56 protein-coding genes and 1 pseudogene (2 of these 57 cut by a window edge) are annotated in these 57,671 nt (G+C 36.3%); 30 read left to right on the top strand and 27 right to left on the bottom strand.

Annotation, left to right across the window (positions count from 1 at the left end; genetic code table 11):
• The 4 genes from nrdE to PI85_RS03695 all read left to right on the top strand — a co-directional run.
• Positions 1-1,563 carry the 3' portion of a class 1b ribonucleoside-diphosphate reductase subunit alpha gene (nrdE, locus tag PI85_RS03710; RefSeq protein ID WP_036124399.1) on the top strand. It extends 531 nt beyond the left edge of the window, so only the last 1,563 of its 2,094 coding nucleotides appear in the window; its start codon lies beyond the left edge, outside the window; the stop codon is at positions 1,561-1,563.
• On the top strand, positions 1,551-2,519 hold the full coding sequence (gene nrdF, locus PI85_RS03705; protein ID WP_025114203.1) for a class 1b ribonucleoside-diphosphate reductase subunit beta: 969 nt from the start codon (positions 1,551-1,553) through the stop codon (positions 2,517-2,519). Before nrdE ends, nrdF begins: the two co-directional genes overlap by 13 nt.
• 11 nt (positions 2,520-2,530) lie before the next feature.
• A complete protein-coding gene (dut, locus tag PI85_RS03700; protein WP_036124415.1) occupies positions 2,531-2,968 on the top strand; it encodes a dUTP diphosphatase in 438 nt (145 codons plus the stop codon).
• A gap of 276 nt (positions 2,969-3,244) precedes the next feature.
• Positions 3,245-4,411 carry a glycoside hydrolase family 5 protein gene (locus PI85_RS03695; protein ID WP_225316266.1) on the top strand — a complete coding sequence of 389 codons (1,167 nt, stop codon included), beginning with the start codon at positions 3,245-3,247 and terminating at the stop codon, positions 4,409-4,411.
• 160 nt (positions 4,412-4,571) lie between these two features.
• Here PI85_RS03695 and PI85_RS03690 read toward each other — a convergent pair whose 3' ends face one another.
• The 3 genes and pseudogenes from PI85_RS03690 to PI85_RS23770 all read right to left on the bottom strand — a co-directional run.
• Complete coding sequence (locus tag PI85_RS03690) at positions 4,572-4,808, bottom strand: ferredoxin family protein (RefSeq protein ID WP_036124417.1); 237 nt, start codon at positions 4,806-4,808, stop codon at positions 4,572-4,574.
• Complete coding sequence (locus tag PI85_RS03685; RefSeq protein ID WP_036124419.1) at positions 4,808-5,323, bottom strand: YwhD family protein; 516 nt, start codon at positions 5,321-5,323, stop codon at positions 4,808-4,810. Before PI85_RS03685 ends, PI85_RS03690 begins: the two co-directional genes overlap by 1 nt.
• 421 nt (positions 5,324-5,744) lie before the next feature.
• Positions 5,745-5,974 (bottom strand): annotated as a pseudogene (locus PI85_RS23770) (HTH domain-containing protein); the annotation flags it as partial.
• Positions 5,975-6,725: 751 nt separating this feature from the next.
• On the opposite strand from PI85_RS23770, the gene PI85_RS03680 reads away from it, so the two are divergent.
• Positions 6,726-9,203 (top strand): S-layer homology domain-containing protein, encoded by a 2,478-nt coding sequence (locus PI85_RS03680; protein ID WP_036124421.1) that lies wholly within the window; start codon positions 6,726-6,728, stop codon positions 9,201-9,203.
• An 87-nt stretch (positions 9,204-9,290) separates the two neighbouring features.
• Here PI85_RS03680 and PI85_RS03675 read toward each other — a convergent pair whose 3' ends face one another.
• Positions 9,291-10,418 carry an acyltransferase gene (locus PI85_RS03675; protein ID WP_036124423.1) on the bottom strand — a complete coding sequence of 376 codons (1,128 nt, stop codon included), beginning with the start codon at positions 10,416-10,418 and terminating at the stop codon, positions 9,291-9,293.
• Positions 10,419-10,699: 281 nt separating this feature from the next.
• On the bottom strand, positions 10,700-11,692 hold the full coding sequence (locus PI85_RS03670) for an acryloyl-CoA reductase (RefSeq protein WP_036124426.1): 993 nt from the start codon (positions 11,690-11,692) through the stop codon (positions 10,700-10,702).
• Positions 11,693-11,817: 125 nt separating this feature from the next.
• On the opposite strand from PI85_RS03670, the gene PI85_RS03665 reads away from it, so the two are divergent.
• From PI85_RS03665 to PI85_RS03615, 11 genes are all read left to right on the top strand, one after another.
• Complete coding sequence (locus PI85_RS03665) at positions 11,818-12,408, top strand: TetR/AcrR family transcriptional regulator (RefSeq protein WP_036124427.1); 591 nt, start codon at positions 11,818-11,820, stop codon at positions 12,406-12,408.
• 429 nt (positions 12,409-12,837) lie between these two features.
• Positions 12,838-13,743 carry an arginase gene (rocF, locus tag PI85_RS03660; RefSeq protein WP_036124429.1) on the top strand — a complete coding sequence of 302 codons (906 nt, stop codon included), beginning with the start codon at positions 12,838-12,840 and terminating at the stop codon, positions 13,741-13,743.
• Positions 13,744-14,021: 278 nt separating this feature from the next.
• Positions 14,022-15,449, top strand: a complete 1,428-nt coding sequence (locus tag PI85_RS03655) for an amino acid permease (protein ID WP_036124430.1) — start codon at positions 14,022-14,024, stop codon at positions 15,447-15,449.
• Between the two features lie 240 nt (positions 15,450-15,689).
• Positions 15,690-16,463, top strand: coding sequence for a DUF817 domain-containing protein (locus tag PI85_RS03650; protein ID WP_036124432.1), 774 nt, complete (start codon positions 15,690-15,692; stop codon positions 16,461-16,463).
• Between the two features lie 130 nt (positions 16,464-16,593).
• Positions 16,594-17,175 carry a pyridoxamine 5'-phosphate oxidase family protein gene (locus PI85_RS03645; RefSeq protein WP_036124433.1) on the top strand — a complete coding sequence of 194 codons (582 nt, stop codon included), beginning with the start codon at positions 16,594-16,596 and terminating at the stop codon, positions 17,173-17,175.
• Positions 17,176-17,374: 199 nt separating this feature from the next.
• Complete coding sequence (gene vanR / locus PI85_RS03640; protein WP_036124435.1) at positions 17,375-18,061, top strand: VanR-ABDEGLN family response regulator transcription factor; 687 nt, start codon at positions 17,375-17,377, stop codon at positions 18,059-18,061.
• A gap of 22 nt (positions 18,062-18,083) precedes the next feature.
• The gene (locus tag PI85_RS03635) at positions 18,084-19,178 is read left to right on the top strand and encodes a cell wall metabolism sensor histidine kinase WalK (protein ID WP_200886549.1); all 1,095 of its coding nucleotides are present in this window, start codon (positions 18,084-18,086) and stop codon (positions 19,176-19,178) included.
• Positions 19,179-19,268: 90 nt separating this feature from the next.
• The gene (locus PI85_RS03630) at positions 19,269-20,183 is read left to right on the top strand and encodes a D-alanyl-D-alanine carboxypeptidase family protein (protein ID WP_036124437.1); all 915 of its coding nucleotides are present in this window, start codon (positions 19,269-19,271) and stop codon (positions 20,181-20,183) included.
• A 144-nt stretch (positions 20,184-20,327) separates the two neighbouring features.
• Positions 20,328-20,723: a VOC family protein gene (locus PI85_RS03625; RefSeq protein ID WP_036124439.1), complete on the top strand. Its 396-nt coding sequence runs from the start codon at positions 20,328-20,330 to the stop codon at positions 20,721-20,723.
• A 251-nt stretch (positions 20,724-20,974) separates the two neighbouring features.
• Positions 20,975-22,105, top strand: a complete 1,131-nt coding sequence (locus PI85_RS03620; RefSeq protein ID WP_036124441.1) for a CamS family sex pheromone protein — start codon at positions 20,975-20,977, stop codon at positions 22,103-22,105.
• 313 nt (positions 22,106-22,418) lie between these two features.
• A complete protein-coding gene (locus PI85_RS03615; protein ID WP_036124442.1) occupies positions 22,419-23,702 on the top strand; it encodes an NtaA/DmoA family FMN-dependent monooxygenase in 1,284 nt (427 codons plus the stop codon).
• Positions 23,703-23,740: 38 nt separating this feature from the next.
• On the opposite strand, the gene PI85_RS03610 is transcribed toward PI85_RS03615, so the two are convergent.
• The 3 genes from PI85_RS03610 to PI85_RS03600 form a co-directional block, all read right to left on the bottom strand.
• Positions 23,741-24,667, bottom strand: coding sequence for a TIGR03943 family protein (locus PI85_RS03610; RefSeq protein ID WP_036124443.1), 927 nt, complete (start codon positions 24,665-24,667; stop codon positions 23,741-23,743).
• An 11-nt stretch (positions 24,668-24,678) separates the two neighbouring features.
• Positions 24,679-25,677 carry a permease gene (locus PI85_RS03605; RefSeq protein ID WP_042737475.1) on the bottom strand — a complete coding sequence of 333 codons (999 nt, stop codon included), beginning with the start codon at positions 25,675-25,677 and terminating at the stop codon, positions 24,679-24,681.
• Between the two features lie 132 nt (positions 25,678-25,809).
• Positions 25,810-26,997 (bottom strand): helix-turn-helix domain-containing protein, encoded by a 1,188-nt coding sequence (locus tag PI85_RS03600; RefSeq protein WP_036124444.1) that lies wholly within the window; start codon positions 26,995-26,997, stop codon positions 25,810-25,812.
• A gap of 164 nt (positions 26,998-27,161) precedes the next feature.
• Between PI85_RS03600 and PI85_RS03595 the strand changes: the two genes are divergently transcribed.
• On the top strand, positions 27,162-27,920 hold the full coding sequence (locus PI85_RS03595) for an SDR family NAD(P)-dependent oxidoreductase (RefSeq protein WP_036124446.1): 759 nt from the start codon (positions 27,162-27,164) through the stop codon (positions 27,918-27,920).
• A gap of 57 nt (positions 27,921-27,977) precedes the next feature.
• Here the strand turns inward: PI85_RS03595 and PI85_RS03590 are convergent, their stop codons facing one another.
• The 6 genes from PI85_RS03590 to PI85_RS03565 all read right to left on the bottom strand — a co-directional run bounded on the left by PI85_RS03590 (position 27,978) and on the right by PI85_RS03565 (position 33,876).
• Positions 27,978-29,639, bottom strand: coding sequence for a methyl-accepting chemotaxis protein (locus PI85_RS03590; protein WP_036124448.1), 1,662 nt, complete (start codon positions 29,637-29,639; stop codon positions 27,978-27,980).
• Positions 29,639-30,622: a BMP family protein gene (locus PI85_RS03585; protein WP_036124450.1), complete on the bottom strand. Its 984-nt coding sequence runs from the start codon at positions 30,620-30,622 to the stop codon at positions 29,639-29,641. The genes PI85_RS03590 and PI85_RS03585 overlap by 1 nt, the downstream gene beginning before the upstream one ends.
• 260 nt (positions 30,623-30,882) lie before the next feature.
• Positions 30,883-32,151 (bottom strand): PTS ascorbate transporter subunit IIC, encoded by a 1,269-nt coding sequence (locus PI85_RS03580; RefSeq protein WP_036124451.1) that lies wholly within the window; start codon positions 32,149-32,151, stop codon positions 30,883-30,885.
• Positions 32,152-32,184: 33 nt separating this feature from the next.
• On the bottom strand, positions 32,185-32,448 hold the full coding sequence (locus PI85_RS03575) for a PTS sugar transporter subunit IIB (RefSeq protein WP_008174366.1): 264 nt from the start codon (positions 32,446-32,448) through the stop codon (positions 32,185-32,187).
• The gene (locus tag PI85_RS03570; RefSeq protein ID WP_200886548.1) at positions 32,445-32,909 is read right to left on the bottom strand and encodes a PTS sugar transporter subunit IIA; all 465 of its coding nucleotides are present in this window, start codon (positions 32,907-32,909) and stop codon (positions 32,445-32,447) included. The genes PI85_RS03575 and PI85_RS03570 overlap by 4 nt, the downstream gene beginning before the upstream one ends.
• Before the next feature lie 55 nt (positions 32,910-32,964).
• Positions 32,965-33,876, bottom strand: a complete 912-nt coding sequence (locus tag PI85_RS03565; RefSeq protein WP_036124455.1) for a LysR family transcriptional regulator — start codon at positions 33,874-33,876, stop codon at positions 32,965-32,967.
• A 138-nt stretch (positions 33,877-34,014) separates the two neighbouring features.
• Here PI85_RS03565 and PI85_RS03560 point away from each other — a divergent pair, with 138 nt between their 5' ends.
• The 8 genes from PI85_RS03560 (at position 34,015) to PI85_RS03525 (ending at position 42,449) form a co-directional block, all read left to right on the top strand.
• Entirely contained in the window at positions 34,015-34,980 is a 966-nt protein-coding gene (locus PI85_RS03560) for an ABC transporter ATP-binding protein (RefSeq protein ID WP_036124457.1), read from the top strand.
• Complete coding sequence (locus PI85_RS03555; RefSeq protein ID WP_036124458.1) at positions 34,977-36,002, top strand: ABC transporter substrate-binding protein; 1,026 nt, start codon at positions 34,977-34,979, stop codon at positions 36,000-36,002. Before PI85_RS03560 ends, PI85_RS03555 begins: the two co-directional genes overlap by 4 nt.
• Before the next feature lie 58 nt (positions 36,003-36,060).
• Positions 36,061-37,722: an iron ABC transporter permease gene (locus PI85_RS03550; protein WP_036124459.1), complete on the top strand. Its 1,662-nt coding sequence runs from the start codon at positions 36,061-36,063 to the stop codon at positions 37,720-37,722.
• Positions 37,715-38,785: an MBL fold metallo-hydrolase gene (locus tag PI85_RS03545; RefSeq protein ID WP_036124460.1), complete on the top strand. Its 1,071-nt coding sequence runs from the start codon at positions 37,715-37,717 to the stop codon at positions 38,783-38,785. Before PI85_RS03550 ends, PI85_RS03545 begins: the two co-directional genes overlap by 8 nt.
• Positions 38,778-39,584: a hypothetical protein gene (locus PI85_RS03540; protein ID WP_036124462.1), complete on the top strand. Its 807-nt coding sequence runs from the start codon at positions 38,778-38,780 to the stop codon at positions 39,582-39,584. Before PI85_RS03545 ends, PI85_RS03540 begins: the two co-directional genes overlap by 8 nt.
• A gap of 192 nt (positions 39,585-39,776) precedes the next feature.
• Complete coding sequence (locus PI85_RS03535) at positions 39,777-41,078, top strand: M48 family metallopeptidase (protein ID WP_036124464.1); 1,302 nt, start codon at positions 39,777-39,779, stop codon at positions 41,076-41,078.
• Between the two features lie 79 nt (positions 41,079-41,157).
• Entirely contained in the window at positions 41,158-41,976 is an 819-nt protein-coding gene (locus tag PI85_RS03530) for a YitT family protein (protein WP_008174345.1), read from the top strand.
• A gap of 98 nt (positions 41,977-42,074) precedes the next feature.
• Entirely contained in the window at positions 42,075-42,449 is a 375-nt protein-coding gene (locus tag PI85_RS03525; RefSeq protein ID WP_036124466.1) for an MmcQ/YjbR family DNA-binding protein, read from the top strand.
• 65 nt (positions 42,450-42,514) lie between these two features.
• Here the strand turns inward: PI85_RS03525 and PI85_RS03520 are convergent, their stop codons facing one another.
• The 6 genes from PI85_RS03520 to PI85_RS03495 all read right to left on the bottom strand — a co-directional run bounded on the left by PI85_RS03520 (position 42,515) and on the right by PI85_RS03495 (position 46,421).
• Positions 42,515-42,856 (bottom strand): GIY-YIG nuclease family protein, encoded by a 342-nt coding sequence (locus PI85_RS03520; RefSeq protein ID WP_036124469.1) that lies wholly within the window; start codon positions 42,854-42,856, stop codon positions 42,515-42,517.
• 17 nt (positions 42,857-42,873) lie between these two features.
• Positions 42,874-43,629 carry a DUF2087 domain-containing protein gene (locus PI85_RS03515; protein ID WP_036124470.1) on the bottom strand — a complete coding sequence of 252 codons (756 nt, stop codon included), beginning with the start codon at positions 43,627-43,629 and terminating at the stop codon, positions 42,874-42,876.
• Positions 43,630-43,764: 135 nt separating this feature from the next.
• A complete protein-coding gene (locus tag PI85_RS03510; RefSeq protein ID WP_036124471.1) occupies positions 43,765-44,640 on the bottom strand; it encodes an ABC transporter permease in 876 nt (291 codons plus the stop codon).
• Positions 44,640-45,560 (bottom strand): ABC transporter ATP-binding protein, encoded by a 921-nt coding sequence (locus PI85_RS03505; RefSeq protein WP_036124473.1) that lies wholly within the window; start codon positions 45,558-45,560, stop codon positions 44,640-44,642. Before PI85_RS03505 ends, PI85_RS03510 begins: the two co-directional genes overlap by 1 nt.
• A gap of 5 nt (positions 45,561-45,565) precedes the next feature.
• Positions 45,566-45,970: a DUF3021 domain-containing protein gene (locus tag PI85_RS03500; RefSeq protein ID WP_036124474.1), complete on the bottom strand. Its 405-nt coding sequence runs from the start codon at positions 45,968-45,970 to the stop codon at positions 45,566-45,568.
• A 1-nt stretch (position 45,971) separates the two neighbouring features.
• Positions 45,972-46,421: a LytTR family DNA-binding domain-containing protein gene (locus tag PI85_RS03495; RefSeq protein WP_031417941.1), complete on the bottom strand. Its 450-nt coding sequence runs from the start codon at positions 46,419-46,421 to the stop codon at positions 45,972-45,974.
• A 223-nt stretch (positions 46,422-46,644) separates the two neighbouring features.
• Between PI85_RS03495 and PI85_RS03490 the strand changes: the two genes are divergently transcribed.
• Positions 46,645-47,673, top strand: a complete 1,029-nt coding sequence (locus PI85_RS03490; RefSeq protein ID WP_036124476.1) for an AbrB family transcriptional regulator — start codon at positions 46,645-46,647, stop codon at positions 47,671-47,673.
• 44 nt (positions 47,674-47,717) lie between these two features.
• Here the strand turns inward: PI85_RS03490 and PI85_RS03485 are convergent, their stop codons facing one another.
• Complete coding sequence (locus tag PI85_RS03485; RefSeq protein WP_042737474.1) at positions 47,718-49,412, bottom strand: methyl-accepting chemotaxis protein; 1,695 nt, start codon at positions 49,410-49,412, stop codon at positions 47,718-47,720.
• 213 nt (positions 49,413-49,625) lie between these two features.
• On the opposite strand from PI85_RS03485, the gene PI85_RS24585 reads away from it, so the two are divergent.
• The 4 genes from PI85_RS24585 to PI85_RS03470 all read left to right on the top strand — a co-directional run bounded on the left by PI85_RS24585 (position 49,626) and on the right by PI85_RS03470 (position 53,501).
• Positions 49,626-49,766 (top strand): RAxF-45 family protein, encoded by a 141-nt coding sequence (locus tag PI85_RS24585; protein WP_008174324.1) that lies wholly within the window; start codon positions 49,626-49,628, stop codon positions 49,764-49,766.
• A gap of 104 nt (positions 49,767-49,870) precedes the next feature.
• On the top strand, positions 49,871-51,673 hold the full coding sequence (gene abc-f, locus PI85_RS03480; protein WP_036124479.1) for a ribosomal protection-like ABC-F family protein: 1,803 nt from the start codon (positions 49,871-49,873) through the stop codon (positions 51,671-51,673).
• Positions 51,666-52,457: a GNAT family N-acetyltransferase gene (locus PI85_RS03475; protein WP_036124481.1), complete on the top strand. Its 792-nt coding sequence runs from the start codon at positions 51,666-51,668 to the stop codon at positions 52,455-52,457. The genes abc-f and PI85_RS03475 overlap by 8 nt, the downstream gene beginning before the upstream one ends.
• A 309-nt stretch (positions 52,458-52,766) precedes the next feature.
• Complete coding sequence (locus PI85_RS03470; RefSeq protein ID WP_036124482.1) at positions 52,767-53,501, top strand: hypothetical protein; 735 nt, start codon at positions 52,767-52,769, stop codon at positions 53,499-53,501.
• Between the two features lie 90 nt (positions 53,502-53,591).
• Here the strand turns inward: PI85_RS03470 and PI85_RS03465 are convergent, their stop codons facing one another.
• The 6 genes from PI85_RS03465 to PI85_RS03440 form a co-directional block, all read right to left on the bottom strand.
• Positions 53,592-53,963: a hypothetical protein gene (locus PI85_RS03465; RefSeq protein ID WP_008174304.1), complete on the bottom strand. Its 372-nt coding sequence runs from the start codon at positions 53,961-53,963 to the stop codon at positions 53,592-53,594.
• 109 nt (positions 53,964-54,072) lie between these two features.
• Positions 54,073-54,756, bottom strand: a complete 684-nt coding sequence (locus PI85_RS03460; protein WP_036124483.1) for a M23 family metallopeptidase — start codon at positions 54,754-54,756, stop codon at positions 54,073-54,075.
• Positions 54,756-55,037, bottom strand: coding sequence for a phage holin (locus PI85_RS03455; RefSeq protein WP_036124485.1), 282 nt, complete (start codon positions 55,035-55,037; stop codon positions 54,756-54,758). The genes PI85_RS03460 and PI85_RS03455 overlap by 1 nt, the downstream gene beginning before the upstream one ends.
• A gap of 17 nt (positions 55,038-55,054) precedes the next feature.
• The gene (locus PI85_RS03450) at positions 55,055-55,555 is read right to left on the bottom strand and encodes a hypothetical protein (RefSeq protein ID WP_036124486.1); all 501 of its coding nucleotides are present in this window, start codon (positions 55,553-55,555) and stop codon (positions 55,055-55,057) included.
• The gene (locus PI85_RS23485) at positions 55,548-55,997 is read right to left on the bottom strand and encodes a hypothetical protein (protein WP_052323439.1); all 450 of its coding nucleotides are present in this window, start codon (positions 55,995-55,997) and stop codon (positions 55,548-55,550) included. Before PI85_RS23485 ends, PI85_RS03450 begins: the two co-directional genes overlap by 8 nt.
• A gap of 21 nt (positions 55,998-56,018) precedes the next feature.
• Positions 56,019-57,671, bottom strand: the 3' portion of a protein-coding gene (locus tag PI85_RS03440; protein ID WP_036124488.1) for a DNRLRE domain-containing protein. It continues 273 nt past the right edge of the window; only the last 1,653 of its 1,926 coding nucleotides appear in the window; its start codon lies beyond the right edge, outside the window — the gene reads right to left on this strand; the stop codon is at positions 56,019-56,021.

Genomic DNA, 57,671 nt, shown 5'->3' with positions numbered 1-57,671 from the left:
ATTGCTGAAAATATTGGCTATTGTTTAGAGCTTTCACGCCTAGGCGGAGGGGTCGGGGTCAACTTAACGGATTTACGTCCTTTAGGTGATCCAATTAAAGAAATACTAAATCGTGCAAGTGGTGTTATCCCAGTTGCAAAATTATTAGAAAACTCATTTAGTTATTCTAATCAGCTTGGTCAACGAAATGGCTCAGGAGTTGTCTATCTAAATATTTTCCATGCAGATATAGAGAATTTCATTTCATCAAAAAAACCAAATGCTGATGATAAAATTCGCCTCGCAACACTATCAACAGGAATTATTATTCCAAGTATTTTCTTCGATCTGATGAAACGTGATAAAGATATAGTGTTATTTAGTCCATATGATATTTTTAAAGTATATGGTAAACGAATGTCGGAAATTTCAATTTCAGAAATGTACTATGAACTACTTGATAATCCTAAAATCCGTAAAATTAAACGTTTGAATGCGCGTAGACTCTATACTGAGGTGAAAAAAGCTCAATTTGAATCAGGTTATCCTTTTGAAATTTTTGATGATAATGTCAATGAAGTACATCCACTAAAAAATATCGGTCGTGTAAAAATGTCAAACCTATGTACTGAAATCTTACAAGTTCAAGAAACTAGTGTCATTACAGATCAAGATCAGCCTAACGAATATGGGTTAGATGTGTCGTGTAATTTAGGGTCAATTGATATTCATGCAGCGAGTAAAGTAAATGATTTTGAAACATTAATCGATACAGCTATGCACTTATTAACAAATGTGTCACAAATGACATACATCAAAAATGTCCCATCAGTGGCAAAAGCGAATCGATTAATGCACTCAGTAGGGCTAGGTTGTATGAATCTCCATGGACATCTTGTTACGGAGGGCATCATGTATGGCTCGAAAGATTCTATTGATTTCATGGACCGCTTTATGGAAGCAATGAACTATTATTCGCTTAAATCATCGATGGAAATGGCTAAAGAAAAAGCAGAAACGTTCTACCGATTTGAAGATAGCGATTATGCTTCAGGTAGCTATTTTGATCAATATGTAAATAAGAATGAAGAAGAGCTATCACCCGCTGTGTTAAAAGCACTTGGCAACATTCCAATTATCACTAATAAAATGTGGGAATTATTAAAGGAAGATGTTATGGAATATGGTCTATTTCATTCATATCGTTTAGCGATAGCACCAACAGGCAGTATTTCGTATATTCGTAGCTGTACGGCATCCATTTCTCCTTGTACAGAGCGTGTAGAGGTTCGTGATTATGCAGATAGTCGCACGATTTATCCAATGCCACATTTAACAAACGAAAACAGTCATTTATATGTAGAGGCCTATGATGTTGATCCTTATGATTTAATTGATTTATATGCAGCTTCTCAAAAACACGTTGACCAAGGTATTTCAATGACTCTTTATGTCACTGACAATTGGACAACAGAACAACTAGCTAAAGTATACATTTATGCATGGGTTAAAGGGATCAAGTCCGTTTACTATGTTCGTCAACGATTACAAAGCTTAGAGGAGTGTGTAGCATGTCAAATATAGTGTATGAGGCAGTCAACTGGAATAAGGCAACTAGTGAACTTGCTCAAATTTTCTGGGACCAGCAATGGAAGCAAATTTGGTTTCCAGAAGAAATTGCAGTGAGTAAAGATATTAAGCAGTGGAAAAGTTTTGAGCATCAGGACACATATAAAAAGGTGTTTGCAGGACTAACTTTGCTTGATACCGTTCAGACGAATATAGGAATGAATCGTGTTGCTGCTTATACAGATGATTTACAGGAAAAGGCGGTATTAACCGTTTTTGATGCATTTGAGGCAATACATGCTAAATCATATTCTTATATATTTACAACGCTTTGTACAAACGAGGAGATAGACGAGCTCTTTGAATGGGTAAAGAAAAATGAATATTTACAATATAAGGCAAATAAAATTGCGGATATTTATAATAGTATAGAAGAAGGGGACTCTGAGAGCTTATGGAAAGCGATGTTTTCATCCGTTATGCTTGAATCTTTCCTTTTCTATTCTGGATTTTTCTACCCATTATACTTAGGTGGACAAGGTTTTTTAAGAAACAGTGCTGAAATTATTTCTCTCATTTTGCGCGACGAATCCATTCATGGCGTAGCGGTAGGGTTTTTTGCTCAAAATCTATATAAGCAATTTTCTAAAGAAAAACAAGAAGCCTTACAATTATGGGGTTATGAATTATTGCTGGATTTATATCAAAATGAAATGAAATATACCGAGGATATTTATGCGGAGACAGGATTATCGCCTGAGGTAAAAGCCTATGTGCGTTATAATGCTAATAAGGCCTTAATGAATGTTGGCTTTGAAGCCATGTTCCCAGAAGAAGAAGTGAATCCGATCGTCATGAATGGAATTCGTAATGAGGGCTCCACATATGATTTCTTTTCACAAAAGGGGGCTACCTATGCCAAAGCAAAAGTAGCGCCAATTACAGATGACACATTTAATTTTAATCGTTAGGATGAAGAACAATGAACGTAGAAGTAAAAATTAAAAGAATGCATGTAGATGCAATGCTACCAATGCAAGCTAACCCCGGTGATGCTGGGATGGATCTCTATTCCATTGAAACTGTAGAGATACCCGCTGGAGGGGCTAAATTAATTAAGACAGGCATTCAAATTGAATTACCTAAAGGAACGGAAGCACAAATTCGACCAAGAAGTGGACTAGCCTTAAAACATAGTATTACAGTACTCAATAGCCCAGGAACAATCGATGAAGGGTATAGAGGGGAAATCGGTGTTATTTTAATTAATCATGGTCAGGATACGTTCTTAGTAGAAAAATCTATGCGAATTGCCCAAATGGTGATTCAATTTGTCCCTACTATTCAACTACTGGAAGTCAATGAATTATCTCAAACGGTTCGTGGAACTTCTGGATTTGGAGCGAGTGGTACAAAATAAGAGTAAGTTTTAAATAGCCGTATATTAGGATTGAGTTTAATACTGAACTCAATCCTTTTTATTTTTTTAAAATTGTCACATTCGTGTAACGTAGGTTCAGTACGATTTACATGAGGTGATAATATGAGAGAAATAAATCATAGGAAAAGAATGAAAAATAAGTTCAACATGATAGTTTCCCTTTGGTGTGCTTTAATAGTCGTCTTTGCTACTGGCTGTAGTTCTGTGGAGCAAGAAGAAAAACAAAAGAAACAAGAGAAACAAGAGAAACAGGCAATGCCACAGATGCAAAATGGTTTTTGGGATGAGCAAAGAAAAGGTACAAATTTTATGAATTCCACTTCTCTGCCAGAAAATTATGAAGAGGCTAATGAATTCAACATTGAATTTATCCGTTTAGCGCCTGATAAATGGGCAAAGGAAAGAGATTTCTTATTTGATGATAAACCTGATGCTACGCCGAATAAAGATTTTTTAATCGGCAATGCAGATCAGTATGAGGGAATTGTTGAAAATGATTTTAAGATGTTAAAAGAAGATTTAGATGCAGCATATGCAAGAGGATCAAAAGTTGTACTGACTGTCCTTAGTCTTCCGGGAAACCGTTGGAGACAGTTTAATAACTATGAAAATGATGACCGAATTTGGCAAGACTTTAACTATCATGAGCAAGCAGCGCTTTTCTGGAAAGATCTTGCCGTGCGCTTAAAAGATCACCCCGCAGTGGTAGGATATAACGTAATTAATGAACCTCATCCTGAAACAGCCACTGGTTTTAATGATTTTTGGACAGAAGACTATGACAAATGGTACAACAAGATAGAAAACACGCCAGCAGATTTAAATAGACTTTATGGAACAATTGTAGATTCTATACGATCTGTAGATACGCATACACCCATTATTTTAGATTCGGGTTTATTTGCTACACCTTGGGCAATAAACTATTTAAAACCAATAGAAGACAAAAATGTGCTGTATGCTTTCCATATGTATGAACCGTATGAAATGACAAGTCAAAATCGAAAAAAAGGATTCACATACACTTATCCTGGTAAGGTCAAAGTCGGGGATGATCAGAATGAAAAAATGTTTGATAAAACTTCATTAAAAGATTTTTTAGCACCCGTTGCTAAATGGGCAGAAAAGCACAATATATCAAACAACCGAATTATTGTAGAAGAATTTGGCATTAACCGAATGGTTGATGGAGCGGATCAATATATGAGGGATTTAATTGACATTTTTAATGATTATGGCTGGCACTGGGCATTTTATGCATTTCGTGAAGATACATGGGATGGAATGGATTTTGAATTAGGTAATAAACCTGTCAAAGAAGCATATTGGGATGCGCAGGCTAATGGAGAACTACCTGATAGAAAAGCAATAGAAGTAGATAATTCTATTTGGGATGTCCTGAAAAAAGATCTGAACAAGTAACATGTTTGTTTGCTGCTAAGATCAAATAGTAATTATATGTAGTAGTACAAACCATCGTTTGTACTACTTTTTTGCCTGACACTCAGCGCTTTAAATCAATACTTCTTTCAATCAATTAACTTGCTGTTGCAGTTAATAAAGGATAGTCATTGTATGTCATTTAGTTTCGAAAATAGTTACGTGCTAGTAGAGTTGCAGAATTATATTCAGCAGGCAATTCATCCTCAAAGAAAATAGCCTCTACGGGGCAAACTAATTCACAAGCGCCACAATCAATACAAATATCAGGGTTAATGACATATTGGGTATCCGTATTCACAATGCAATTTACGGGACAGACATCTAAACAAATGGCTGCTTTTTCATCCCTACATAATTCTGTAATTACAAAAGCCATTATAAATCCCCCCATAATTGATGTTTTAATTCTTCAGGTGAGTGTGTCCAATACTGTTGATTAAATTCAGATAAAAATTGGGAAAGTAGTTTTTTTGATTTTGTATCGACATGATTTAGGATAAATTTCCCTTTAAGTGCTTTATCTAAATAATTTACTTGCTCTGGCAACGATTTATAGCCAAGTTTAATGCGGCGCTCTTCTTTTGATACCCGTACTTCACTTGCGGTACATCCCGCATAATAAGGTCCATTTTCCCCTACCTGAAGAGCTACCCAAACGATCCAATACCGATTATAATCGTCACTAGCATGAGCTAAATCTGGTGAAAAACGCACTTTTTTTTCAATAATACTTCGCCCATGTAAGGCTTCTAAGTCTATAAATACGTGTTCTTTTTCACCATCTATAATAATAGGCGTTACATTATTTAAATCAAGGGTACCTACTCCGTACCCTCCATCTCCATCTGTCGAATCATTACTTAAGATGGTAAAATGTATCTTTTCTTTCATAGAAAACACCCCCACACTCTTTTTACAACATTTACAGGTGTCGCAAATAGAAACAATTTATAGTATTAAAATAGCAAATTCATTACGTATAGCTTTTATAAATTAATCTAATTGAACGTTTTAGTAGTAATTTTTATACTATACGTAATGGTTGCCAAGGATTTCTCCTCATACTTTTTTAATTCAAAAGTATAATTGAAATATACAACTTATTATCCTTTGTTGTCTTCGGACTTACGTCTGAATTGTTATGATATGGTAACTTAACTATATACAGCTATTAATGTTCGCTTACATTTTTATGGAACTTTATATAAATAAGAAAATTGACAATGTCTATTTCGATAAATAAATTTTACTGAGTGATACAGAAAGAGTAGAATGGGTACCAAATAAATTGGAAAAATTTTACCATTCCAATTAATAATGAGAGGAAATGAATAGGGTCCATTAAGCTTTTATCGAATTTGTATCCTGCTATACTCCCGAAACCGCCGTTTGTCTCTAGGAAAGAAACGACTGGTATATTGCTTCAATGTTTCTATAAATTGTCCTGCATGATACTTGAAATTCATTTGCTAAGCTAGAAGCTGACACTATTTCTTGATTGAGAAGCTTGAAGATAATAGATAGTAATCGTTCTAATTTCATTAATAGCAACCTGATAACCATTAAACTATAGGTCCTTTTTTAAAAAAATCATACCATTCCTTTAGTCTTTATTTTCAATTTGATAGTTCCATTTCTACTATACCTTTAAACTAATAATTTGGAAAAACCTTCTACATCTAAGGATAGTAGGAGGTTATTTTTTTCTTTAGTGTTATATATTTTTTATATTAGAAATAGCGCATCTTTCTAATATCTATTTTCAATCACTCCTTCTAAAAACGATATAGTAATGATAGGCGAAACAATGATTATAGCTAATTTTAACAATTTATATTTTATTAGCATAGAATTTAACCTGTTAATGCTTTACATTTATACCGTTCTATAATTCATTCAACATACTATTATACCAAGAAAATAAATGGGATCTGAAAAATGGAATTTAAAGTTTCCGGCTATAAATAAATATTTTTATGTGCATTTTGTCTTCGGTTCTCTAATTATTGGGAATTATTTATGTAATAATTACCTATGTAACCAATTGAATATTAAAATTACCTTATTTTTAGCATTTATTTATTGGTAATGTAGTTATATTATTGTCTTGTAAAGCAAATTTAAGATTGATTGGTATATTTCATCATGAAAAATTTTGAAGGTTGCTTTATCCATAACTATTAGTAATTATTATTTGAGAGAACGTATTATACATATCTTTACAAGTTAATAGAGCGGTAATATTGTTCTCACAGAATAATATAATTTTATTTGAATTCTGGAGGAATATAAAATGACGAAACATAACAAAGGTCGTAAATTTTTCGTAACTACTGCTACAGCAGCACTTGTAGCATCAGCAATCGTACCGGTAGCATCAGCTGCTGAATTTAATGATGCAGATAGCATTTCATCTTGGGCAAAAGAAGCGGTGCAGTTTTTAACTGACAAAGGTTTCATCCAAGGTGATGAAAAAGGAAACTTCAACCCAGCTGGTACACTTACACGCGCTGAAGCTGCTGAAATTTTATCAAAAGCATTAGACTTAAAAGCTACTGGGACAGAAGACTTTACAGATGTAAATGAAAATGACTGGTTCTATAATGCAGTGCTTGCTACTTCACCAGAATTATTTGACGGTATGGGTAATGGTAAATTTGAACCGAAAGCACAATTAACAAGAGAACAAGCTGCTAAAGTTATCGTTCAAGGTTATGAATTAACTGGTAAAGCAGACCTTAGCCAATTCTCAGATGCTTCTAAAGCTTCTAAATGGGCTGTATCTTACTTAGAAACAGCTGTTGAAAATGGTGTAATCAATGGTAAAGGATCATTATTAGCGCCACAAGATAAAATTAGCCGCGAAGAATTCGCTACTATGGTTAAACGTACAATTGATGCAGTTAAAGAAGTAACACCAGCAGTAGAATCTGTAAAAGGACTTAATGCAAAAGAATTTGAAGTGAAGTTCAACACAGCTGTTGATGCAAAAGATGCTGCTGTAACAGCGAAATATGCGATTGACGGTGTAACGATTACGAACGCTAAAGTATCTGAAGATGGAATGACTGTTACTTTAACAACTGATAAAGAAATTAAGTTAACAAATGGTAAAGTGACTGTAAACCCAATCAAAACAAAAGCAGATGCAAAAATTCTAACTGAAGAATTTAATAAATTAATCACATTTGCTGATACAACTCCTGTTAGCGTAAATTCTGTTGAAGCTAAAGGCACAACAGCGGTAATCACTTTCGATGAGCTTGTACAAAACGAAGGAACAGTAAGCTTAAACGGTACTGAACTTGCTAAAGATCGTTATACTTTATCTGGAAAAACATTAACAATCAAAGGTTTAACTGCTGATCAAACTTATAAAGTAGACATCGTAGGGGCAACTGACTTCGCTAATAATATCGCAAATCCAATTGCAGTGAACTTCACGGTTCTAAAAGCAGACGTTGATAATTCTAAACCAACTGTTTCTACTGCAGTGAATGGAACAGAAATCACGTTTGATTTCTCAGAAGAATTAATGAAACAAAATCTTGATGCAGATGCTGGTGCTACTGCTGCAGAATATGCAAAAGTAACAGTTGGTTCTACTGTTTACTACTTAAAAGATGCTGATATGAAAGATACAGAGGATAAAACTGTATTTACTATTGATGCAAAAGCTGCATTAGGGACAGCTACATTCATTAATGCGGACGTGAAAGTAGAAGGACAAAAAGATTTAGCTGGTAATGCTGGAGATGCATTTGAGTTCAAGGCTATTTTATCTAAAGATTTAACGCCTGCTTCACTTGTAACTACTTCTACTAAAATGTTAGTAGCTGATGATGTGAATGCTACTACTGATGTAGATGCTCTATACCTTACTTTTAGCGAGCCAGTAAAAGTAGATGGTAAATTAACAGTTAAAACTCAAAATGGTATTGCTTACACTACTGGAAAAGAAACAGCTGTAAAAGCAGATGCTGGTTACGATGTAGATGGTAACGGTAAAATTGAGGGTGCAGAGAAAAACACTGTGAAGGTGGACATTGATTTAGATAGCAATTCAACATATACATTTGAATTATCTGCTAAAGCAGTTGCTGATTTAGCTGGCAACGTAACAGCAGATACAATCACATTCAATGTGACAACTGGCACGTATGAAGCTACACCTGAAACTACTACAGATTCATTAGTATTTGGAGCTACACCAGTTGTAGTAACAGATAACAATGTATTCACTGTTGAATATGCTGCTGATGTGACTGCAACAGCAACAAATGCTTCTAACTACACACTTGGAGGAAAAGAGCTACCTGCTGGCACTCAACTTCAATTTGTTGATGGTACTAAAAAAGTACGCTTCACTTTACCAGAGGGTTCTATCACTGCAAATGGTAATTATGTACTTGAAGCTAAAAATGTAGTAGATACTAAAGGTAACACTCTTAAAAATGGCAAAGCGACAACTCTAGTTGCTCTTAAAGAAAATATTGTGCCTGTAGCTTCTAAAGTAACAGTTGTAGATAGCAAAACATTTACAGTTGACTTCACTGAAAGCATTGCTGATCAAGCTACGCCAACAGGTTTAACAGTGAAAATTGCTGGCTCGACTGTGGAAATTGCTTCAGCTGCTGTAGCTAATGGTAAATTAACTGTAACAACTAAAGCTGACTACGCTTTAACTGATAGCATTGTAGTTGAATTTAAAGCTACAAACCTTGTTGATGCAAATAACAACAAAGTAAAAGACGGTTCAGTTTCAAAATAATTAAGCTGATTATGTAAGAAAGCCCTGTGGATTTCCACAGGGCTTTTTTGTTAGTCCACATAGTTTCTACTATTATAATAGGCAACATTATTTATAAGGAAACTCTTTCGGAATCGGTCCGAATGCAATCCAATGATATTTACTATATTTTCCCACCAGAAATACAACCATCCACGTAACAAATAGAGCAACAATAAAGCCTCCCACACTCCAAATATGAAATAAGAGACTATTGCCACTTACAGGTATTTGACGATATAGGAAGAGGAAAAAAGGATGTAATAAATAAATGCCAAATGATAGTGTCCCAAGGTTAATAAGGGCATTTACAAAGGCTTTATTCCCACTATCATAAATCCAGAAAGAAAGCTGTAACACTACCATACAGGCCGATAAAGATTGTAGCTGAAAAACTAGTTCAAATACGATACTGTTGGCTAAATAGGTTTGGGATGAGAAAACATAATAATATAGATAAATATTATAAATAGTAGAAAATAACCAAATAGCCCAAATGAAATATATTGAAACAGGGAAGTTTTCTTTTGTTAGCTGGAACCATCGTTTATACTTTTCAAAATAAATTCCTAAAAATGCACCAGCCAGGAAATAAAGTATATAAGAGAATGAAATACTCCCTCTGAATGGATACTGCCAAAACTCAGCATTTAATTGGATAAAAATCCATTGAAGAGCTAGTCCTATCCATATTAGGTGAGGGGATAGGGCGGGTTTTTTCTTTAAAATATATAAGAATAACGGGAACAATAGATAGAACTGCACCATAATAAATATATAGTATAAATGAGTATATGCTTTTCCAATTAGTAGTTTCTCAAGAAATTCAACACTAAAAAGGGCGTGCCATGTTAATGAAAAATCGTGCGTCACATAAAATTGCATGGCTGCATAATAAAAGACGGAAAAAAAGAGATAGGGAATAAGTATTTGGGTAACTCTTTTTTTATAAAAACGAACAATCAGTGTTTTTGTGAAATCCTTTTGTATATAGTTGTAAAATAAAACAAACCCACTTAAAAAAATAAAAACAGGAACAGCGAATTTGGGGGAAATATTCAAAAATACGTAAATGGAGTAGAGTCTTGATTCGCTGGATAAAGCTGTAACAGGTGTACTAGTAGAATGGATAAGAAGTACAGCTAGTATAGCTAAGGCCCTAGTAATATTTAATTCATCTATATGTGCTCGTTTCATATGATCATCTCCAAAAATAGTTGATAGTTTTTGATTTCCCTAAGTTTAATGCTCATATACATTAATGGTATGTTTGAGAACACGAATTTAGACAATTTTTTATGACGCTTGACTAGAAGCAACTAGTGATATGTTCATGGCCTACTATAAAGAGCTTTTATGTCCGGCAGATGTCAAACAAAAAAAGCTACCATGCTGAGGCATAGTAGCTTGTAGGAATAAAAGTCGTATGATAAAAGCCTTCCTACATTCATTTGTAAGAAGGCTTTCGTTTAATTTATTTATAATTTCACAAGGAATCTACCTCTTGCTTGACCTTTCAGTAACATAGGTAAAACATCTGGAAGTTGCTGCAATGTTACCTCTTGATGTATGAAGCGTTCAAGGTTTGCTGGTTTAAAATCTGTTGCTAAGCGATTCCATATTTTCAATCGTACATCCATTGGACAATAAACAGAATCAATTCCAAGTAAATTCACGCCTCTTAAAATGAAGGGGAAGACACTTGTAGGAAGGTTTGTTCCTGCTGTTAACCCACTGCTAGCAACTGCACCTCCATACTGAATTTGGCTTAATAAAGAGGCAAGTGGCTCTCCTCCAACAGAATCGACAGCTGCAGCCCATTTTTGTTTGCCTAACGCTCTAATTTTCCCATCAAATACCTCTCCACGATCTACAATTGAACTGGCTCCAAGGTTATTCAAGTATTCATGTTCTGAATCTTTTCCTGTACTTGCTTCTACTTGATAACCTAGTGTTGAAAGAATCGAGACAGCAAAACTGCCTACACCCCCAGTTGCACCCGTAACAAGGACTTTCCCTTTCTCAGGATTAATGCCATTTTCTTCGAGTCTTTGAATAGACAAAGCAGCTGTAAATCCGGCTGTTCCTATAATCATTGCCTCTTTGAGAGATAGACCGCTTGGAAGTGGAACAATCCATTTAGAAGGAATTCGAGCGTACTCGCTAAATCCTCCAAAGTGGGCTACGCCAATTTCATAGCTTGTTGCAATTACCTCGTCACCTTCATGGAAACGGGGATCTTCAGAGGATACAACAATCCCAGCTAAATCAATACCGGGTACGAAAGGATAGGAAGTAACGATTTTACCATCCGGTATAGCTGCCAAACTGTCTTTATAATTAATGCCAGAGTAGCTTACTTTAATTAATACCTCACCATTTGGTAGATCATTTAAAGTAAGATCATTAACTTTCACTGTAAAATCCTCATCTTGATTGACTACCAACGCTTTAAAGTTTTCTAATGTCATCGTAAACATCCTCCTCAATATAATTCCATTAAACAGTATCAAAATTATTCTGACCGGTCAATATAAAATTGGACATGGCACACTGTTCATGTATAATGACTTGTATCAAGTCATTGGAGGCTTCTATGAAAAAGAAAGAGGAAGAACGAAAGAAACAAATTATGAAAGCAGCCTTTGATGCTGTTTCAAATTTAGGCTATGATAATGTTACATTACAAGATATTGCCGATCATGCAGATGTTTCGAAAGGTGTCGTTCACTATTACTTTACGAGCAAGCAAAACATCTTATTAGAATTACTGGAATCCACAACAAACAAAATCTATAGTTTTGAAATAAAAGAAATTGCCAAATACGAGAAGGCAATAGAAAAACTTCATGCCTATATAAATGCTGTTTTTGTATCCCCTCAGGACAATAAAAAATTTTACAGAGTGTATTTAGATTTTTTAGCCCAAGCGAATGGAAATGAAGCGTATAAAAAAATAAACTTAAAATTTTATGAGAATTGCTGGGGGATTGGACAAGAAATTATTAAGTTAGGACAGCATGAAGGTGTGTTTTGTGAAGAAATGGATTCCTTAGAAAGTGCAAAAATGGTGAGGGCGATGATTGATGGTTCTTTGATACAATGGTTAACTAATGATTTAGAAGAACAACATCAATATTATAAAGAAACGTGTTTGAATAGTATTTTAAAATTATTAAAAACTTAGAAGTTTTAAAGCCCTACTAGCTACGTCGTAGGGCTTTTTTTCTGTCCAAATAATTGCCTAAAGCTATTTTAAATAAAATTTTTAGTAGAAAAAAGGAATGCCAATATTAAACAAAATAGTATCTATTTTCAATATTATTGCAATAAATAGTGTTTAAACCTTAAATTACCTTAAAAATTTTCAAAAAAAACTATAAAAAAAGAATAGTTTTACTGTTCTGTTTTTGAAATTTCTGACAATAAATGATGTAAAATTGTAAAATATTGTTTGTGTATTCATTACTTTGCTGTTTATGCATTCATTTATGCATGATGAAATCTATGTTTTTAATAATCCAAACTGTATAAAAATTAAAAATAATGTCGAGTTGAGTCAATTTTTCATTTTCTTTATACTGTGAAAGTAATTATTGGAGAGGAGAAAATTATTATGCGCAAAGAAGTGACAATTATTGGGGTGCCAATGGATTTGGGTCAAACGAGAAGAGGAGTTGACATGGGGCCGAGTGCAATTCGATATGCTGGTCTAACAGATCGACTTGAGGGTCTTGGATATTCCATTCAGGACGAAGGGGATCTGACTATCGAACTCGTTCATAAAGATGTAGAAATAGAGGCAACAACTAACTTAAAAAATTTAAAAACTGTAGCTGATGCTAATGACAAGCTTGGTCAAAAAGTAGATCATGTTATTTCCTCAAAACGCTTTCCTTTAGTTTTAGGTGGAGATCATAGTATTGCCATTGGTACATTAGCAGGTGTTTCCAAACATTATGAGAATCTAGGCGTTATTTGGTATGATGCCCATGGTGATTTAAATACAGGTGAAACATCACCTTCAGGTAATATTCATGGAATGTCTTTGGCAGTAAGCTTAGGACTTGGTCATCCGTTACTTACGAATATTGGTGGCTATGCGCCAAAAGTGAAGCCTGAAAATGTTGTTATTATTGGGGCACGTGATTTAGATCCAGGTGAGAAACAACTAATTAAGGAAATTGGCATTAAGGTGTATACGATGCATGAAATCGATCGTTTAGGCATGACGACAGTAATGTCCGAAACGATTGAATATTTAAAGGAACGCACTGACGGTGTCCATTTATCTTTAGATTTAGATGGCCTTGATCCTAATGATGCTCCTGGTGTAGGAACTCCAGTGGCAGGTGGTATTAGCTACCGAGAAAGTCACCTTGCTATGGAAATGCTATCAGAAGCAAATATTATTACTTCTGCAGAGTTTGTAGAGACAAACCCAGTTTTAGATCAATATAATAAAACAGCTATCGCTGCCGTAGCTTTAATCAGCTCACTCTTTGGTGATACATTACTTTAAGCAAACGATTGGGAAGATGAATGAGCCTATAAGGAAGAACTTTTTTAATAAAATTAGGTCGCCACAACCGAATATTAGAAAATTGCTCTCCCTCATTATAGTTTACAATAGAACGAATTAATGCTCTAGACTAAACGGGAACTTTTATTTGTCAGAAAATTGACTGTTCACAAAATAGATTAAATTTTATAAATCAAATCTATTGATATTTCTACTAATTATCTTTTTGTACTTACAAAAGTAAGTGCTTACAAGGTAATAGCATAAGGGGTTTTTTTATGGCATCAGAACAATATGAATTAAAAAGAAGTATGAAAGCTAGACACTTGTTTATGATCTCACTTGGGGGTTGTATAGGAACGGGGTTTTTCCTTGGATCAGGCTTTACCATTAATCAAGCCGGACCAACTGGGGCCATTCTTTCTTATTTAGTAGGCGGATTAGTGATGTATCTAACGATGCTTTGTTTAGGTGAATTATCAGTGGCTATGCCAGTATCTGGTTCATTTCAAACATACACGACGAAATTTATAGGTCCTGCTACTGGCTTTGCTGTTGGCTGGCTGTATTGGCTAGGCTGGGCAGTAACGGTTGCCCTTGAATTTTTAGGCGCTGGACAACTTATGCAAAGATGGTTTCCAGAATCACCAGTATGGATGTGGTGTTTAATATTCGGGGCCCTGCTCTTTTTGTTAAATGGTTTATCAGCAAAGGCATTTGGTGAAGCGGAGTTTGTCTTTTCTAGCATTAAAATTTTGGCCATCATTATGTTCCTAGGAGTTGGGGGAGCAGCTATGTTTGGCTTGATCGATATGAAGGATGGAACGGAGGCTCCATTCCTTACTCATTTTTATGAGGGGGGACTATTTCCAAATGGTGTAACAGCATTGCTTATAACGATGATCACTGTGAATTTTTCATTCCAAGGGACAGAGTTAATTGGTATTGCTGCAGGGGAAAGTGAAAATCCGGAAAAAACGATTCCTAAATCTATTAAACAAACCGTATGGCGTACGCTTTTCTTCTTTGTTCTATCCGTGGTTGTGCTTGCAGGGATGATTCCTATGGATAAAGCGGGAGTTGTTGAAAGCCCATTTGTAGTTGTATTGGATAGTATAGGTATACCTTATGCGGCTGACATCATGAACTTCGTTATTTTAACAGCATTATTATCGGTTGCTAACTCGGGTCTATATGCAGCAACGCGTATGTTATTTTCTCTTTCCGTTGAAAAAATGGCTAGCCCAGTTTTAGGGAAGGTTAATAAGAGAGGGATTCCTATGAACGCATTATTAATAACACTTGCTGTAGCCGGATTATCACTTCTGTCTAGTGTATTCGCTGCAAAAACAGTTTTTGTTTGGCTTTTATCGCTAGCTGGTTTAGGCGCTCAAATAGGCTGGATTGCAATTACAGCATCACAAATCGCCTTTAGACGATCTTATGTCAGACAAGGGGGAAAAGTGGAGGATTTAAAATTCAAAGCTCCACTTTATCCAATCATTCCAATTATCGGTTTAGTCGCAAACTGTATTGTTATGGCGAGCTTGGCATTTGATCCATCGCAACGATTGGCACTTTATTGTGGTGGAGCATTCTTTATCGGCTGTTACGTCGTTTATTACTTAAAAGTGAAGAAGACTAAGGCAATAAAAATAAGTCAACAAGAAGTACAGTTAAAATTAGATCAAAAAATGTATCTTTAAGTATGGGGAGTAGCTGCTAAGACGGCTACTCTTTTCTATTTTTCCTCCTCAATCCCACAAATTTAGAAAAATGAAGGACGTATTTCATAAAAAATTGTTCCAATAAAAAGAGAAAATATTTATCGTTTTTCGATAAAAAAATATTGAAATTAGATAATGTATCGTATATTCTTCATACAAGAAGAATTTAGATTTGCACACTAAGTTCCTCATACTTTGTATCATTACTGAGGTGAATGTATGATGAAGAATTTTTTGAAAGACTTAGGTTACTTTACGTACCAGCAATCATTATCTTGTATTTTTCCAGTCGTAATATTTATTACTCTCGCGCTCTCAAAAGTAATTCATATACCAGGCGTTGCAAGATACGATTTCATTTTAATAATCTGTCTTGTGACACAATACTTGATGTATAAATTTGGTCTAGAAACGAAAGATGAAATAAAAGTGATCTGTCTATTTCATATTATTGGGCTTGTTCTTGAACTATATAAAGTGAATGTTAATTCTTGGTCTTATCCAGAAGAGGCTTGGTCAAAAATTGGAGGTGTACCATTATATAGTGGCTTTATGTATGCAAGTGTAGCCAGCTATATTTGTCAGGCGTGGCGCAGGTTTGATTTAAAGATTGTCAATTGGCCAAAGAGTTATATAGCTATTCCACTAGGTGCCATGATTTACTTGAATTTTTTCACACACCATTTTATTTACGATTTAAGATGGCTGTTAATGGTGTTACTTTTCATTGTGTTTTACCGTACAGTTGTCAAATTTACCGTACGCAATAACATCTATCAAATGCCGATTGTCGTATCATTCTTTTTAATTGGGTTTTTCATTTGGATTGCGGAAAATATTGCTACATTTTTTGGTGCATGGTCCTACCCTAATCAAGAAGTAGCCTGGACGATTGTTCATTTTGGGAAAATCAGTTCTTGGTTTTTACTTGTCGTTATTAGCATTATGATTGTGGCTCAGCTAAAGTTATTTTATCGAGATTCGGGTGAGTGAATGAGGAATTAGAAACTCTTTATATTAAATAGTTTGAAGTTGTACCCACCGGTTTTCATCAAACTGTCCCTTTTGTAGGCGCCCTTCCTGCTGTAGACTCCTCTGTAGAAGAGAAATAGGGGGGTAAAAAATGAAAACGGACATTCGAATGCATCTAAGAGCATGTACAGATGACAACCAAATAAAACAATTTTTAGAGGACGCACAAACTGCTTTTCTTGGGTTAGTGGATGAACATATGCCATATGTTATTCCATTTAATTATGTCTTTAAAGATGGATATTTTTATTTTCATGGAGCGAATGAGGGAAGAAAAATAAATATTATTGAGACCAATCCACATGCATGTATTACAGTATGCGAAACGTTTGGAACAATGGTAGACCCCATTCCTGCTGAAACGGATACAGCATATATGAGTGTGGTTGCGAATGGTCAAGTGGAAATAGTAATAGATTTAAATGAAGCAACTGCTGCCATGCAGGCAATGCTTGATAAATATGTACCGAGCTATTACCATACTCGATTATCGAAAACACATATCGAAAAGTATCAATCTTCTTTAGGGAGTAAAACACTTGTCTTGAGAATGAAACCTATTACGATAACAGCTAAAGAAAATAAATTAAATGAACAAATGCAATTTTATCCAGGGAGAATTGTAAAACAAGATATGTCCCAAAAATCTTCTCCTACTGCCATCCATTCTTAAAATTAAGGCGCTGTAAAACAATTAGCTTTATAGAATGGATGTCGTTATAAAAAAGATTTGGAAATATGTTATTTCCGAATCTTTTTTTAGTTGGTTTCGAAAATAAACTATTCTTATTTATAGATATAGCAATAAGGAAGTGCTATAATGCGTGTGAAAAAACGTGGAAAATTCGAGGATAGAAGGAGGAGCAGTTTGTTTGAACATTTTAGTAGTTGACGATGAAAAAGAAATTGCAGATTTAATAGAGCTTTATTTAAAAAATGAAAATTATAATGTACTTAAATATTATACAGCTCAGGAAGCATTGGCTTGTATTGAGCGTGAAGGTTTAGATTTAGCTATTTTAGATATTATGATGCCACATATTGATGGCTTTACCATTTTACAAAAAATACGTGAAACCTATAATTTCCCTGTCATTATGCTGACGGCTAAGGAAGAGGAAATTGATAAAATAAATGGATTTTCTTTAGGAGCAGATGATTATATTACAAAGCCTTTTCGACCGTTAGAGTTGGTCGCTCGCGTTAAGGCACAGTTACGAAGATTTACGTTATACAACCAAAGCTCGAAGCCACATGAAAATATGATTGATTTTGCAGGTTTAATGATGAACAAAAATACGAGACAAGTCTTGTTAAATGAAAGACAATTATCCCTTACACCTACAGAATTTTCCATATTATGGTATTTATGTTCGAATAGAGGAAAGGTTATTAGCTCAGAAGAGTTGTTTCAGGAAATATGGGGAGAAAAATATTTCAATAGCAATAATACAGTTATGGTTCATATTCGGCATTTGCGCGAGAAAATGAATGATTCTGTAGAGAATCCCAAATTTATTAAAACGGTTTGGGGAGTGGGGTATACAATTGAAAAATGAGTTTGGAAGACTGAAGAGGAAAATGATTTTACAAATTATTTTTATTCTTGCTGTGGCCATTATATTCGGTTTGATTATCAACTTTGCCCTCATCGATGGTGTTTTGCAAAAGCCTTTCGCCAATGCTTTTATGTCTTTTTGTGAAAATGTTTTACAATTAGATTATTATGCAGCCCGACAAGCTTATTTTGTATTATTCCAACAAAATAAACCCCTTTTGCTAACGATAGGATTCATTTTATTACTGCTAGTTATTTTTTATATGGCCTTATCTCGTTTTACTCGTTATTTTCATCAAATTAGTTCAAGTATCTCCATGCTTTCTGACGAGTCAGAACAGGAAATCCACCTACCTCCTGAGCTAGATTTTTTGGAGAAAAAATTAAATGATGTAAAAAATAAATTAGAAAAACGGGCAAGAGATGCGCAAGAAGCAGAGCAACGGAAGAATGACCTTGTTGTTTATTTGGCACATGATATTAAAACCCCTTTGACTTCGATTATTGGCTACTTAAGCCTTTTAGACGAGGCTAAGGACATGCCTGTGGAGCAAAAAGAAAAATATGTAACAATTACGCTAGAAAAATCTTATAGGCTTGAGCACTTAATCAATGAGTTTTTTGAAATTACTCGATTTAATTTACAATCCATTATTTTAGAGAAAGATTCAATTCCTCTAAACTATATGTTGATGCAAGTCGCCGATGAATTTTACCCATTGTTAACACCTAGAGGTCAAAAGGCAATCGTCCATATCGATGGAGATATTACTATTTATGCAGATGGAAATAAATTAGCAAGAGTATTTAATAATATTTTAAAAAATGCAATGGCCTATAGTGATCCTAATAGTACAATTGAAATGAGTGCTAAAAAAGAAAATAATGAAACATGTATTTCGTTTTCAAATACAGGAAAGACGATCCCTCCTGAAAAACTAAAGATGATATTTGAAAAGTTCTATCGTTTAGATAATTCAAGATCCACACAAACTGGTGGTGCGGGACTAGGTTTAGCTATTTCAAATGAAATTGTACAAGCCCATGGCGGAACAATTACAGCTACTTCTAGTAATGAAAAAACGATCTTTACTGTCAGGATTCCGGGTAATTCTTAAGAAACCTTAAGAATTCACTAATAGTTAATTAAAATAAAGCTCCTCTTTTTATGTTTGAATTAAGACATAATGAGAAGGAGTTGTTTTTATATGTTTAAGAGAAAAGGTATTTTTACTATACTATTCATTTTCGTCATGTTGTTTGTTTATTTTATATGGGCTAAAGAAACGCCTGTATCCTTACAAGTCAACACGCAATCGTTTGACACGCCAACAAAGAGTGGCGATATGATGAATGTTAATTTATATAGCTCGAATGCTATTCTAGTGAATTTAGATGATAATAAAGTTCTGATAGATAAAAATAGCGAGGAAGTTATTTACCCTGCATCATTAACAAAAATGATGACGGTTTTAGTGGCTATCGAGCAGATTCCTAATTTACAGGAAGAAATTGTTTTAGGAAATAATATATTTAATCATTTATACGAAGCGAACGCATCACTTGCTGGCTTTCTTCCAAATGAAAAGCTTACGCTAGAGGATTTATTATATGGTTCTATGCTGCCATCAGGCGCCGAGGCTTCCATCGGTTTAGCTGAATATATTGCTGGTTCGGAAAGAAAATTTGTAAATCTAATGAATGAAAAGGCCCAACAGTTAGGCATGAAAAATACTCATTTTATGAATACTACTGGATTGCATCATACAGAGCATTATACGACTGTCAAAGATATGTCTTTACTTTTGCAATATGCATTAACAAATGATGAATTTCGTCAAGTGTATACAGCGGAAAGATATTCTATCAAACCTACAAATCGTCATCCAGAGGGAATAACCTTTACAAATAAAATGTTTCAAAATATGACAACAAGAGCATTACCAGGTGGAGAAATTTTAGGTGGGAAAACAGGCTATACGGATGATGCGGGTTTATGTTTAGCAAGTTTAGCTACAATAAATGGACAAGAATACATCTTAGTAACAGTAGGGGCTGAAGGGAATTCTCGAACAGAACAATATAATATAACAGATGCATTTTCCGTGTATAGTCAATTATAAATTAGTTTCATGTAGCTTTAGAGATTCATCTGAAATCATGTAATGTTGAATTGATAGAAAATTAATAATTATTTTATTTTTCATCTTATCAAAAATGCTTTATAGTAAATGTATTCAAACATATTTGCTTCGAAGGAGGATACAATGGGGAGATTGGTTCATTTTGAAATTCATGTAAGTGACATGGAGAGGGCAAAGAATTTCTATGGAAACGTATTTGGTTGGTCATTTCAAGATTGGAGTGACTACGCAGGAATGCCGTATTTTGGAGCAGTAACAGGTGTTGAGGATGAGCATGGCATTGATGGCGCTTTAATGCAACGTCAAGGTCCTCCTCCAGAGCCTAACCAAGCTATGAATGGATTTGCTTGTACGATGGGCGTAGAAAGTTATGATATAACGGAAGCCAAAATTCTAGAAAACGGTGGCCAAGTAGCTATGCCAAAGTATGCATTACCAGGTATGGCATGGCAAGGATACTATATGGATACGGAAGGCAATGTATTTGGTATTCATCAGCCAGATAAAAATGCAAAGTAAGAATGATGTAGCCTTAGCTATGTAAATAGGGAAGAGTGCATTAAAGCTAATTGAATCTCTGAGGCAACCCAACCAAACTAGTAAGACTTATGTTCTTTTATGAACATAGGTCTTTTTTGATGGGCGACATCGCATGAACAAAAGGGGCAAAAATGGTGAAATTTTCAAGTTAATGATGTATTATTTTAGTAAATTTGTTATGGTAAATAAAGGTATTTAAAATGTACCATAATGATCGAGGAGTAATCGTGATGAAAAGAAGACAACGAATGTTATTTTTGGTGGCGCCCCTATTACTTTTAAGTGCTTGTAATAGTGAGATGGAGGGGAGCACGAACAATGAGAAAAAGTATATATCGTCTATTCAAAAAAAGGAAACTTATGAAATTCAACCTTCTACTAAATTCAATATTGCTAGAGGCTCCATAATCAAGAATATGAATAATGCATTAAATATGAATGAAATAGAAAGAGGTTTAATGGAATTATCCATCCATCAATTTCCAACTGATAAGTTTTATTTGCAGGAAGGTCAATATGTAAGTGATGAAACAATTAGTCAATGGCTAAGTAGAAAAACAAATGATGATGTAGGTTTAAACCCTGCAATCGAACATAAAACCGATAATGTTTTAGAGGATGAAAAAAGGTATCCCTTAATCCTTTCCCATGTATTGGAACAAAATTTTATTAATAAAGAAACTAGTAAAATGGAAGGCATGTCAATTGCAATATCGTTAAATGAATATTATGACATACGAGTAACTGATGGTGATGGTTTAATTTACACTGGGCAAGTGAAAGTAGACCAAAACGATGATGATGTCGATGATGTCAAAAACTTTGGTAAAAAAGTAGCTGAAAAAATAGTTAATGATATTAGGGGAAATGTAAAAATACCGAATGTTCCTATTTACCTTACATTATTTCAAGAATCGAATATAAATGATATTATTCCAGGGGTATTTTTAGCAGAAACGTTTATCCCTCAGGGGGAAGCTAGCATTACAAAATGGGCTGAAATAGATAAGAAATTTTATATATTTCCCTCGGAAGCGTTATATAGTTTAGATCAAAATATGTATACTAAATTATTGCTTTTTAAAGAGGACATTCAGGAAGGATTTAAACATGTAAACCTAAAAATATTTGGCAAGCTACGATATGAAGAAGGCAAATTAACAGATATTCAAATAGAGGTGAATGCACCACTTATAAATGAACCAGAGCTGATTGGTCTATTACAGCTCATAAGTACCAATTTAAATAGGATATTAATCGATTATATTCCCATTACAGTTCGGATCATTGATCAGCAACAAGATGTAGGAATTGTCCTTTGGGACCCTATTGAAAAACAAATTTTTGCAAAGCCTATTTAGCTTCTCGACATCGTAAATGTTTAGTTATAACTAGTATTTGAATTAATTGAAATTAGGGGAACTATCCACATTATTAAAGCTTATGACCCATAGGCTAGCTGTTAATAAAGAGGTCAAACTTTTTGCCTCTGGTGATATCTTTTATTATGATAATAGCTATATTTTCCTTTATAGTAAGTGTTTTAAATAATAACGTCTAGGTGCCCATTCAACTGAGGCACCTCTTTTTTATGGCAAATAGCATTGCAATCTTATACATGAATGAGTATGATGAAAATGATAATCATTTTCATTTAAAAGGAGTGGAGTATTCATGAAAAGACATCTCATTATTGGTATGCATCTAGCTGTGCAAAACAAACATGGTGAGAAAGATGTGTTGATGGATGAGCATATTGCATTCGCGAAGCGTGCTGAGGCGGCTAAATTAGATTTTTTATTTAAAGCAGATTATTTAATGGCTCATCCAGAATTAATGGCTAAAACTAAAGGTACAGTTGGGTTAGACCCTAGCTTTTTATTGACTGCAGTGGCAAGAGAAACGAAGCAAATAGGTTTAGTAACGACCATTTCTACCTCTTTTATACCACCCTATTTGATTGCCCGACAATTACAATCCTTGAATTGGATTAGTGGGGGACGTGTAGGATGGAATATCGTGACCTCCATTGATGGTGCCTATAATTTTAGTAACGAGCCTATGCCTTCCTCAGAGGAGCGTTATGCTAAAGCGGCTGAATGTACTAAGGTTGTGAAGCAGCTATGGCATAGTAATCCTTATGAAATGTTAGAAACAGATGGCAATATAGAGAAAATAAAAGAACTTATGAAGCCAATCAATCATGAGGGAGAGTTTTTCCATATAAAGGGGCCGTTAAATATACCGATGCATCCGGCGGGAGAAATTCCATTATTTCAAGCAGGAGCATCAGACGTGGGGCGACAATTTGCAGCAACCGTATCCAATGCCATTTTTGCGGCGACACCAGCTATGGAGGTTGGTATTGAGATGCGCAATGATTTACGGAAACGAGCTGTTAACGTGGGACGTACAGCAGATGATATACGTTTATTACCAGGACTCTATTTCTTTATTGGAGATACATATGAAGAAGCTTTAGACATGTACCATCATGCACACGCACATTTAACCCTGGAGCGTCGGTACGATGCTTTAGAGTCAGTCATTGATTTGAATGTTCGACATATGGCACTACATGATCCTGTAACAGTGGATATGTTACCACCAGAGAATCAAAAAGTACGCAGTCGAACACATGCTGATCTTGTTCGTCGTTACATCATGGAAAATGAACCATCTGTTGAAGTACTGCTTGCTCGTCCAGAAGTAATTGGTTCAGCACATCTTGTAGCAATCGGCACACCACAGCATATTGTCGATCAAATCGTTATTTTTTATGAGGAGGGGGCATTGGATGGCTTTATTGCTGTTCCAGGTGGTCCTGCGAAATCTTTGGATTTATTCTTTAGCGATGTTATCCCTCTGTTAATAGAGCGTGGGTTATTCCGAGCTGAATATGAAGGTAGTACATTAAGTTCCCATTTAGGCTTAAACGTGCAATTATCTAATAAATAAACGAAAAAGGGCAAACAAATAGTTTTGCCCTTTTTTTGCTAGAAGCTCATCCGAACATTAATAGGATAAAGATAGGGTGATTCGGGTTGTTCAATTGTTACCCAATTATCAATATGGATGACAGGTAAGCTTGCCCCCTCATATGTTGTTTGACCAATGGTACCGACTACTTCAAGCCATGTATCTTCTGTGAGCGTAGGTGCCTCAGGAAATTCTGTTAGAAAGCCTACGATACTTGCATCAGCGACACAATGGGTAATAAGAAATCTTGAAATAACTAGTTGCTGATCTGTAAAGCTTTCCTCTTTTAAAACAAAGCCCTTTATTTGAATTTTCTTCCCTACATAATTAGACAAATTTTGATTGATTTCTTCATAGTAAATGGTATAGTCCTCATCGGTCATTTTCAGCATAGGCTGTTGTGAGAGCCGTTGCTTTAATTGTTCATATTGTTTTTTCGTCATCTCCTGTTTTTCCTCCAGAAGTCGGGGGTCAGCATCATGCTCATCGTAAATATTTTCATCGATCATTTCATTTGAAGTCAGGTAATCCTCTATTTTAGATGATTGATTTTGCTGAGTGATTATAAAAGCACCACCCTTTTTATCAGCGATGGCAGCATCCAAAATTTTTGCTGGCACGAAGAAGCCCGTCATGATGGGGGTTATGATAATAAGATAGGCTAGCCATTTTTTTCGTGTAGAAGGAGCGTGAACATGGTCGTGATGAGAGCAGCAAGCTTGTCCGATTGGATGGCATGGCTGGGAAGTCTTTGAGAAAGATATAACTGTTGTTAGTTGCACAAGAAAAAGTATAAAAAATAAAGCGGCAGCTGTTTGACTAAGCCCTTCATATTTAGGGTTGATGAATTTTGTTAGTTCTCCGGTCCAATGCAGATTGGCTATCATAGCCGAGAAAGCGAGGAGCATTAGGGCTCTTAGTGCTTGTTGCACGTGAAATTTCATAGTTTACCCCCTTAGAGATACGCTGAAAGAATCCATATACTAATGTAGACAACTATAGCCACTAAGGCGATTAACGAGAAGACAAATTTTAAGCGAAATACGCTCATCAACATGATGGTATTTTTCAAGTCAATCATCGGGCCGAAAATAAGAAATGCAAGAATGGATGGTGTAGAGAAAACGGCGCTAAAGGATGCGCCAATAAAGGCATCGGCCTCCGAACAAAGGGATAAAATGAAGGCTAAGCCCATCATGACCAAAATTGAGGAGGATACACCATCTCCAATTTCAACGAGTGCTTTGGTAGATACATAGGTTTGCACAAAGGCAGCTAAAAACGCCCCAATAATGAAATATTTGCCCACATCAAAAAATTCATCAATGGCATGTTTAAACATAGTCATTAGTTTTGTGACGAAGGATGTTTGTTGATTAGTAGTTGTCAATGAATAGGGCTGTAAGGAATGTTTAAATTGTGAGCCTTTAAAAAACAAGCTGATGAGTAATGCGACTACAATGGCAATAACAAAGCCAATTAGCATCCGAAGGCTAGCTATTCTTAAATCATTGCCAAATGCCATATAGGTAGAAAGAATAACGACTGGATTAATGAGCGGGCCAGTTAACATAAATCCCATAGCTGCATGAATAGGTACACCTTTGGCAATCAATCTCTTAACAATCGGAACAATTCCACATTCACAGGCTGGAAATAAGGCTCCTATAAGACAGCTCATAACAACAGCCAACAGAGGGTTTCGAGGAATACACCTTTGAATATGTTCCTCTGTAATGAAAATTTGAATAAAGCCAGCAATGAGTATTCCCATTAAGACAAATGGTAATGCCTCAATTAAAATACTTAAAAAAATGGTGTTCAAACTGAGTAAAGACGAGCTTAGATTGTTCAGTGCAGAGATGTTGAACAAGATTAGCGATAGAATACTAATAAATAGAATGAAGAGGAACCAAAAATTCAATGCATATTTAGAGAAAGCGAGACGTTCCACAAATACCTCCTTAAAGTGTAATGATTACGTTTTAATACAAGGTATGTGATAAAAGTTTCTGTTAGTACTTTCAAAAAAAGAGAAAATATAAGCTATTTCCCACTAACTTATTACTTTCTCTCCTCTATCAATTTATTGATGAGCATATTTAGTTCTATATTGCTTAGGGGTGATACCAGTAAATTTCTTAAAAACTTTAATAAAATAGCTTTGGTCTGTGAAATTAAGTAAAGAGCCGATATCTAAGATTGGATAGTTTGTAAATGTTAAGAGCTTCTTCGCCTCATCAATCCTTTGCTGCTGAATATATTCAGTAAAGGAAATCCCTACTTCCTTTTTAAATAAGGAGGAGAGATAATTGGGGCTTAAATGGCAAATAGCTGAAAGTTGATCGAGTGTTATATCTCCGTATAATTGATTTTCAATATAATGAATACAAGCAGTAACGGGAGCCGAATATTTCCTTGTTTTGGCTTGTGCTACACGACTTGTGTAGTCGTAAATAGCTTCCTCCATTAACGAAAGAATGTCGATTAAACTATTTTGATCCTCTAGTTTCTGAATGTAAAAATCACTTAGTGTAAAGGCTGTTTCTTCGTTTAACCCACCTTCAATCGCTGCACGACAAATTAGGGCAATCCCTGTAATCATCAAATATTGTACACTTTTTAAATTATTACGCTTTGAAAGTACTCCAAGTTCCGCTTGTTCAACAATGGAATAGTTCAAGACTTCTGTTAATTTCTCCATACGCCCATTTTTCACATTGTCTAATAATATTTTTTCATAGTAAAGATTTGTATGGACAATATCATTTCTTCTGGCATACGAAAGCTCAAGCGCTGTATGTCCCTCATGGCGAATAAGAGGCTTTAGCTCTTGGTTGTAATGAATTACTGCTGTTTTATTTAATTTCCGCTGATAGATGGAATAATAAACAAATAAACTAATAGCTAAGCGCTGCTGATAATGAAGAGTAGGGATCGGCTCGTGCTCATGATAAGTGGTTTCCTCCAATTGTGGTGAAAGAGAGGGACCGACAATTATGGCTCCTAAATGCTTTTTGTTTATGATGAGGTTGATCAAGAAGAAATTAAAATTAGCGATAGTGAAAAAAAACGGATAGTCCGATGAAGACGTATGGTAAGGATATGTTTTCAATTGTTCCTTTATAGAATGATAGGATGGATGATTGAGACATTCCGCTGATGCATATTCAAAAATTATTTCTCCCGATGCATGAATATAAGAGACAGGAAGATGATGTGTTTCATAAACGAGTTGACTTATGTATTGAAGGTCGATAGTAGATATTTTCACGTGTTACACACCTCAGTTCTTCATGGTGCTTTCAAAATGAAAGCAGTTACAATTTTTATGGACAGACAATGGGAAAGTACTATTTTGTGTAAAATAATACAATAAAAAAGGGGAAAGTAGCAATAAAATAGACCATGTATTCAACATAATAGGGGGAATGGAAGATGGATCTTTTAAATAAAATTGCCGTAGTAACGGGTGCTGGAAGCGGTATTGGAAGAGCAAGCAGTTTAAAGCTTGCTAGCAACGGTGCAAAAGTCGTGATCGTTGATTTCAACAAGGAAACGGGAGAAGAAACATTAAAATTGGTGAAAGAACAAGGAGGAGAGGGAATCTTCGTTCAAGCTGATGTTTCGAAAAGTGAAGATGTAGAGAAATATGTGAACGCTGCCGTTGAAACATACGGTCGTATTGATGTATTTTTCAATAATGCAGGAGTGATTCAAAAAATTTCCCCATTAACAGAGATTGCTGATCATGAATATGATCGCATTATGTCAATCAACGTAAAAGGAGTTTTTCTTGGCTTAAAACATGTGATTAAAGTAATGGAAGGACAAGGTAGTGGCTCTATTATAAATACAGCTTCAACGGCTGGTGTTCGTAGCGAGCATAGTATGGCTGTTTATTCTGCAAGTAAGCATGCAGTTATTGGTTTAACAAAATCTGCTTCATTAGAGTATGTGAAAAAAGGTATTCGTATTAATGCGATTTGTCCTGGTGGAGTGGAAACAGCCCTAACAAACAGTGTAACTGCTATGTTTGAAACAGGGGGCTATATTCCAGAGGAAATTCCAAATATGAGAATGGGACGTTATGCTAAACCAGAAGAATTAGCAGAAATGGTTGTTTTCCTAGCATCAGACAAAGCAAGCTATATGACAGGCTCTATCGTAGTAGTTGATGGTGGCTTAACATTATAAAATGAAGAAATCCAGTGAACAACTAGTCACTGGATTTTTTCATGTTTATTTGACAAGCTATAATGTGAATTTTTTAAGCTCACTCATTAATGTATCCGTCATTTTTTGAAGATCGACAATTTTTGTATTTATTTTTTGGAAGGATACTAGTTGTTCCTGTGTTGAGGCTGAAATTTCCTCTGTACCTGCGGCTGTTTCTTCTGTAATCGCAGAAATATTTTCAATCGTACCATTCACTTGCTGGCTCATTTCATTTGTTTGCATCATTTCCTTAGTGAGATGCTGTAAATCATGATGGATATCAGTAATATGATTAGTAATGGCTGCAAATGAATGTTCCGTTTCTAGCATTGATTGTGCTTGCTCATTCGAAAGCTCATGCCCTCTTTCAGCCGTTTCTAAGATGTGATCTATACCATCTTGAATATGAGTAACCATTGAAGAAATTAAATTTGTCGCATGCTCCGTTTCAGAAGAAAGCTTTTTAACTTCATCGGCTACGACGGCAAATCCTTTTCCTGCTTCGCCAGCACGGGCTGCTTCAATAGCGGCATTTAAAGCTAACAAATTTGTTTGACTGGCAATTGTATGAACAGCATTAGCGGCTCCTTCGATTTCTGTTGTAAATTGTGAAAATTGAGTAACAGCATTTTTAATTGCTAGTGAGGCACCTTGAATATCCTTCGCAATAGTAGATTGTTTTTCCAATGTAAATTGCCCATTTTGAACGGCATCCAATGCCTGTTTACCATGTATAGCTGATTGCTCTGTTGTGTGAGCAACGGATTTAAATTGATCCGACATATTATTCATAAGAATCGCGACCGATTGAATATCTTCTGACATCGTGTAACTACCCTTTGCTAATTCGTCCGTAGATACTGCTACTTGATTGCTACCTTCGTTAATATTTTGCATATGGCTTGTTACATCCTGTGTAAATAAACTAACATCCTTGCCTATTTGATCGATGGACAACACGGTGCTCTTTAAATTCGTCATCATTTGTGAAAAACTTTCAGTCAATCGATCAATTTCATAACGGCTATTTGATTGATAGGAAAGGGTGGAGGTATCTATCGTGAGATCCCCAGTAGCCGCGCTCTGCGCACATTCTACAATTTGGTTGATAGGTTTCGTAATTCTTTTAGCAGCTACATAGGAATAAACAATTGTTGCTAAGATTAATAGGACACTGCCTATGATAGCTGTTGTAATAATAAAACCAATTTTTTGCTTTGTTACTTGTATCATCTCTTGATACCATTCATTCGTTTCTTTTTTCAGCAAATACATATCATTTAAAATGCCTTTAATTCGAAGAGATTGCTTTTTAACTTCTGGACGATTGTCCTCTTGCAGGCCTGCTTTTGTAGCTTTTTCGAGCGCTGCAAATTTATCTGTAATTTTACTAATTAATTTCTGATGTTCAGGAATTTTCGATAGGGATGCTAATGCATCTAAATTGACTTTTGTTTCTTGTAATATAGCAAGTGCTTCATTTTTATTGGCCTCACTATCTAAATAGGTGTAGTTATTTAATGATTGGCTAGCAACTACGAAGCTTTGTTCAAGCTCTTTCACTGAGAGTAATAGTGCGGTATCATCTTGAGCCGTTGTTTGAATGGAAAATGTTTGAACAATAATAAAACCAATCATCCCCATTGCCAGCAAGATGGGGATCAATGTGTTCATAAATAATTTCTTTCGTAGTGTCACTAACTATCCCTCTTTTCTGCAGAAACTTTTATCGAGCCTGAAACAATCGCTTCACGGGCTTTTTCAATGGCGGCTTGTTGCTCAGACGTTAATGTAATCACACGGATATCAGCTAGTCCTACACCTTGCTCGGCTAGTCCTAGAGCCAAGGATTTTTCAGTTAATTTACCTTCGTCCACCAGTGTTTTTGCGAGTTGAAAAACGGCATGGTCAACATTCTTTAACATAGAAGTGACGACTGTTTTTTCAGCAATATAAAATTGATCGATATCAACCCCAGCTGCATAAATTCCCATTTCTTCAGCTTTTTTTATCGCCCCAAAGCCTGTAAAACCAGCAGCGTGGTAAATGAAATCAACTTGATTTTGAATATATTTATCAGCGATTGCCGCACCAGCCTGTGTATCATCAAAGGTTCCTGCATAGTCACTCATAATTTCAATATTTGGGTTTACATAGCGAGCCCCTTCTATAAAACCATTTTCAAAGTGATGGATAACAGGAGCATCTGCCCCACCAATAAAGCCGATTTTCCCTGTTTTGCTTGTCATAGCAGCCACCATACCAACTAAGAAACTTCCTTCTTGCTCCTTAAAGGTAATAGAGATAATGTTGTTCACATCTGACTGTCCATCAATCAATACAAATTGTTGCTCAGGGAATTGCTTCGCAGTCTTTTCTAGTGCCTCTTGTACAGAAAAACCGAGACCAATGATAATATCATATTTTTCTTCTACAAGCTCCTGTAGCTTCTCCTCATAATTTCCATCTGGTGCCTCTTTATAATCAAATAAAATACCAAGTTCATCCCGCGCCTTTTCAAGTCCTTTAAAAGCAGAATCGTTGAATGATTCATCTCCAAGTCCAGCATCCGATAGTAAAACTCCTATCTTATAACCTTCCGTTGATGTATCTGTCTGAGCCGATGAACAGCCTGCTATTAATAGAGCAATCAAAAGACAAGCCACCATTAATTTCTTCAAAATATGTACCTCCTGTTGTTTCTAGTTATAAAGTATATATCGGCAAAAATTTAATATTTTTAGTCGGATGTCAGACGTCGAATAAAATAAATTTTTGTACGATCTATAAGAATATATATCCAAATCTATATACATAATAAGTTAATAATATAAAGCTAGATAACTAATCAAGTAATATATTTATTAAAGTTTCCCACTTTTCCACGGATGTACAATAACAAAAAAGCCCAACGCAATTTGCGTAGGGCTTTTTTCTAGAATTAAACAGCTCCAAATAATTTTAATAAATTAATAATAATAATGCCGATAATACCAAAGTCTGAATCACCAAAGGTCGTACCTTCATAACCGATATCTCCCATAAAGATTAAAAGTATCGCGGGAATAAAGCTAATTAATAAACCATTAGCAAAGGCACCTGACATGGCACCGATTCTGCCTCCTGTAGCATTGCCAAACACACCTGCTGCAGCGCCAGTAAAGAAGTGGGGAACTAGCCCTGGCACAATTACTTTCAGTCCGATGAAAGGCAGTATAAACATTGAAACAAGTCCAGCTAAAAAGCTAAATAGGAAACCAATGATCACAGCATTCGGGGCAAATGGGAAAATAGTTGGGCAATCGAGTGCAGGCTTCGTATTGGGCACAAGTTTATCAGCAATGCCTTTAAAGGCTGGAACAATTTCAGCAATTAACATCCGTACACCAGCTAAAATGATATATACCCCAGCAGCAAATGTAATCGCTTGCATAATGGCGAAAATAATGAAGTTAGATCCACCAGATAGTTGTGCCTCTATATAGGAAGGTCCCGCGAATAGCGCTACAATGACAAAGAATACACTCATCGTTAAAGAGATAGCGACAGATGTATCACGTAAAAAGCCAAGGGACTTAGGTACCTGTATATCTTCTGTTGATTTTGCTTTATTACCAACGAGCTTGCCAATTTTGGCAGATACATAGTAACCAACACTACCAAAGTGACCGACAGCAAAATCATCACTGCCTGTTATTTGGCGGACAGTTGGTTGCAAAATAGCAGGGAACACTACCATACAAAGTCCGAGTATAATAGAACCGACAATGATAAGAGGTGTCCCACTCATTCCACCAACAGATAAAGAAGCAGCGATTAAACAAGCCATGAATAATGTATGATGCCCAGTTAAAAAGATATATTTTAATGGCGTAAATCGCGCAAGTAATAAGTTCATAACCATCCCAAATACCATAATGAGTGCAGTGGCTGTTCCAAAATTAGTTTGAGCAGCTGCTACGATGGCCTCGTTGTTAGGAATAACTCCCTGTACGTGAAAAGCATGATCAAACATTTTACTAAAATGATCTAACGAGCCAATTAGGACAGTTGCTCCTGCCCCTAGGATCACAAAGCCCATAATCGTTTTTAACGTACCTGAAAGAATAGTGGAGCTTGATTTCTTTTGAATAAATAAACCAATAAATGCGAATAGGCCGACTAATATAGCTGGTGTTCCTAAAATGTCATGCATGATAACATCTAACATACCAACACCTCATCCTATCCAAATTTTTTGTGCTTAAAGCCAAGGTTCCAGCTTTTCCTTAATTTCCGATATATTCATCATATTGACGATACTCACAATGATTGCGTTGTCTTTCGCTAATTCATTCACAATATCAGCTGCACCTAAATAAATATCAGCTTTCTCCGCCTTTGCGGATGCTAAATCCGTATGGGTCACCTCCGCCTCTTTGCCCATAGCCTCTAATGCCTTCTTTACATTTAATTCTAAAATAAAGCTACTTCCTAATCCGCTACCGCATACGACTAATATTTTCATCCTGCTGACTCCTTTGTCGTATATTGTTTGATCTTCTCTCGTATGTCTTCTTCATGCTGACAAGCAATAAGGCTATCAATCTGATCAGGATGTTGTAGCACTAAGGATAGATCAGCCAATGCCTGTAGATGTGATGTATTGTCGATTGCAGCTATAACAATAATTAAAAAGACAGGCTTATTAGGGCTGAAAAAAACAGGCTGCTGTAAACGTAGCAAACTTACTGCTAAGGCATAAACACCGTCTGTTGGCCGTGCATGTGGAATAGCAACTTTCGGCGTAATGACGACATAAGGACCATATTGCTCAATGGATTGAATCATTGCATCGATATAGCGTTGTTCAATTTTATGTTGACGTATTAATGGATTGGCAGCTAAACGAATGGCTTCTTGCCAGGACTGAACAAAGTTTGCAACTTGGATACAATCCTTTGTCAGCAATTGGGTTAGCAAATACATTCCTCCTTTCTAATAAATATATCCCCATTGCATTTTATTACGGCGATCTGTGGAATTATGTCAGAACTGAAGACATTTTTAATCGCTGCGCTACTTCGTAAATCGACATTTTGACAAACTCATCAATGGTATTATCTAACCGCGTTTTAGGATATATAAATTGAATCTTTCTCCGAAGCGTCACATCCTGTAAATCCTTTTTCATTAGTAGACCCGATTTTAATTCTTCTTCAATTAAGGCAGCGGAAACGAAAGCCAAGTTCTTTCCGAAGGTCAGCATTTTTTTTATTGTACTTACCGAATCCAATTCGATGGTATAAGTAGAAGGCTGAAAGGGGTCCATCCACTTTTCGATGAAGTGATTCGTGGAGCTAGATGACGTATGCAATAACAGTTTATTTTTAAGAACATCCTCTCTCGTGATGAGCTTTTTAGAGGCGAGTGCATGTGTTGGGCTTAATGCTAAAACAAGGGCATCTTCTCCGATTGTCTCGTAATGAAGGGCAGTATTTTCCTGTTTAGTCTCCATAATGAGCCCAAAATCTAATTCTTGAAGGGCCACTTTATGTTCAATTTCCGGAGCTGTTTTCACCTCTAACGAAATACGAATCTCTGGATAAGCCATTGAAACTTGATGGATTAAATCGGGCATGAAAATATGTGCGGGTAATCCACTTGCCCCAAGTCGGAGGGAGCCGATATGCCCAGCTAAGAGGTTTTCAATAAAGCGATTCATATCCTTTTGGAGCTGTACAATTTGACGGGCATAATGATAAACACCCTCTCCCGCTTCAGTTAAGCGGTACCCGCCTGCATTTGTGCGAAATAATCGGATACCATATTCCTCCTCAATTGAACGAATATGAAAGGACACAGTTGGGGCTGTAATACCAAGTTCTTTGGCGACTGGAGCTAATTTTTTAAATTCAACGAGTAAGCAAAATGCCTGTAATTTTAAATTATTCATTTTATCCTCCTAAAGTAAATTAGAAAAAATCTTGCATTCACTTAAGTTTATTAGATTTTTTTTAACGAGTTATTAATAGTAGATTAATATTTTCTAAATATGTGGAATTTATAGTAGGTAGTAACGAGGAGGATACTTATGAAAATCTCATTAGCTAATATCGAGAAAAAATATGGACAATCTCAAGCATTATGGCCCATCAATGTGGAGTTAGATCAGCAATTCATTACGATTCTCGGACAATCAGGCTGTGGTAAAACAACTTTATTAAAATTGTTGGCAGGTCTTGAACAGCCAACGAAAGGGGAAATTCGATTTGATGACACTGTCATTTATTCTTCCGAATCTCGTAAAAATGTCAAACCGAATAAACGCAATATCGCCATGGTTTTTCAAGATTTTGCCCTATGGCCTCATATGACCATCTTTCAAAATATCGCCTTTGGTTTAAAGGGGATTATTCCAAAGTCAGACATTCCAGCACGTGTAGAGCATGTGATGCACTTAGTAAAAATGCAAGGGTTTGAGAAACGGAAGCCAGGAGAGTTATCAGGCGGTCAGCAGCAACGCGTGGCACTGGCAAGGGCTTTAGCTACAAACCCTCAATTGATTTTATTTGATGAGCCATTATCTGCCCTAGATGCAGTGCTTCGAGAGCAAATGCAGGATGAAATTATGCAACTTATCCATGAGCTTGATTGCCAAGCCATTTTTGTTACTCACGATCAAACAGAAGCGATGACCATGTCAGATCAAATTATCATTATGGAAGAGGGAAGAATTGCACAAATCGGCTCCCCTGAAGAGATTTATCGTGCACCAGCAACACCTTATGTAGCCGATTTTATTGGAAAAGTAAATTGGTTACACAATGGACAATCTATTGTGCGCCCTGAAGGTGTTTCTCGAATACAACGTCCAGGCACGATTGTTAAGCAAGCGAAGATTGTGAAAAGTACGTTTGTTGGAGATCGTTACCTAGTACAGGCTCAAGTGGAAGGAAAAGCATGGAGCTTTTATGAGAATCAGCCACTAGAACATGGAAAACGACTACAAGTATTTATTGATGAAAATCAGATCTATCAAATGGAGGGTATACATTGAAAAAGCGACGTTTTAAATTATGGGCAACTGCGGGGATTCTACTAACATTGGCATTAGCTGGCTGTGGGAACAAACAGGTGGAGGAGCAGCAACAGGCAAGTGCAAAGACGCAAGAGGAGCAAGTATTAACCGTATATTCTGCGGGCCCTGATGGCTTAGCCGCAAATATTCAGCAAGCTTTTGAAGAAAAAACAGGTATTAAGGTTGAGATGTTTCAAGGTACTACAGGCAAAATTCTTTCTCGTTTAGAAGCGGAAAAAAATAATCCTGTAGCCGATATTGTTGTACTAGCCTCTGTAGCTTCTATGGATGGTCTCAAGGTAACTGACCAGCTACAAAGCTATAAAGATGCCGAAAATAAAGAGAACATCAATCCTACTTGGTCAGACGGAGAAGGGTATTATTTCGGCTACAGTGCCTCGGCCTTAGGTATTGCCTATAATACGAAAAATACAAAGCAGGCACCGACAGATTGGGCAGATTTAGCAAAAGCTGAGTGGCAAAACAAAATTAATATACCGGATCCAAGTTTATCAGGTTCAGCTGTCGATTTCTTATTTGGGTATACGGAAGCAGAGAAAACGGCATGGGCAACAGTGGATACGTGGAAGAACAATGGATTACAAGTCAATGGCGCAAATAAGGAAGCGTTAGATGCAGTCATTACAGGTGAGAAAAATGCAACAATAGCAGGCGTTGATTATATGGCTTACAAAGCAAAAGCAGATGGTGAACCAGTGGAAATCGTCTATCCGAAAAGTGGTACGGTCGTTAGTCCTCGTGCTGTTGGTATTTTGAAGGATGCGAAACATGTTGAAGCTGCAAAGGCATATGTTGACTTTTTATTGTCAGATGAAGGACAAAAGCTTGTAGCAGATGCTTACTTATTACCAGGAAATAAGGAGATTGCGGTAAAAAATCGTGCGGCATTAGATGAAATTCCTCAACTACAAGTTGAGTGGGCAGGTGCTGAAGCCAAGCAACTTGATGTATTAACAAAGTTTATCGATTTATTTCGTTAACCGATAGGGAGGTACATAGTTCTCCGTTGAGTTTTCAAATAGAAGGGTTGAAGTAGTCATGATCATGGAAGGAAGACGAACGTTTGGATTTTTAATGACAATTGTCGTCGTATTTGCTATCGCTCCTTTAATGGCGATTTTGTTCTATACGTTTACAAAAGAGGGGCATTTTGATTTTTCACAGTTTAGCCGAATGTTTGCACATGAACGATTATGGCAGACACTTGGGAATTCAATAGGCTTAGGGATTTTCGTTATGTTAGGTACAACGTTAATTGCCTTTCCTATGGCATTTATACGAACGAAAACAAGCTTATATAAACATGAATGGCTCGATATTGTTTTAACCATTCCATTTATGACACCCCCTTATATTGGTTCTATGGGTTGGATATTGTTTATGCAGCATAATGGTTTTCTTCAACAATTAGTTCCGAGCGCTGCTTGGTTAACGGATTCATTCTTTTCCTTATTTGGAATGGTTATGATTATGAGCTTACACCTATTTCCGTTTTTGTATTTAATGTTAAGAAATACATTACTACGAATGAACGGTTCCTTTTTAGATGCAGCATTGATTTTCGGACGGAATCCGTGGAGAAATTGGGTCAAAATCGTTTTACCACTTATTCTATCTAGCTATGTTTTAGGAAGTTTACTGATTTTTATCAAAACGCTTGCAGAATTTGGAACACCAGCTACATTTGGTAGTCGTATTGGTTTTCAAGTATTTACAACAGAAATTCATTCATATTTATCCAGATGGCCGGTCGATATTAGGATGGCGACCTCTCTGTCTTTATTTTTACTCTCGGTTTGTTTAGTCATTTGGTATTTCCAAAATTTAATGGGACGCAAATATACTTATGGCGTGCTTTCAGGGAAAAGTCCTGGAAAACGTGAGGTCACAGATAAATGGTATATAAAAGTCATATCATGGGCCTTTGTCGGGTTGATCCTTTTATTATCTATTGGCATCCCTTATTTTTCGATTATCATCACCTCTTTGCAAAAGGTGAGAGGAGATGGTTTACAAGCAGGGAATTTTAGCTTTGCCTCCTATCAGGAGCTATTCACAGTTGGCAGTGCAGGATTAACAGCATTTTTAAATAGTATTGTTTTTTCCATCATGACGGCCGTGATCACAGCAATTATTGGCTTGCTTATGGCACTCTATATTAAGAAAGGGGAGACAAAGAAACAGCAAGTATTAGACTTCTTTAGCTTAATGCCTAATATCATTCCTGGTATTGTCTTTGTCGTAGGATTGATTATGTTTTGGAATGCTCCATGGCTTCCCGCAACCATCTATAACACAAAAACCATGGTTGTGGTGACATACTGTGTTCTTTTCTTACCCTATTCTGTACAGTATATTAAATCTTCGTTTTCTCAGTTAGATGCTTCCATATTTCAATCAGCGGCTATTTTTGGTCGTAGCAATTGGGATATTTATCGCCGAATCATTCTCCCGTTATTAATGCAGGGCATACTTACGGGTATGATGATGACCTTTATTATTTCGATGCGAGAACTAGTGGCCGGTCTCTTAATTTTGCCACCTTCTGTTGAGACAGGCGCAACGTTTATTTATAGTCAATTTGAGCAAGGAAATGTAGGTGTTGGGATGGCTGTTGCCGTCATTACCGTCTTCATCACGGTGATTTTTATGTTTCTACTCGATTGGTTGCAAAAACGTGGAGGACAAACCCATGTTTAAGATTGAAATTTTAGGCGGGGTGGGGGAGTATGGGCGCAATTGCTTTTATATCGAAAATCAAGGGAAGGCGATTTTACTGGATTGCGGGGTGATGAAAAATTCACAAAAAAACCCACCAGCTATAACACTTAATCATGTAGAAAAACTAAAGGCAGTTTTTATTTCTCATTCCCATATTGACCATGTGGGTGCACTACCGCTACTTGAAGAAATGGGCTACAAAGGACCGGTTCTAATGAGTCATAAAACTTCTCAGCAGCTTCAACAACCTATTTCGCATATCTGCACTTTCCATCCAGATTCAAAAGGAACATGGATAAGGGTGAATGATTATTTGGCCTTTCAATGGGGATATAGTGGCCATTTAATTGGAAGTGTATGGTATAAAATTCGCCTTTTTGAAAAGGTAATTTTTTTCTCAGGTGATTATGTTCCTGATTCCTATTTACTCAAGGCCACCTTACCAGTAGAAGATGGGACGATTTATGATGTAGCATTCATCGATAGTGGCCATATTGAAAAAAATATTGATAATCATGAGGTATTACGCAAGCTAGAAACTTATGTAAATGAACATCCAAGCAACGCTTTTATTTTTCCATCATCCTTTTCAGGGAAAACCGTCGATATTGTTACCTATCTTGCTCAGCGAACTTCACGAGCCATTTGTATAGATACAAAATTACAGTCCCTGTTTAAACAGTATGAAGAAGAACCTGAAAATATTTGGCCGCACAGAATGACGTTACAAGTCTGTCACACGCAATGCTCTGGCAATGGTCATACACTCTATTTTATTAGGGAACAGGATGAAGCTCGACTTGAAGAACTAGCAAAGGAGCATCCGACGGCCATATTCATTCATACAGGGTATTCGCGTCCGTCATTCAGTCAGCATGTTTTAACGCAACCTTCTAAGGAATTTTTCTATAAAACCCATCCCGACTATCAGGATACAATTTCGCTATCGCAAAGTATCCATGCACGACAAACTATTTATTTTCACAGTCCATATACAAATTTAGAAACAACCATACAAAAGGAGGAAGTAAATAATGGCTAAATTAAAGAAATGGGCATTTTATATGTCCTTCATATGTTTGACAATTATTAGTATGATGTATATCCATCCAACAGAGGCAAAAGCAGCATTAGAACCAGGGCATGAAATTAAGTTTAATATCAAATCAGACATTTTTACAGAATCAAATATAGCAAATGTTTTTCAAGCAACAAAAAAAGACGATGTAAAAATTTACTTCTATGATACTTCTGATAAAATGTTTCTCCAAAATGATTATATTCATCGCTTACGTGTATACAAGGGCAGTAATAAGATGGATATTACCTATAAAAAGCGTTTTCTTCATACACCGTTGAACGAAGCGATTGCTGAGGCAACAGATCATGGCTTTACGGGCTCAGAATCCAATTATAAATTTGAATTAGATATAAAGGGCGACCAGCGTACATTTACGATTAGTCGTAAAGAATCCTTGAAAACGACTTCAAATGTTTCTTACGATTCCGTAGATACACCTGCTGCTAAAAAACTTATCCTTGATTATTCACCTAAGAAAATTTTAAATTGGGATGCTGAAGCCTGGTATAAAAATGTATTATCTCAAGCTGTTGTCTACGGTCCTGCCAAAGCTACTACCTATAAAGGAAACTTTTTAGGACATGACGCTGATATTGAGGTTTGGGCGTATAAAGGAGATATAATGGTCGAGCTTTCTACAAAAGTGGATGATAGCGCTCTAGCTGCTGTTATCGAACAGCAATGGTATGACCAATTATTATCCGCAGGCTATTTAAGTGAGGATCAACGTGGGAAAACAACATTTGTAATGGATAAATAACAAGCATTTTCATAAATTCGCGACATGTTGAAACAATGAGAAGGATAGACTGTCCTCATTGCTAGAAATGGAGCGAATTTTTTCTTGTAAAAAAACAGTTGATAAAAAGTAGGTCCGTATTTGTTCTAACTTTAATAATTTCGCTTACACTTACTATAGGACGAACTTTGGGTAATATGAGGGGGAATTGACATAGCTAAAAAAATGGGCATTGTTGCGCTATTATTTTTCGGTGTTTACGTGCTTTGTATGTACTGGTATATATTCCATAGTGGAGGAGGCAAAATACCAAGTGCTTTACAGGGAACTGTTGCTGATCCAGTAATGTTTATGTCTGGTAAGGAACTTTTTTTAAGTGGTGAATATTCAAAAATACGGAACTTTTTATTCTTTGTAGCTACTCCTTTAGAATGGCTTGTTTACTTCATGATATTATTGTTGGGTGTTTCACGTTATTTAGAAAAAGTGAGCACATCCCAAACAAAGTGGAAGCTTTTGCAAAATGCAGGCTACTTATTTTTATTGTCATTATTAGTATATGTCGTATTATTCCCAATGGACTATTATCGTTATTATCTCAGTAAAAGCTATGGTATTAGCACACAAGCATTTGGATCTTGGATGAAGGATGGTGTCATTGATTTTTGGGTGAACTTTGGAATGACCTTGATCATAGTGACAGTGCTTTATTGGCTCATTAAAAAGAGTGAGAAAAGATGGTGGCTCTATGCATGGCTATTAACCATCCCGTTCACAATGTTTGTGATGTTTATTCAGCCAGTTGTGATTGACCCTTTGTACAATGACTTTTATCCGTTAAAAAATAAAGAGCTGGAAACTAAAATATTATCACTTGCTACCCAGGCACATATCCCGGCAGAGCATGTTTACGAGGTGAATATGGCTGAGAAGACGAATGCCCTAAATGCTTACGTAACAGGGATCGGTAGCAATTCAAGAATTGTTCTTTGGGATACTACATTAAACAGACTGACGGATAATGAAATTTTGTTTATTATGGCGCATGAAATGGGTCATTATGTTGAAAAGCATATTTATTTTGGCATTGCAGGCTATCTCTTACTCTCTTTAGCTGGTTTATGGCTAACAGCTAAAATTATGCGACGCTTCGTTACACGATATGGACAGGTATTCAAAATTAATAAAATTAGTAATATTAGCTCCTACCCATTATTTTTACTAATTACCTCCATATTATTATTTGCTTCCAATCCCGTTTCTAATTACGTATCCAGATACCAGGAATCAAGGGCAGATCAATATGCGATTGACTTGATGAATGATCGCGAGGCGGCTGTAACGGCATTTCAAAAGCTAACGATTTCGGGCTTAAGCGAGGTCAACCCACCGCTTTTGGTGAAATGGTTCCGTTATACGCATCCTCCAATGCTAGAGCGTATTAATAACGTTGCTGATAAGGGCGAATACAAACAAGAGGGTCCTTTAAAGGAACAACAGAAGAAAAATAAGTAATTAGGTTTTCTCAGTAAGTAAGTTGGGTAGTCTATGGTAAAGATGTATCAAAATTTGGTCGTTTATAGGGGACATCATCATGCGTAATGTGATTATTATTACACTTTCTTCCATTTTAGTGGCCTTTGCTTATAATTTTTTGTTAATTCCTCATGAAATTTTAAGTGGGGGATTAAGCGGTATTGCCATTATGCTTGGGATTATTACTCCGCTGAATACCGGGGTGTTAAACCTACTACTGAACTTGCCCTTGCTTATTTTAGGGGTGATGAAGCTCGGGAAACGTTTTATTAGCTATACGATTTTATCGGTGGCTGTTTTATCAGTGAGTTTATATATTATCCCGATTTACAAGGCGACACAAGAGCCCATTCTTGCTTCCTTATTTGGTGGAGTCATCGTAGGTGTTGCCATGGGCTTGATTTTCCGAGCAGCAGGCTCCTCTGGGGGCTTCGATATTATTGCCATGCTATTAAGCCGTAAACGTGATTTTCCGCTTGGTACTTTGATTGCTGCTATGAATGGTATCGTAGTGGCAGCTTCGGGCTTTGTCTTTAGTTGGGATGCAGCGCTATTAACGCTTGTTTCCATTTATGCAACCGGAAAAGTAGTGGACACGATTCATACAAGTCATATTAAATTAACCCTTATGATTATTACGAATAAAGGCGAAGAGGTCAAACAGCAGTTATTAGAAAAGCTTCATCGTGGGGTAACGATTATCGATGCGAAAGGAGCCTATTCTGGCGAAGGCCGTCAAGTATTAATTACGGTTATTACACGCTATCAACTGGCTGATGTGAAAAGTACGATTAAAGAAACCGATCCTAAGTCGTTTGTGAATATTTTGCAAACAACCGAGGTGATGGGGATGTTTGATCGTGGTACAAGTAAATAATGCTATTCTCAACACATGTTTTCGATTATACTTACTATAATCGAACGTGTGTTTTTTTATTTTAGGGGTAACTGGTAGATGTTGGAAGGGGAATGAGAATGGAAAAAGAAACGATTCATGCAAATTGTCTTCAGCTGCAAGGAACAACGTATGACTATAAGGAGGAATGGCAAGCAGATCGCTATCATATAGGTGGGAAGATGTATGCCATGATTGGAGGAAATGCCACAGGTCGACCAGTGCTAACGTTAAAATGTGAGCCTGCGCGAGCAGAGGAATTACGAGAAGCCTATGCCAGCATTATACCTGGCTACTATATGAATAAAACGCATTGGAACTCTATTTATATAGATGCTGAAGATGTCCCGATGGATTTGGTAGAGAATCTTATTAAGCATTCGTATGAACTTGTTTTCAATAAATTAACGAAAAAAGCACAGCAGGAAATTTACCTATTGGAAGCAAAACAATAACAAGACTCATATGAGTAAGGGATAGCGCATCTACCTTTATTATTGGTAAATGCGCTCATGTATGATCAATTATAGCCTCGCTCACCATAAGGATTTAGCGTGTCGAGCCATTTTTGCTCTAGCTTTTCAAGCTCTTTTTTGGCATCGAAATAACCCTCTTCCTTCTTCTTTAAATACTCAACGATTTTCACCTCGAAAGCATCTTGACCAAATGAATTGTAGTCCGCTTGAAGCTCCTTGTTCGTATGTGTATTCGTTTTGAGCATAAACTGAAAACCATTTAAACGTTTCAAATTATTAAAGCTACCGACAAATACTTTATTTGTTTGTGTATTCGTCATTGTAAAAACGCCCGCTTCAATTTTCATGTCCTTATACATTTCTTTTAGCTCTTTTTTATGATCCATTTTAATTACCTGCCTTGTTATTTTTTAACCCAGTAAGCACTGCCGTCAGCTTGGCGGTCCAGAAAACCGTATTCAATTAAGTAGCGGCGTATATGAACATAGTCTTCATACATGGGCTTGATGATTTCATTCAATTCTTTTTCCGTATATTGTTTTTCTTTGTCAAAAAGCATTGAGATGGCACGAAGTACTATAATTTTTTGTTTTTCACGCTTAGGAAAACGAACTAGCTCCTTACCAACACCATGTGGAAATAATTTCGCTAATACTTGTTGTTCTTCTGAGAGAGTGACATTATAGCGATCGTCAACCATTGTAGCTGTTTTATGAATAGACACAAACGTATCCTCCTTTCGATCTTGTTCCTTCAGTAATTCCATCATTACTAATAACGTCTTGGCTTGGCGTTCTTTTTCCTTTAAAGCAAAACGGTGATGACGAATAGTCGTGGCACTGCCAATTTCTAATTCTTTTTTTATATCCTGATCTGATTTACCTTCATAAAATAAGCGTAAAATATGACTTTGATGCTCAGTTAAGCCGGTCATTTTTTTATTGAGTCCATTTAAGTAATGAAATACAGACTGGTGTGTAATCGTAATATGGTGCTGCATCATTTTTTCGGCTTCATACAGTAAGCCATCGTACGGGAAAATAATTCCTTTTTCTATTTCTTCTCCACATAGTAGACAAGTGAAATGTGTCTCATCGTCGATATAACCCTTTTTTAGATTATCGATAGGCGCTTGCCAAAATAGTTCATTTACATCCATTAGGAATCCTCCGTTAAAAGCAAACGTTTTTTTATATTTGTTTGCTTATTTATTATTAAAATAACAAATTGTTTGTTATAAAGCAATAAAAAACACATCGTTTTCTAAACGATGTGTAAAAACGTTGGCAACTATTTATTTATATTTTCTTTTAAACAAAAGGAGGGAGGCAATCGCTAGGATGAGTATTGTACCAACGATAATGAGGATGCTCGTTGAGGCACTAAGGGTATTACCATGAAGCTCATAGACAATACCATAATTAATTTTATAGTCATTCACATAGGAGACCGGTGTACCTTCAAAGACATTGGTAATGGAGCTTTCCATAAATGTGTTTCGTAAGAGTAATGTAGTATGACTAACTGGAAAATACATAATTAAATTTTGTGCAAAGCTTGGTAGAGCACCAAGTGGGACATAAACACCGCATAAAAATCCGAGTAGTGTACCGACAATAGTTCCTAATGTAGAGAAGGCATTTTGTGTCGACACAAACAAGGAAAGAAATAGATTCAAGACACTTGCGAGCAAGACAGATAATAAGATAATGCCAAGTACTTGAACAAAATGTGTAAGGCTTAAAAGCTTACCGCCTGTTGCTACTATAAAAATTTCACAGCCAATTAATGCGATAAAGGAAAAAATACTGCCAATTATTAATGCATTGAGTACATAGCTCATTTGTATTGTGGCGCGGGAAAGAGGGGCAGTTAAAAAATCGGCCATTGCCTTTGATTCCTGATCCTTTATGGCAATACCATATGCACCAAGTGTTGTTGAAACGGCAATCATCGATAGTAACCCTGCTACAACCCATTCGTTCACCATGGTAATCACTTCAGGTGTGGCTTCCGTGATTCGTTCAATTGCATCTACTTGCATTTTTTGGAGGAATACGGCGTAAAGCACAATGACTATAATCACCGATAGTAGAGAGAAGAACACTTGTGTTTTATCTCGCCTAAATACTTTGCTATTTCGTTGTACTAAGCTCATTAAGGCTTCCATTATGCAACATCCCCCTCTGCCATAATATGAAGAAAGACATCGTCCATCGTTCCTTTAATCACTTCAAAGGAGGCGATGAGTGGCTCCGCTTTCTTTAAAAGGGAGAGAGCTTGTAGGGTGGACTCCAAACGGATTGTATAGATCTCCTGTTTCTCGGTATAGGAAATGGCGTGTTCTTCCAGCCATTTAACACCGTCTATTGGATTATTGAAAACAACGGCCATAGAGTCATAGGCATACTTTGTTTTCAACGCATCAGGCGTACCTTGTGCGACAATTTTTCCTGCCTTTAAAACAAGTACCTGATAGGCGACTGCCGCTTCCTCCATATAATGGGTTGTTAAAAACACAGTCATATTCGTTTCGAGTTGGAGCTGCTTGATGGCCTGCCAAACTAATTGTCGTGTTTGTGGATCTAAGCCAGTTGTAGGTTCATCTAGAAATAATATAGTTGGCCGATGAATAAGTGCACGTGCAATGTCTGCTCGTCTTTTTTGACCGCCTGATAATGTTCCATATTTTTGCTTTTCAATATCCTCTAAATGCAAATAGGAGGAAACAAATTGATAGTTTTCAGCAAGCTGTGTTTTTGCTAATCCATATGTTCTGCCTCTGTGTAGAATGTTTTCCTGCACAGTTAAACGATCATCTAATAAGCTTTGTTGGAACACAACACCAATGGATTTACGGATATCTGCGTTATGATTGCTGACATCTAGTGTAAAGTTATTAATAGTGACATTGCCGCTGGATTTTTTTAATAAAGTACAAAGGATTTCAATTGTTGTCGATTTGCCAGCACCGTTTGCTCCTAAAAAAGCAAAGAGGGTACCTCGTTCAACTGTGAATGAAATGTCGTTAACCGCATGGTGGTCACCATATTGTTTACATAAATTCTCAACTTTTACCGCGAAGGTCATCTAGATTATTCCTTTCTCTTTCGGATTTCTCGATTTATTTTTTCAATATCTTTTAATTGAAGGATATAAAGAATACACCAAACGATGATGTAAATAACGGCTTCAGAAAGCAGCACATATTTCACACCAGAATGCATAAACCAACCACCAAAATAGCCAGCAATTAAAACACAGATTGTCACAGCGATTAAATGCAAGAGTAGCTGCGCCATAAAAGGAATTGATTCAATCTCAAAAATACCAGATATAAGTCCGATGGCAATGCCAAGTATGGCTGCAATTACAGTTTGCTCCAGTAATTCTGTGCCTGACACCATCGCATTATTTGATAGGACGCTAAATGTCACTAAGACATAAGAAGAGCTAAGGGATATGAGTAGTCCGATAATCATCATGCTTACATATTTCATGCTATAGATCCCTCCCAATACCTAAGTGTCGCTTCAATTCTTTTATATATTTACGACTAACATGAATGGTTACATCATTTTCAAGCAGTAATTGTGTTGTACCGATTTTGCCCATTTGAATAGAGGAGATTTTATGGATATTGACAAGTGTAGATTTACTTACTCGTACAAAGTCCTTTGAAAGCTGTGCCTCTAGTTCATATAATTTTCGTTTAGACTCAAACTCTTGCTCATTCGTTTGTAAAAATACTTTGGCATCCTCTGCATAGATGGAATAAATATCAGTAATTTTTAGTAGATGAATTTCTTGTTGAAAGTACCCATCTAGCATAGTAGTTTGGGATGCTTGTAATTGCTGCATGAGTCTTTCAATTTGTTCGTTGTATTCTTTCGCATGTATATGAACCTCTGTTTCTTCAAGTTCATGGTGAATAGTTAAATGAATTTTCATAGGAGGCCTCCTTTATTTTCCCCATCAAAGGGAAAACGCTGAATCAGGTAATAATAATGTAGCATAGAAAATTTTAGCAAAGGTAAATTATTGGATAAGAGGTTCAATTTTATCGATAAGAGGTTATTTTTGAACGATAGCAAACCATACAAAAGTCGCTTCAATAGAAAAAAAGGTTAAGAAACGTCATAATATAGTTATCTAGTTGTAAGGGGTTGCTAGTATGTTTGTTTTTGGTAGGCATATATTGATTACATTATGCATTGGCCTCATAGGTGCTGTCGTTTTTCAACTACTTCATATACCAATGCCTTGGTTGCTAGGCGCTATTACAGCGGTACTTATCGTGCAATTGTCGACCAATGTACAATTGAGATGGCATTCTTCCTTCCGTAATTTTGGTTTAATCGTAGCAGGGTATTCTATCGGCTTTGCCTTTACTCCAGAAGCGGTGCAGGATATTAAGCTTTTTTTAGGGAGTATTGTCGTTATAAATGTGATTTTTATATTGTTATTTTTTGGTGTCAGTTATTTAGTAGCCAAACGTACAGATTTGGATTTTGCAACGGCATTGACATGCTGTGTACCTGGTGGCATGGCACAGGTTGTGGCTTTTGCTGAGGAGCAAGGCGATATGGATATGGTGGTCATTACGTTCTTTCAAATCCTCCGTGTTCTTTTAATCGTCGGCTTTGTCCCGCTAATGTTGACAGATGTTGGTGGAAACAGCACTATGAACAACGGAATGTATACATGGGGCCTTGTCGGTATACTAATCGTTTGTGGCTTAGCAGGGTGGATTGCTCAAAAGCTTAAAATTCCAACAGGTTATATGCTTGGCCCCGTATTTTTATTGATGGGAATCAATATGGTGGGGATAGAAGTGCCTAGAATCCCCGTATCTCTTCTACATATTGCTCAATTGATGGTTGGAATCCATATCGGGTTATTGTTGAAAAAAGAAGATCTACATTTATCAAAGAGGCATATTTTTTATGCATTTGTATCAGCTGGCATTTATATAGGGGCAGCGTATGTCTTAACATTTTTAATGAAAAGTTTATACAGTCTCGACTTTAGGACAGGCTTTTTAAGTATTGTGCCTGGGGGACTTGATCAAATGGGGATTATTGCGGCTTCTGTACATGCCAATGTGACAATCGTCACAGCTTTTCAACTCTTCCGAATCCTAGTGATTTCAATTTTCCTTGTGCCTGTCGTCAAAATGTTTGTAAAAAAAGTGAAAACATGAGGGATAGTGATAAACTAATCCCTCATGTTTTTTTGCTGGTCGTTTTAATATTTAAATTGATGGATTAAATCTTGCAATGTTTCGGCATTCGCTGTTAGCTGTGACGCTGCCTGATTAATATCATCCATTGATAGAAGATTTGTTTCAGCAATTTGTGTGACGATTTTTGATTGTTCGCGAGCATCCATAGCAATTTCAGCCATAATTTGTGTTGAAGCATTCGCCTGTTCAATTCTTGCATACAGCTCTTCGGCAATGCCTGACACCTCTTGAATTTTGATTGTTACAAGAGACACCTTTGTAGTAATGTCTGCAAAAGCCTGACTAGTTGTGTAGACTACCTCTGCGCTTGTAGTGGCCTCTTGCTTACTTTGCTGCATATACACCCGTGCTTCCTTAGACAGTTGTTGCATCGTATGAATCGTCTCTGTAATTTCTGCTGCGGAGGTTTTGGATTGTTCGGCAAGCTTCCGAACCTCTTCTGCAACCACTGCGAAGCCCTTGCCATGTTCGCCTGCACGAGCCGCCTCGATCGATGCATTGAGGGCTAATAAATTCGTTTGATCAGCGATGGCATGAATGACCTCCACAATCTCATCTATTTTATTGGCATGTGTATCAAGTGCTGCAATGGCTTCTGCACTTTCCTGAACGGCATTGGTCATAGCATGCATTTGAAGCTGCATATTATGTGCGGCATCCTCACCATGCTTAGCTGTATCGAAGGCTTCCGACGCATAGGAAGATACCTCACTATTAGTTTCTGTAACTAGTTGAATTCCACCTGCAATATCTTCCATCGCTTCGGCATTCTCATGAGCACTATGCTTTTGAGTACTTGCACCACTTGCAAGCTCCTGCATATTGGCTGTTAATTGCTCCGTTGTTGTCGTGGTAGAACCTGCCGTTGCAGATAATTCCAGTGAGGATGCAGACACTTGATTGGCTGTTGCATCTACTTGTTGTATCATACTACGTAAAGTTGCCAGCATGGCATTAAACGACTCTGCCACATGGCCGATTTCATCCTTTGATTGTACTAGTAGCTGCTGTGTCAAATCACCTTTACCAGCAGAGATCGTTTCTAACTGGATGTTTAATTGCTTTAAAGGTCTAACAATGCCACGAATAAAGAGCATTCCTGCAATGACTGCAATAAGGGCTGAGATGACAGCGATAATCCCAGTCTTTACTAACATCTTTTGTGCGACTACATCAATATCAGCGGAAGGTACCCCAGCAAAGAACATGCCAATCGTTTCGCCGTTATTATTTTTAATGGGCTCGTATTTTGTAAAATAGGGGTTGCCTAGCACTTCGGCAGTACCAGTGTACGTTTTCCCTTGCTGTAAAACAGTGTCAGCTACTTTTGGGTCGACCGTTGTTCCAATAGCACGTTGTCCATCTACAACAATATTTGTATTAATTCTCGTTTCCCCAGCGAAAATTGTAATGGCAGCCTGTGATAATTCTCCTAAAGTATCAATAAGTCCCGTTTCATTGGCTACGTTTACATTGCCTTTGTAAAGCTCGCCATTTTTTAATTGCCATTCACCAGGTAATGTTTGGTCGAGGTTAAGTATACTTAAATCTAAAATTTGATGGAGCCTTGTATTGTACTCATCTCGTAATGTTTTTTTCATTTCGGCTGTGTTCATAAGACCTATAGCAATGAGTACAAATCCAATAATAACCACAATTAATAAGCTCATTTTCTTTTGAATACTTAGCTTTTTCATGAATTGTCCCTCCACATTCTCCGTGAAAAACCCTATTACCAATCACCTAAATATTGATATAATTTGGGAAAAAATTTCTATTTTTTATTAGTATATAACTAGTGTGCCAGTTTGTATATTTATAAAATAAAATGATTGTTCATTTATCCCCTTTTCAAATAATCTGAAAAATGGTATTATATGTTTAACTATATTGAACGGAGGTGAAAAAGAATGAATAAAAACGCTACGGACACATGTATAAAAGTGGATACAGCTATGTATTTTGCACGTGTCATTACTTTCGATTTTGCGAACAACGGGATAGGTCTGTCCATTTTTAAGCAAAATCAAATAACTAACGTAGCGAATTAACCATTCTTTTTCACACATTTTAATGAGAAAAAGACTGCTTGTTAATGAGCAGTCTTTTTTGTGTTGTCAAGATGTTTTCGCGCGTTTCATTGGAGGAAAAAACGATGCAAATGAAAGCTGAGCAAATACAAAAAATTATGGGTGGCAATATATTATTTGAGAATTTACAACTGGAGGTAAATAGTGGGGAGCATGTTGCTATAGTTGGGGTAAATGGTAGTGGTAAGACTACTTTATTGCAGCTTCTATCGGGTGTAGATTTTCCCGATCGGGGACGTATCATAAAAAGTAAAGATGCCACAGTCGGTTATTTACATCAAATACCAAATTATCCAGGTCATTCAGTAAAGAAAGTGCTAGAAGAGGCATTTGCTGATATTTATGCATTAAGGGCTAGAATGACGATACTTGAGCAAGAGATGCAGTCAAACGTAACGGATAAAATTTTATGGCAATATGGGCAAGTACAGGAGCAGTTCATGCTACAGGGGGGCTATGAGGTGGAGGCCCAATTAGCGATGATTGCAAATGGGCTAGGCATTATGGAAATGTTGGCACAGCCATTTAGTAGTTTAAGTGGTGGAGAGAAGACGAAAGTAATGCTCGGGCAAATTTTATTAAGCCAGCCAGCTATTTTATTGTTAGATGAACCAACGAACCATCTTGATATGCAGGCAATCGAATGGCTTGAAAATTACGTACGCAGCTTTGAGGGAATTGTCATTGTCGTCTCTCATGACCGTCATTTTATGAATCAGATTGCACATAAAGTCATTGAAATTGAAGATGGAGAGGCCTTTACGTATACAGGTAATTACGATGCTTTTATAGCGCAAAAAGAGGCAAAGATTGAACAGCAATTTGCTGATTATGAAGAGCAGCAGAAGAAAATTAAGAAAATGCAAGAAACGATTAAACGATTAAAACAATGGGCTAATGAAGCAAATCCACCAAACGCTTCTATGCATAGACGTGCGAAAAGTATGGAAAAAGCATTAGCACGTATCGAACGGGTGAAGAAGCCTATATCAAAAAAGAAAATGAATCTCGCTTTAACGATGGCTGAACGCAGTGGCAAAGAGGTAGTGCAATTACAAGACATTTACCACGGCTATGAGAAGCCTTTATTGATAGACAGTAACCTAGCTGTCTACTTTGGAGAAAGACTAGCGATTGTTGGGAACAACGGTAGTGGTAAATCAACGTTATTAAAAATGATGTTAGGGGAAATCGTTCCTAATCGCGGTGTTTGCCATGTAGGTAGTAATGTGAAAATTGGTTATCTATCACAGCAACTGGAACATAAAAATCCAGCTATCCGATTAATTGATGCGTTTCGTGAAAATGTAGCGGTATCTGAGGCCGAAGCACGCCATATTCTCGCGCGATTTTTGTTCTATGGCTATGATGTCTTTAAAAAAGTGAAGAATTTAAGCGGTGGAGAAAAAATGCGCCTTCGGTTAGCTCAATTAATGCATGAGGATATTAATGTGCTCATTTTGGATGAACCCACGAACCATTTAGATATTGAAGCAAGAGAGGTATTGGAGGATACGTTAGAAACCTTTGAGGGAACCATTATTGGTGTGTCTCATGACCGCTACTTCTTACAAAAAATATTTACTAAAACAGCATGGCTGAAGGATCAAACTATTCATGTTTTTGAAGGAGACTATGAGTGGGCTAGACAAAAACTTGAGGAACTCTCGAAGAAAATAGTAGTTGAAAATGAAGTGGCGCCTAAAATACAATCTGTCAAAAAAGAGCTATCGCTTGAGCAACAAATTGAAAAACTAGAGGCAAAACTAGAGGAACCTTCACTTGCTAAAGAGCAACGGCAAAAGCTCAAACAGCAAATAGAGGAATTATATGAAAAATGGATGGAAGAGGGAACGGAACATGCTTAATTTAGAACGCATTATGCAGCTTGATATAGATTATGTAAAGAGTTTTAGTGAAATGGAGCCATGTAAAGAAGGCGTTTTATTCTATAATAAAGCAATCCCGACTTATTATGATGCTAATCATGCACATGTTTGGCGAAAGATCGAAAAACCTGCTCAGTTTTTAGAAGATATAAAAACGTTCTATCAATCTCAGTCGCTTATCCCACGGCTGTATTTATATAATCTTGAGGATAATCAAGCGTGTATAGAGGCTTTAGAGATGCATGGCTTTCAATATGAGCAGTTCGTCAATGAAATTCAGTGCTGGAATGGTGAGTTTCGTCAACTCTCACCACTTCCAACGATCCAAATTGAACGGGTAACAGATGCAAATATGAACGAAGCCTTGGCAGTGGAAATGAGCATTTCTGCTTTTGGAGATCCTGAATTAATTAAAATGGCCTTTGAGCAAGCGTATTATTCGCCAAGCTTTACGTACTATTTATTAAAACTTGATGGGGTGCCATGCTGCTCTGCTAGTATATTTGTGTCAGGAAATCAAGGAAGGATTGAGAGTGTAGCAACCATTGAAAGCCATCGAGGTCGTGGTTTAATCGGCTATATGTTGCAGCATATCCAGCAGCAGTCAGTGAATCAGAAGCTTGAGCAGCTTTGGATATGGCCAATTAACGATCAAGTTGCTAAAGTCTATGATAGGTCTAACTTTAAATCGGTTGGATCCATTGCCTCCATTCATGCATTTACAGAAGGTAAAAGTATTCAAGATATACGACAAAACTCTTAATCTAACATATAATTTTCGCTATGAATTCGTACAAATGGTCAGAGGTAGGGGCCATCTTATTAGGGCTTGTTGTTCTTATTTTACTGGTGGAGTATATTTCAAATCGTCCACGTACTAAACTGGTTAAAGGATAAAATTTTTAGAAGGTAATAGTTAGTAAAATTCCTGAATAGTATCGACTATTCAGGAATTTTGATTTATTCTTATAAAAGAGGAATTTTCATTGATTATAAGTTTTTTACTTGAAAAAATACCGTATTCGATTTATTGTCTTTAGAGATACTTGTATATGGACTTGGAGGATATGGAATGCACGGAATTTATATACGCTATAATGTCTCAAAAGAAACTTCAGCAGCAAAATGGCCCAAAAAAATGGATGCATTTGCTTATGTTCAACGAGAAAAACCACAACAAGATAATGACAACTTGCTGTCACCGGAAGAGCTAAAAAACCATGCAATTCGTTATATTAAAAGCTTAAAAGACAATGCAAGTGAACATTTAGTAGAGCAACGCAACGGCGAAATAGAGCATTTTGATCGTCGCTATATGGAATCCTTAAAATTAAAGGAAAGCATTGATTCACAGCTGATTAATCTAGAAGAAATCCGTTTATTGCTGCAACTAATGAATGTTTTAAATTTATCGCATGCCTTTGGAGAAAATGCTGGAAAGCTCCTACGTCAAATTACACCATATGCAAAAGAGGTAGAGCATCCAACATTCCAAACTACTCGTGTAGAGCGCCATTTTTATTCAGAATTAATCGAACAAATAGAAGTTATTTACACACGCATTATGCGTCAGCACAACCCATCAACTACAGAAATGCAACATTCAGAGAAGCTCTGGACAACAGTCTGTGAGCAAGCAATAGAAAAGGTAGAAACCCGCATTGAACGCTTATCTTCTATCAAATTAAAACATGAAAACAATTTATTAGAGTTTAATCATTTAAAACAACAAAATATCGAGGCAAAGGAACGCCTAGATTTAGCCGTTCATGAATTGGATGAGATTTTAAATGTACTAGAATCTTAAAAAAGCATGTCTACCGATTGAAATTTCAGTCGGTGACATGCTTTTTATAGTATAGACAGATAATAAAGAGTAGGCCAATGAGCGCACTCTTTATTTTTTCTCAGGCTGATCGCGTTTAGATTGGCGCGAAATACGTAATAAATCCAGCCCAAGCAATACAATAATGATATAGAACAGTGGGCTAGTAAACGATAAACCAATTTGTGACTGACCACCAAGCAATGTTAGTACAATCCATAATCCAACTGTATACAGAGTCAAACCAACATAGGCCTTCTTAGACATCTTTTTATATTGACCTTTATCTAAGGCTAGCTGTATGATCACTAGCACGACTAATATGAGAAGAATTATCTTTTTAGTCAAGATCGATGCAATCGTTGTGTCAGGGAAGAAATCATTTACAAATAATAATGTGAAAAATACTAGAATAAAGAAATTTAAGATCGTTGAGAGCTTCATGCTATATCTCCTTAGTTGCCAGAATCCATTCTATTGTAACATGGTTCTATTAGATGGGAATGAATTTATGTTATATGGAAGAGAATTTTATGTATAAGGTATGAAAAAATTAATTTTTACTGAATGAATCATTATATCTTTTAAGCATTGTGGCAAATTGCTCGCGCGTTAAGAAATTTTGAGGATTAGAGCCATCTGTTATACCTTTATTTTTTAACCATTCCCAAGCAGAATGATGTATTTTAGCGGGTTTCCGAGTTGGAATAATAGCCTGTTTCGTCTTTAAAGCTTCCTCCAGTTCGTTAATTTTAGTAAGTAACTCTGTATATTGTGACATCGTCAGCTCTCCTTTGTTATTAATAATAGTATTAGCTTCGTTTGCTAGAGAAATATATGTCATAGGATCAATTGCATTTGGCTGACCAATTGCCCATTTTCCGTTATGTATTTCAAAATGTAGATGGATACCGAATGCTCTACCGCTGTTCCCCATAATGCCAATTTGTTGGCCTTGCTTCACAGTTTGACCAACACGAACACAATAAGAGTCTAAATGTGCATAATTCGTTTCATAGGCTTTACCATTAACGATATGTTTAATCATTACTACTTTCCCATAGCTACTTAACACCTGGGCGCGACTAATTACCCCAGCAGCACTAGCAAAAATGGGAACTTTTCCTGTTGAAGCAAGATCGACACCTTGATGCCACTCATTGCCATATCCGATATTTCTCCATCCAAATTTACTCGTTAACCTTGCATTTTTAACCGGACAAATAAAATCTAGCATTATAGATCATCTCGTTTCGGTTTTTTATATCTTAAAGCCCGTGATGAATCACTTAGGTTAGCGGTAGTGGGATCTAAAACGGCATTATATGTACTTACAGCCATTAAGGCGATTACATATGGATTTGAAGCGGCATTGACGAGTAAGGTCCTTACACTAGACCAGGTGGTCAAATCGGCTCCTGTAATCCCGTAATAAGCGAAGAGGGGCGTAATAATTGATAATCCTACGGTAATCCAAAATTGAGGATTATTTATACGTACTTTCCAATTGATTTTCATAAATATCCATTCCTTTCTTACAAGCCTAATATTTTCATAATTAGAGCTCCAATAATCACGGTGGGGATAAGAATCCACCAGTGTAGATATTGTTTGATCATGTCGCTAATTGATATATTGTCTTTAGCAGTTTCCTGTTTCAAATCATCTTCAATGCTGTCAACACGCTTTCCAATATCTTTAACATCCTCTTGCAATTCAACTTGGGACATATTTAATTTTGTTAAATTCATATTGATGTTGTTAAAAGTCTTATCCATTCTATTTAATTGTATTTGCTGATGTTTATTCATTTCTTGCTGTTGTTCAGATACTAATGTTAAGCGATATAATAACTCATGATTACCTTCTAATTTTGAAATTCGGTTTTCCTGATTCTTAATTTCAACTTCTGCACTAGCTAATCTTTCACCAAATTTTTCATTTTGCACGTAATCACCAACTTTTGTAAAATAGAAAAGGATAGATGCAGTAATCCATCTATCCTTAAAAAATATAGACTGAGTACCCTCAGTCATTTAATAGTTCTATCTCTTCAAAAATTTCACAAAATCGATCATAGAGAACAGCCTTATTTCCCGTAAACTCTAAATCACAGTTTAAAATGATACTTTGTAAAACTGTAAGCATTTCAATTTTATCGGCCGTTTCTTCCATAATAAAATCCTCATTCATCATTAACATAATTTGCATTTGTGCTTCTTTTTCAGCTTCTTCACATTGAAATAATACAATCTCTTCTTCTTTGTTATGTATTTCTTTCGTTTCAGTAACGATTTCCCCGTTCTCATCTTTTAAAGCGTAATCGTTAATAAGTTGTTGCCTTTCTACCTTTAAGAGCTCTATTTGATCTTCCAGTAATTTAATAAACCTAGTGCGCATTCTAGATTCTTTGCCCTTAAGAATTAGATTGAAAAGGAATGATTGTAATTCTCCAATTTCATAGTTTTTTATTATCATAGTTAATATTCTCCATTTCTTTTACAGTATAAATGCGTAGCCTGATACTGAACCATTAACAGTAATGATTGTTATTTTATTATTTACCATTAAGATACGAGGCTCAATAATAGTCGGAACTTCCTGATCAGCCCATGTTGGAATGGTAATCTCTGATTGAACGAATCTTCTGTTCACTGAAATTTCAGTATAAACTTGAGATACCTTTTTAATATCAATTACAGTATCGACTTGGCTAACAGCTTTTACGGTAAGTTCACTAAAAATATCTTGAACGAATTTAATGAATATTTCGGTATCTTTTTCTGATTTTTCATAAAGTTGTACGGCAATAGATACTCCGATAGAAGGCTTAGAAACAATGATTTCAGTGAAAACATCTGACTTAATATTAGGCTCAATTTCTACCAAAATGTCATTTCTATGTTTAATCTCAATTTCTGTTTCAATTTTTGGTTTTGAGACATGAACTACGGCAAAGAGATTACTATCTTTACCAACCCTAGGTATGATTTCTGTTGCTATTTTATCCTTTGCTACAAAAAGTTCTGTGTAAACAATAGAAGTCCAAATATCATTAATCTCAATTTCTGTGAAAACTTCATTTTTGTCATGGAATGGTACAGAAATTTCTGCATTGATAGAAGGCCTTGTTACCGAAACAGTTGTATCCCAAGAACTAGTGTCAGTTCGGGCGCAGTTGATTTGAGCTAAAGTAAAGGGGGTATTAATCGTAACTTCAGCAAATATTTCTCTATTAAGTGGTCTTCTGGCACCAATTTCAATCAAAATTTCGTCTTCTTCACGAATCGAAGAAATGATTTCAGTCTCAACATATGGCTTGGTGACGGTGATTTCAGCTTGTGCTTCAAAATCTAAAGGAACTTCTAGTCTGTGAGCATAGATTTCAGTATCTAACTTATCGAAACTGAAAATGGAATCAACAGTGACCTCAGTAAACCATTCAGAATGCTTTCTTTTATAGACAAAGATTTCAGTAAGTTGCTGGCTTCTTCCTTGAGAAAATATTCTTGAATCGAAATATTTTACAATTAATTCAGGTGGGGAAGAAGTTTCCCTTGTATAGAAAATTGTCTGTCCAGAAGCAGTTTCATTGGATAAACGAATAATGAAACCATTATTATTTTTTTCTAAAGCAATCCAAGATTCAACAATTTCAAGTACATCAAATTCGATGTATCTTTGCTCCCTATTAACCATGAATTTATCTGCAATTAAATCAATTGGAATTGGCCTATTCAGGTGAGTAATGCTAGTTTCGTGCCACTCGCTACTAGCATTTAGTACTTCTAGTTTAAGATTTTCAGGGGCTTCACCTTTATAGTATAGGCGTAAATAGGATTCTTTTAGCACATAGGAAGGATGAATAGAAGCTAAGTCAAATTGCACAAATGAACGCCAAATATCAACCTTACTGCGACCAACAACCATAGATGAATTGCTGCCATAGTTGATTGTTTGGTAAGCTGCTTCCTCTCTTGTGAAAGCATCTTGAGTAGGATTGTATACATCTGTAACGATAGGTGGTTGTTGAACTTCATAAATGGCATACATTCTATTATGTGGTGGCACTTCAATTTCTGCTTCTAAGAAATTGTAACCAATAGGCTGAATCTCCGTATAAACATCTGAGTTCCCACGATACATGATGTT

The organism is Lysinibacillus sp. A1 (assembly GCF_000801965.1).
Lineage (GTDB): Bacteria > Bacillota > Bacilli > Bacillales_A > Planococcaceae > Lysinibacillus > Lysinibacillus fusiformis.
The sequence above is the reverse complement of the archived record's forward strand: the minus strand, read 5'-3'. Positions and strand labels throughout refer to the sequence as shown.

What these genes read in the sequence shown, in the direction of transcription:
- nrdF (WP_025114203.1), top strand. Translation starts at nt 1,551, where the DNA reads ATGTCAAATATAGTGTATGAGGCAGTCAACTGGAATAAGGCAACTAGT.
- dut (WP_036124415.1), top strand. Translation starts at nt 2,531, where the DNA reads ATGAACGTAGAAGTAAAAATTAAAAGAATGCATGTAGATGCAATGCTA.
- PI85_RS03695 (WP_225316266.1), top strand. Translation starts at nt 3,245, where the DNA reads ATGCCACAGATGCAAAATGGTTTTTGGGATGAGCAAAGAAAAGGTACA.
- PI85_RS03690 (WP_036124417.1), bottom strand. Translation starts at nt 4,808, where the DNA reads ATGGCTTTTGTAATTACAGAATTATGTAGGGATGAAAAAGCAGCCATT.
- PI85_RS03685 (WP_036124419.1), bottom strand. Translation starts at nt 5,323, where the DNA reads ATGAAAGAAAAGATACATTTTACCATCTTAAGTAATGATTCGACAGAT.
- PI85_RS03680 (WP_036124421.1), top strand. Translation starts at nt 6,726, where the DNA reads ATGACGAAACATAACAAAGGTCGTAAATTTTTCGTAACTACTGCTACA.
- PI85_RS03675 (WP_036124423.1), bottom strand. Translation starts at nt 10,418, where the DNA reads ATGAAACGAGCACATATAGATGAATTAAATATTACTAGGGCCTTAGCT.
- PI85_RS03670 (WP_036124426.1), bottom strand. Translation starts at nt 11,692, where the DNA reads ATGACATTAGAAAACTTTAAAGCGTTGGTAGTCAATCAAGATGAGGAT.
- PI85_RS03665 (WP_036124427.1), top strand. Translation starts at nt 11,818, where the DNA reads ATGAAAAAGAAAGAGGAAGAACGAAAGAAACAAATTATGAAAGCAGCC.
- rocF (WP_036124429.1), top strand. Translation starts at nt 12,838, where the DNA reads ATGCGCAAAGAAGTGACAATTATTGGGGTGCCAATGGATTTGGGTCAA.
- PI85_RS03655 (WP_036124430.1), top strand. Translation starts at nt 14,022, where the DNA reads ATGGCATCAGAACAATATGAATTAAAAAGAAGTATGAAAGCTAGACAC.
- PI85_RS03650 (WP_036124432.1), top strand. Translation starts at nt 15,690, where the DNA reads ATGATGAAGAATTTTTTGAAAGACTTAGGTTACTTTACGTACCAGCAA.
- PI85_RS03645 (WP_036124433.1), top strand. Translation starts at nt 16,594, where the DNA reads ATGAAAACGGACATTCGAATGCATCTAAGAGCATGTACAGATGACAAC.
- PI85_RS03635 (WP_200886549.1), top strand. Translation starts at nt 18,084, where the DNA reads ATGATTTTACAAATTATTTTTATTCTTGCTGTGGCCATTATATTCGGT.
- PI85_RS03630 (WP_036124437.1), top strand. Translation starts at nt 19,269, where the DNA reads ATGTTTAAGAGAAAAGGTATTTTTACTATACTATTCATTTTCGTCATG.
- PI85_RS03625 (WP_036124439.1), top strand. Translation starts at nt 20,328, where the DNA reads ATGGGGAGATTGGTTCATTTTGAAATTCATGTAAGTGACATGGAGAGG.
- PI85_RS03620 (WP_036124441.1), top strand. Translation starts at nt 20,975, where the DNA reads ATGAAAAGAAGACAACGAATGTTATTTTTGGTGGCGCCCCTATTACTT.
- PI85_RS03615 (WP_036124442.1), top strand. Translation starts at nt 22,419, where the DNA reads ATGAAAAGACATCTCATTATTGGTATGCATCTAGCTGTGCAAAACAAA.
- PI85_RS03610 (WP_036124443.1), bottom strand. Translation starts at nt 24,667, where the DNA reads ATGAAATTTCACGTGCAACAAGCACTAAGAGCCCTAATGCTCCTCGCT.
- PI85_RS03595 (WP_036124446.1), top strand. Translation starts at nt 27,162, where the DNA reads ATGGATCTTTTAAATAAAATTGCCGTAGTAACGGGTGCTGGAAGCGGT.
- PI85_RS03580 (WP_036124451.1), bottom strand. Translation starts at nt 32,151, where the DNA reads ATGTTAGATGTTATCATGCATGACATTTTAGGAACACCAGCTATATTA.
- PI85_RS03575 (WP_008174366.1), bottom strand. Translation starts at nt 32,448, where the DNA reads ATGAAAATATTAGTCGTATGCGGTAGCGGATTAGGAAGTAGCTTTATT.
- PI85_RS03570 (WP_200886548.1), bottom strand. Translation starts at nt 32,909, where the DNA reads ATGTATTTGCTAACCCAATTGCTGACAAAGGATTGTATCCAAGTTGCA.
- PI85_RS03565 (WP_036124455.1), bottom strand. Translation starts at nt 33,876, where the DNA reads ATGAATAATTTAAAATTACAGGCATTTTGCTTACTCGTTGAATTTAAA.
- PI85_RS03560 (WP_036124457.1), top strand. Translation starts at nt 34,015, where the DNA reads ATGAAAATCTCATTAGCTAATATCGAGAAAAAATATGGACAATCTCAA.
- PI85_RS03550 (WP_036124459.1), top strand. Translation starts at nt 36,061, where the DNA reads ATGATCATGGAAGGAAGACGAACGTTTGGATTTTTAATGACAATTGTC.
- PI85_RS03545 (WP_036124460.1), top strand. Translation starts at nt 37,715, where the DNA reads ATGTTTAAGATTGAAATTTTAGGCGGGGTGGGGGAGTATGGGCGCAAT.
- PI85_RS03540 (WP_036124462.1), top strand. Translation starts at nt 38,778, where the DNA reads ATGGCTAAATTAAAGAAATGGGCATTTTATATGTCCTTCATATGTTTG.
- PI85_RS03530 (WP_008174345.1), top strand. Translation starts at nt 41,158, where the DNA reads ATGCGTAATGTGATTATTATTACACTTTCTTCCATTTTAGTGGCCTTT.
- PI85_RS03525 (WP_036124466.1), top strand. Translation starts at nt 42,075, where the DNA reads ATGGAAAAAGAAACGATTCATGCAAATTGTCTTCAGCTGCAAGGAACA.
- PI85_RS03520 (WP_036124469.1), bottom strand. Translation starts at nt 42,856, where the DNA reads ATGGATCATAAAAAAGAGCTAAAAGAAATGTATAAGGACATGAAAATT.
- PI85_RS03515 (WP_036124470.1), bottom strand. Translation starts at nt 43,629, where the DNA reads ATGGATGTAAATGAACTATTTTGGCAAGCGCCTATCGATAATCTAAAA.
- PI85_RS03510 (WP_036124471.1), bottom strand. Translation starts at nt 44,640, where the DNA reads ATGGAAGCCTTAATGAGCTTAGTACAACGAAATAGCAAAGTATTTAGG.
- PI85_RS03505 (WP_036124473.1), bottom strand. Translation starts at nt 45,560, where the DNA reads ATGACCTTCGCGGTAAAAGTTGAGAATTTATGTAAACAATATGGTGAC.
- PI85_RS03500 (WP_036124474.1), bottom strand. Translation starts at nt 45,970, where the DNA reads ATGAAATATGTAAGCATGATGATTATCGGACTACTCATATCCCTTAGC.
- PI85_RS03495 (WP_031417941.1), bottom strand. Translation starts at nt 46,421, where the DNA reads ATGAAAATTCATTTAACTATTCACCATGAACTTGAAGAAACAGAGGTT.
- PI85_RS03490 (WP_036124476.1), top strand. Translation starts at nt 46,645, where the DNA reads ATGTTTGTTTTTGGTAGGCATATATTGATTACATTATGCATTGGCCTC.
- PI85_RS03485 (WP_042737474.1), bottom strand. Translation starts at nt 49,412, where the DNA reads ATGAAAAAGCTAAGTATTCAAAAGAAAATGAGCTTATTAATTGTGGTT.
- PI85_RS24585 (WP_008174324.1), top strand. Translation starts at nt 49,626, where the DNA reads ATGAATAAAAACGCTACGGACACATGTATAAAAGTGGATACAGCTATG.
- abc-f (WP_036124479.1), top strand. Translation starts at nt 49,871, where the DNA reads ATGCAAATGAAAGCTGAGCAAATACAAAAAATTATGGGTGGCAATATA.
- PI85_RS03475 (WP_036124481.1), top strand. Translation starts at nt 51,666, where the DNA reads ATGCTTAATTTAGAACGCATTATGCAGCTTGATATAGATTATGTAAAG.
- PI85_RS03470 (WP_036124482.1), top strand. Translation starts at nt 52,767, where the DNA reads ATGCACGGAATTTATATACGCTATAATGTCTCAAAAGAAACTTCAGCA.
- PI85_RS03465 (WP_008174304.1), bottom strand. Translation starts at nt 53,963, where the DNA reads ATGAAGCTCTCAACGATCTTAAATTTCTTTATTCTAGTATTTTTCACA.
- PI85_RS03460 (WP_036124483.1), bottom strand. Translation starts at nt 54,756, where the DNA reads ATGCTAGATTTTATTTGTCCGGTTAAAAATGCAAGGTTAACGAGTAAA.
- PI85_RS03455 (WP_036124485.1), bottom strand. Translation starts at nt 55,037, where the DNA reads ATGAAAATCAATTGGAAAGTACGTATAAATAATCCTCAATTTTGGATT.
- PI85_RS03450 (WP_036124486.1), bottom strand. Translation starts at nt 55,555, where the DNA reads ATGACTGAGGGTACTCAGTCTATATTTTTTAAGGATAGATGGATTACT.
- PI85_RS23485 (WP_052323439.1), bottom strand. Translation starts at nt 55,997, where the DNA reads ATGATAATAAAAAACTATGAAATTGGAGAATTACAATCATTCCTTTTC.